This is a genomic window from Mucilaginibacter sp. dw_454 (assembly GCF_018449775.1).
Lineage (GTDB): Bacteria > Bacteroidota > Bacteroidia > Sphingobacteriales > Sphingobacteriaceae > Mucilaginibacter.
Map to the genome: position 1 here is coordinate 346,029 of NZ_JAAVVB010000003.1, position 57,671 is coordinate 403,699.

Here is a 57,671-nt window from a genome sequence, read left to right on the forward strand (position 1 = left end):
TGGCGACACCAATACCTGCCGGTTGATCTTCAGCGAATCTGATTACCTGCCGGGCTTAATCGTCGATAAATATGCCGATCATTTGGCGGTGCAGGTGCTAACCTCAGGTATCCAAAACATGATGCCGGTGATCATTGATGAACTGCGTAAACTGCTTAACCCAAAAAGTATTTTTGATAAGAGCGATGCCTCGTCGCGGCAGCACGAGGGTTTGGACACGGATAACGTGGTATTATTTGGCGATAACCCGCCTGATTCTGTAGCAGTAAAAGAAAACGGCGTTATCTATAACATCAACATCGCCGAGGGCCAAAAATCAGGCTTTTACTGCGACCAGCGCGATAACCGCCGTATTGTGGCTGCACATACCAAAGGTAAAAAAGTATTGGATTGCTTTAGCTATACCGGTGGCTTTACGCTGAATGCACTGGCTGGCGGCGCGGCTTCAGTGACGAGCGTTGACAGCTCGGCATTGGCAATAGAAACCCTGAAAGAAAACATCAGCCTAAATAAGCTTGACGCTACCAGGCATAGCGCCATTCAATCAGACGTAAACAAACAGCTGCGCGTTTTTAAAGAAGCCGGCGAGACATTTGATATCATCATACTTGACCCGCCCAAATACGCCCCGTCGCGCTCTGCTTTAGAAAGAGCCTCGCGCGCTTATAAAGATTTGAACCGTATTGCCATGCTCCTGCTCAACAAAGGCGGCTTGCTGGCCACTTTCTCCTGCTCAGGCGCTATGGACATGGAAACCTTTAAACAAGTACTGGCCTGGGCCGCGTTGGACGCCGGTAAGCAGGTGCAGTTCATCGGCCAGTTTTGCCAGCCTGAAGATCATCCTGTGAGGTCATCGTTCCCGGAAGGGGAGTATTTAAAGGGTTTGTTTTGCAGAGTGTTTTAGGTTGGTCATACAAAGCGAAAGGTGCCGCTCTGATGCTCGAAAAGTAGGCGCTAACGTTAACCTTATTCAGGTCAATACAACTAAACATTATTTGGCTGCTATTTGATTGAAATAGGAAACCGCTGCTTTTCGGGAACAATTTGATAAACATGGCTTTGCTATTACCCTTAGCAGAACTGTTATTTATAGGGTAAGGTAAATGCCACATAGGCATCACTTGATTTACCGCCCCATTTAGATCCTCCGCAAGCTATTACAATATATTGTTTGCCATCCACTTCATAAACAGCAGGCGTGGCTACTCCGGGAGCAGGAAGCTCCGTCTCCCATAGCGTTTTCCCGGTTTTTTTATTGATCGCTCTAAACTTCCCATCTGCCGATGCGCCAATGAAGATCAAACCGCCAGCTGTTACTACAGGACCGCCATAATTTTCGCGGCCGGTGGTGGGTATACCTTTTTTCTTCAGTGATTCAAACTCGCCGAATGGCACCTGCCAACGGTATTTACCGGTATTAAGGTCAATTGCACTAATGGTGCCCCAGGGTGGGCTTATCGCGGGATAGCCTTCTTTTGTAAGGAATTTATTATAGCCGGTGAAGCTGTATGACGGTTTAGAATTGTTATTGTTTTTTATTGCCGTTCCGGTATAAGGTTTTGCCTGCTCTGTTTCCAGGGTAAGGACAAATGAACCAATGGCAGTTTTCTCTGCCTTGCTGAGCTGGGCGAAGCCGGGCATCATTCTCCGTCCGGTAGACAATAATTCACTAAACTGGTTAAAGTCATATTTCTTTTCAACGCCAATCAAAGATGGGTAATCTCCTGAACCGAGGCGTTCGGGGCCATGACAGCCCATGCAATTTTTCTGGTATAGCGTAACACCAGCTTCCAGGTTAGACATCGATTTTTTATTGTCTGATTTTTCTTTAACCAGATTTAATACCCAGGCCATTTCATTTGCGTTTACATACAGCGTATTTGTTTCCGGGTCTATCGCAGGCCCTCCCCATTCGCCGCCGCCATCGTAACCGGGTAATATGATGGTTCCTTTTTCTGTTGGTGGTGTAAATATCCCTTGTGAGCGGTAAGTTTTAAAGCGGCTTTTGATTTCCTGATAAGAAGAATCATCAACGATATGATTCAAATCCTTCTCTGTCATGATCTGTCTTACAAATGGTTTCGGCAATACAGGAAATGGTTGGGTGGGGCTCAGCTTTTCGCCCAAAGCTGCATCGTTAACAGGCACCGGCCTTTCCTTAATCGGAAAAAGTGGTTTACCTGTTACCCTGTCAAAAACAAATACCATACCGGATTTAGTGGTTTGTACAACGGCGTCGATCTTCTTTCCGTTCTTCCTGATGGTCACCAGTACAGGTGCGCTGCTGATATCCATATCCCATACGTCATGGTGAACCGTCTGAAAATGCCATTTCAATTTTCCGGTAGCTGCATCCAATGCTAAAATGCAATTTCCAAACAAACCTTTTCCCCAGCGGTCACCGCCGTAAAAATCATTCGTTGGGCTGCCTACGCCTGCAAACAGCAGCCCTCTTTTGTTGTCAAGACTAAATCCTGACCAGGCATTGGTAGAGCCCATTCGTTTATATGCTGTTTTGTCATCCCAGGTATTGTATCCAGCTTCACCCGGGTAAGGTATCGTATGAAATATCCACTTTTGCTTTCCGGTTCTTACGTCGAAACCGCGGATATGGCCCGGAGTTGATTCGCTTACCAGTCCGCTTGTAATAAAAAGGTCTTTATAGATGATCACTGGTGAGGTAGGTGAAATAGAAACACCTTTTTCGTCCCGGCCGAGACCTTTCCTCAGATCCACGCCACCGTTTACGCCGAAGCCTGGAATGAGTTTACCTGTTTCTGCGTTAACAGCAAAGGCAATCGGGCCAACGGTATAGATTATACGTTTATCATCGCCATCTGCCCAGTAGACAACCCCACGGTTCATATTAACACTGTGTCTCGCCCAGGTCTTATTATCACTGCTGTCGGCAGGGTCAAAATGCCACTTTTCTTTACCTGTCGCAGCATTAACTGCGAATAGTTTCAGATGCGGCGAAACCCCAAACAAGGTATTGTTTACAATGATGGGGTTACATTCCATAGGGCCGTATTTAGTTCGGTCTTCATTTTCGGAATGGTACACCCAAGCTACCTTAAGCTGATTAACGTTGGAAGTATCGACCTGTTTTAGAGCGGAATATTTGATATTATCGCCGCTGCCACCATAAATTTTCCAGTCGGAATATTTCCGATGTATCATATAGGCAGCTGAAGTCAGGATAGCGACTGAAAAAGTCACCGCGAGCCATAATTTAGTCTTTTTGATTACCATTTGAAATAATGCCTTTTTTACAATATCACTATTGTTTTTGGTTTTGCGCTTATCCAGTACTGTTAAGCGTCAACTGTTTAGTTTAGGAGGTTTAACTGTTTGTGGTAATAAGTTATTTCATTAATAACAGATGCCAGGTTACTGGGTTTTTCTTCCGCGTCCCGTTCTATCATTAAATAACCCTTAAAATTCTGGCGTTTTAATTTCTTGAAAACTGCCGGAAAATTAACCACACCCTGACCCATTGGGATATCTTTCAACTCGGGGTGGTTAAATTTAGCAATGTCTTTAAGGTGGATTGCTATGATGTGCCCCTGCAACTTTTTCAAACCTTCCACGGGGTCAATACCGCTTTTTGGCCAGTGACCCAAATCCGGGCAAGCTCCAAAATTGGGATGATTTTTTATGGCAGCCAAGACAGAATCGGGACTCCAGTAAGCGCTCATACCTTTCCAATGATTATGAATGGCAAGCTTTAGGTGATATATGCCGGCAAGACTATCAATCATGTCCCACATATTTACCGGGGGTTCGGCAGTAACGTATTCAACGTTTAGCTGCTTGGCCAACTTAAATTGCTTTTCCCATTCTTGTTTATTATTCCCCCCGGTCAGGTAGATTGATGTCATTTTAATCTTTTTATCACTGAGGCTCTTTTTGATCTTATTTATCCCAGCCGGTGAAAGCTGCATAATCATGGAGTCTCTGAATTCCTTGCCGGCGCTGGCGAATGAAAATCCTTCTACATATTTAACACCTGCGCTGTCGGCAAGCGCCAATTGCTTTGGAAAGGAAAAACTATGAAAGGCATATAAGGCGATACCTAACTTCCATTGTTCATCTTTTTTTATAATGCTTTTTTTGCATTTTACTGAATTTATATTTGTATTAGTTTTCTGATTAGATTTTGGGCGGATTTTCAGGCCGGTATGATCTGTAGAAGTTATGAAAAACAAGCTGGAGATAATCAAGGCAGATAAATTGTTCATTTTAAGGGATTCTATAAGCAAAGTGATTTATCAAAAGTAAAAAGGCAGAACTACTTTAAGAAATACACCATTTGCAGTTTCTAATACAATATTTACATTTACTGATAGTTATATGAATATTTGATTTAAGTGAAAAAGATACTACGGCAACTGGCCAAACCCGAAAATTCAAGTTTTATAGTTAAGGAAGAGATTGCCGCGCAGTTTGCAGCGCCCTTTCATTTTCATGAGGGATATGAATTTACCTATATAGTTAATGGTCACGGAAAGTTTTATGGGGGTGATGGTCTGATGAATTTTACTGAGGGTGATTTATACCTTTTTGGCATAGGCTTCCCTCATTATTTTGTAAATGACAAATCATTCATTAAATCGGGCGATCTTGGCCATTCCATTGTTATTCAGTTCGGCGAAGACTTTTTCGCAGATAACTTCTCCTTGAAACCAGAGTTTTTGGAAGTTAAAACCTTCCTGAAAAAGGCCAATCATGGCATTAAGGTGGCCAACCCCAGTTCCCATTTGAAAAAGTTGTTACTGGAAGCGCCTAAAACGCCGGGCTTGAAAGGATTGATTAATCTATTAGAAATCCTGAACATTCTTGCTTCATCAAAAAAAGAACAAATTTCTATGATTAGCGCTGACTCTTTTGATTACTATTTATCCAATCAAAAAAAGGAGAACAAATTAGATGAAGTGTACAAATACGTTTTAGGTAATTTCAAGGATGAGATTACCAGTCAAAAAGCAGCCGCGCTGGCCTTTATGAATGAATCTGCTTTCTGCCGGTATTTTAAACGACGAACCAATAAAACACTTTCTCAATTTATAAATCATGTCCGCGTTACGCACGCGATCCATTTACTGACAGAAGGCGATCTGAGTATTTCTAAAGTTTGTTTTGAATGCGGCTTCGGAAACCTGTCTTATTTTAATCGCCAGTTTAAAGCGGTTACAGGTAAAACCCCATATAATTACCGTAAAGAGTATGCTTAATATTTATGGTTTTATAATAAAAACGGCCCAGCTTGTTTGTGAAAACTCCAGTCCGGAGATGGTGTTATTAATGTCTGTCGCTTATGATTGTTATTTTAACGATTCAACAAAAGTAAAGCGGCTTTTCTCCCTGCGATTGCATAACAATAAAAACACAAAAGGCCATTGCATTTGCAATGGCCTTTTGTGTTGATAGGCGGATTGGCAATCAATCAAATTTTACATTGCTGTAGTTTGATTTGATGGTGATCACTTTGTCGGCGCTGCCTTTACCTACGTGACCTTTATAGTTTTTGGTTGAGGTGTAGCCTCTTTCGTTGTCGGGCGTTTTGCTGGTGACGTTGGTCGAGTTGTCGTATAAAAAGTCGCCATAATGTGTGGTGACATCAAAGTCTGCATTGGTATCGCCCACGGTCATTAATTTTACCGGCGCATAGGTTGAGTTTACATCTAAGGTTTTTAAACCTTTACCCAGGTTGTTGATCACCAGACCATCGCCATATTTGATAGTGATAGTGCCCGATGAAGTAAGCTTACCAATTTTTACCGGACTATAGCTTGCTGTAGCGTTCAGGTTATCAGCCTGGTCTAAAGCCAAACTACCGTAAGATACGTTTACCTGGCTGCCAGTAACGCTGCCGATGTTGGCATCGCCATATTTAACAACAATTACATTGTCTGTATTAGTTAATGCTTTAGCCACCAGGCCGCCATAGCTGGTCTTAATATTTAGTTTACCATCCAGGTCGGGCAGGTTTACTGCGCCATAGCGGTTGTTTACCGTAAGTGCAGCTTTTGCAGGCATGTAAATAGTATAGTTGATAATTACTTTGCGCACTTTGGTTATTTTGCCGTTTTGCGTCATGGTGCCCCACCAACTGTTTTGACCTTGATTGATATCTGTTTTAAAGGCTACCAGGTTGTTGTCTTTACTGCTGTTGATGGTAGTTTGATCCAGTAATTTCTGCGCATCGCCATCCTCGTTAGCGTAAGCTTTGATATCAACGTCAACCTTAACCTCTTTCTTAGCCCAGGTATTGACAGTGATCTTACCGTAGTTGTTGTCGACCTGAATAGCATCGTTGCCGTCTAAAGAATAACTTTTGCTAAAGGTTTTGCTTTTCTCTTTAACGTCGCCACTTTGAATTTGCTTTTGAAAATTAGCATCGGCTTCGGCATTGTTAAAATGAAAGTAGTTACCACTAAAGCTACGGTTAAAGTTCCTGCTCATCAGTGAGTCAAAGCGCATGCCGTTGGCTTTGCGCATTACCAGCATTTTTTGCTGAAACAGTTCAGAATTTTTCTTGCGCTCATCGGCGTTTAATTCTGACATTTGTCTGTTCAGGTCGTGCATTTGCTCCTGTAGTTTCTGCATTTTTTTGCGATAGACGCTGTCTTTAGGATTAATCATATAAACTTCAGATCCACCATAGTTATATAATGGTGCCACGGCATAGGTTTGCGAACCCGAAAGCCCTGCAATTTGATCATAAGTACCAGGCGTGTAAACATACACGCTTTGTGCCGGTGCTACAGCCGGTGTTGCCGGGGTAGCCTGTACAGGCGGCGTTGCTGGTACCGGTGCAACGGTTTGTGCATTTGCAGCGCTAAAAGTCACCAGACTTATCAGGGCTGTTAACGCTATATTATATACTCTTGATTTCATTTTTTTGTTGATTTTTAAATTCATTAAACTGTTCAATAACATTTAGTTGTTGGTTCAGTACCTCTGTTTGTACCTGCAAATTCCGGATCATTGCACGTAAAACAGCCTCCTGATTGGGGCTTGTTAATAAGTCTTTATTTAATTTATGGTAGGTAGAATCCATTTTGGTAATCTCGGCAGTAAACTCGCTGTATAAAGCCGGATCTGTTTTGGCCAAACTTTTTAGCTCATTACGCTTACTGGCAATCAGTGATGTGTATTGTACTTGCTGGCGGGCATATTCAGGATTGATTGCCGCCAGACTAACGGTGGCCGGTTGTTTATGTGTGTAATAAAAGAAACAGGCCCCCATTACCATAATTACTGTAGCGGCAACCCGCAAAACAAAACCTAAAGAGAAGGTTTTAGCTTCCTTTTTTTTCTCGATGAACTCCTCGGGTAATTCGGCTTCTATGCGGCCCCAAAGGTTTGCCCTGGGTTCCAGATCGCTAAATTCTTCGCGGTTGTTTTTAATAAAATCTTCTAATTGCTTGCTCATTGTGTTATTCCCTTTCTGCTTAAAATCTCGCTCAACTTTCTTTTTGCTCTTAAAAATTGTGTTCGTGATGTATTCTCTGTAATATTTAATATCTGCCCAATCTCTTCATGATCATACCCCTCAATTAAATAAAGCGATATCACTTGTTTATATCCCTCAGGCAACTCATTCATTGCCTCTTTTATTTGTGCTACTTTATATTGCGTTTCCTCGTCATCAAATGCTTCTTCGTCGGCCAGATTGTCAACATCGTCGCCCAGTTCAACCAACTCTACTTTGCGTTTGCGCAGCAGGTTTATAGAACGGCTTACCACAATTTGCTTGAGCCATAAACCAAATGTGGTTTCCTGCCTGAAATCGTGGATGCGTTTAAAAGCATCTAAGAAAGACTCCTGTAAAACATCTTCGGCTTCGGCAATATTGCCCACTATCCTAAAGGCGACGTTTAACATCGCTTTAGCGTAGTGTTTATACAACTCATAGCAGGCTTTTTTACTGCCCTGTTTGCATTCCACCACTAAATTGTAGTGTTTGTCGATAAATAAGGTCTCCAAGTTTCTTACAGCTTTCGAGTTATAGGACAACGTTATTTTTGGGATGTTGCACGCAATTGAATTTTTTATGAAATAAATATGAATTTAAGGGATTTGGGTGGGAATAGGGGAGCCGTGTTGATATTCTTAACGCCTAGTAGTGTAGCAATCTCAAAGTCGCTTTGTTAGCTTGTCGCTTGGTGACGCTCAATTGCCGCTAAGGCTGTGTCTTTTGTCTTGATACAAAAGGCACCAAAAAATCAAGCCAGCAAAAACCTTCCCCCCACAGGCCAGACTCCCAGGCCCGGTTTGCTGACAGGCCATTGCGCTTTTTTTGAATCTACAAAATGTGCAGATTCTGCAATAGAAGCAAAACGTCAGACGCAGAGCTTCAGGCGAAAGCGGGTAAAACAATGGTGGCCTTGTGCGGCTGCAGGGCTGTTGGGAATGTGCCTGAAGCGTCGGCCAAGTGCGACAACAGGCGGCACAGGCCCCTGCCCAGGTTTTACCCGATTTGCAGCGCAAAGGCCTTGAGCGCAAAGAAGCCTTGTGTATGACTTGATTTTTGGTTCTTTTCATCAAGGAAAAGAACAAAGCCAACCCGCGGCGATTGAGCGGGCCGATCTATACAGTATGGATAAACTTAGTGGCATGCAATAAGATTGCTTATACAACGTCACGTTCTTTCAAAAACTCATCTATCACCTTAACAGCACGCTCATACCGCTCCTCACCAGCGCCATTAATAACTACATAATTAGCGTCCAACGCCTTCAACTCATCATGCCATACCTGCATAAAATGCTCGCGCATATTTGGGAAATCGCGTAGGGGATCATCCTGCCAGGGCAGGTCAATGTTTAATAGTAAATAGAGGTCGTATTTGTGATTTGGTAGTTCGTCCAATACCACTTGCGGCGTTTTACCAAATATCTCATCGCTCCATATTTTTACAGTGATGAAGGTAGTGTCGCAAATCAGGATTTGGTTGGCTTGCGGCAGGATTTCTTTTTCCAACGCAACCTGTCCGTAAAACATATTGATCTCGTCTTGCCAGGTAGGGGGTTCGGTCAGCTTCTCGCAATAGCCACGGGCATACTCGGGCACCCATACCGTATTATAATGCTTAGCCAGGAAGGCAGACATGGTTGATTTGCCGGTAGACTCAGGCCCTACAATAGCAATTTTTACCGGGTTATTCATGGTGTTAATATTTTCAAGAGGTCCTGCTTTTTAGATCAAGCTTTTTATACCAATCCATATAGCCCATTAGCGCTATGGGGATATAAATGGCATACATGAAGGCGGTGGCATCTAAACCCTTTACAATATATATGCCCACATAAATAGTATCTACAAAAACCCAGATCAGCCAGTTCTCTACCACTTTGCGTGCCAGCAACACTTGCGCCACTAGGCTACAGGCTGCACAAAAACTGTCTATATAGGGGAAAGAAGCTGTAGTATATCTTAATACCGAGCCTAAAAATAATGTAAACACTACCGTAGCAATCAATGAAATCCAGACCTCTTTTTTTGTTATGAGTTTTACCGGGGTTCTGTCTGCCGATGCCGGGGCCTTGCTCCAAAAATACCAACCGTAAATGTTCACCACCAGGAAATACACTTGCAGGCCCATGTCGGCAAAAAGATTTTTCTCGTAAAAAATAAAAATGTAGATAGTTACGCTGATGATAGCAAACGGCCAGTTCCAAATGATGTTTTTGGCGGCCAGGTACACGCAAAGTAAACCGGTTATTACGCCAACTATCTCCCAAAGAGATTGTTGCTGCCACCAAATTTGCAGATCGTGTATAAATGTCATTTGTCAAATATAAAAAAATAGCCGGTTTTGCCGTGGCCAGTGCTCCTGCTGAAAAGTGGCCTTAATGTGCTTAGAAACGATAAATGAATAAAAATTCATTTAATTTTCATTTAAGGCAAATAAAAATAGGTTTTGTTATATAAAAACCCCTAAATTTATGCCTAAGATTTAAACAGGTATCGCCGGGAACACTTTTGTTGTGCGGTTAGCGGGAAGTGCGGAATAAGATGCCACAATTTAATTGTTAATTTTTTTTGTGAAAAAAGAAAGCCGTTCCTTCATAGGGGAACGGCTTTTGTTTTTAGTGCACGTCGGTAGGAACCTTGACGTTCTTCTTGAAAGGTTGCAGGTAGAGCAACGGTATCGAGAAGAGCATTACCAGCCCTGATATATAATAGGCATCGTCATAGGTTAATAGTAACGATTGACGGGTTACTGCACCCTCAATGGCAGCGTAGGCCATATGCATGGCGTCTATAGTCGATTTGCCTTTGGCCAGAAATGCCTGCTCCATCATATGCAGCCTGTCGTTAAAGGCATTATTATAAGGGTTGATATTGCTCAACAGGTTACTGCGGTGAAAAGCAGTACGAATGTGAATAATGGTAGTTAACACCGCAATACCGAACGAACCACCCAGCTGACGCATCATATTGTTCAGACCGGTACCCTGACCCAGTTCCGGGCCTTTCAGGTCGGCAATGGCAAGGGTAGTTAACGGTACGAATAATAAAGCCATACCCACACCTCTGATCAGTAAAGGTATCAATACATCTTTCTGCCCGGTGCCCAGCGTCGAGTTACTCAACATCGTGGTAAACACAAAGAACAAGAACATACCGCCGGTTGCCATAAATTGAGCCGGGATACCTTTGTTAAGCGCCTTGCCTATAAAAGGCATCATCACAATAGTACATACACCGCCGGGAAACAAGAGTTCGCCTGTTTGCTGCGCGGAAAAGCCGAGCAGGTTCTGACAAAATACCGGAAACACAAACACCGACCCATATAAACCAAAGCCCAGTACGAACGACGTAAACATACCCACTGCAAAACTTCGGTGTCGCAAAATGCTGAAATTTACAATAGGGTAGTCTATACTCAACTCTCGCCAAATAAATAATATTACTCCTAAAACAGCGGTAACGCTAAGCACCAGGATATAAGTTTTAGCAAACCAGTCTTCATCTTCTCCTTTTTCTAATATGGTTTGTAAGCTTCCTACGGCTATGGCAAGCAACAGAATGCCCCACCAGTCGATAGGTTTACCTTTGGCCTCCTTGGGGGTTTCATTAATAAAGGTGAAAGCACAAAACGCAGCCAGCGCGCCTACCGGGATGTTTACATAAAAAATCCAGCGCCAGGTAGCGTGGTCTGTAATATAGCCACCAATGGTTGGGCCTACAGTAGGGCCTACAACCGCACCTAAACCAAATAGTGCCGTAGCGGTACCAATTTGCTCTCGCGGCCAGGTTTCAACCAAAATAGCCTGCGAGGTTGAAATTAAACCACCACCTGCCAAACCTTGCAAGATCCGGAACATTACCAGTTCGTTCAAACTTGTGGCGTTACCGCACAAAAACGATGCTATGGTAAATACAATGATAGATGTTATAAAATATTGTTTACGCCCAAACCGGCTGCCTAACCAGCCTGACATGGGCAATATAATTACGTTTGCCACTGCATACCCGGTAACTACCCAGGCAACATCCGTAAGGGTTGCGCCAAGGTTTCCTTGTATTACGGGCAGGGATACGTTTACAATCGTGGTATCAATAAGCTCCAGCAATGAAGCCACGATAACCGTGATGGTAATGATCCATTTTTTAAAGCCAGTTTCAGCCATTTTTTGTTAGTATTATTTAATTAGTCAGGAGCCTGAACCCCCGGCTAAATTTAGTTTTCAGTATTTACAGATACGTTAACACTCATACCCGGACGCAGTTTATCTAAAACGTCTTTTGAAGCGTTGATCTTAATTTTGATGGGGATACGTTGTACTACTTTTACAAAGTTACCTGTAGCATTGTCCGGAGGTAATAATGAGAATTTAGCGCCGGTTGCAGGGGCAAAGTTGTATACCGTACCTTCAACTTTCATATCAGGATAACCATCAACCTCAATGTCAACTTTTAAACCGTTTTTGATTTTCTCTAATTGGGTTTCTTTAAAGTTAGCAGTGATGAACAAGCTGTTATCATTAACAATAGAGAATAAAGTTTGTCCGGCTTGTACCAATTGACCCAATTGCACATTCTTTTTAGATGCCACGCCACTTGCAGGGGCTTTAACATCTGTATAGCTTAATTGCAGTTTAGCATAGTCAACATCAACCTGGCGTTGGCTAACACCTGTATGGGTAACTTTTAACTGGTCGCGGGTGGTACCAATTTGTTGTACCGCTGCTTTGTATTGATCTTTAGCTGCAGCCAAATTAGCGTTTGCTACGTCAAGGTCAGATTTAGCCTGATCAAATTGTTGTTGGGTAATAGAACCATCTTTTACCAGGTTGGCAAAACGGGCATAATCTTTAGCAACTTTGTCTAAACGTGCCTGTGCCGATACTACACCTGCTTTAGCCACTGCAGAGTTTGATGCAGTAGTAAAGATCTGCGACTCGCCTACGCCTACGCCGGCACTTGCGCCAACTTGAGCAGATTGAGCTTGTTCTAATTTTACCTGGTAATCGCGAGGGTCAATTTTAACTAATATCTGGTCTTTGTTAACATGCATGTTTTCTTCAAAGTAAATGCTGTCAACGTATCCGCCAACGCGTGCTACTACCGGGCTTATATCGCCGTCAACCTGAGCGTCATCAGTATCAACGTGCTTGCCGTAGTATATATATTCTTTTACACCAAAGATTGCACCACCTATAAGTATAAGGCCTAATATAATAGGAAGTACTCTGTTGGGTTTCTTTGCTGGTGTTTCGTGTGTGTCTTGCTTTGCCATTTTATTGAGTGTTGTTGTTATATTATTTGTTAAGTTTTCCGGTTGATTTCATTAGGGTATAGTAGGCCAGTCCTGCATCAGCTTTAGCTAATTCAAGATTGATCTGTGCCTGGTAGAGTAGGGTCTCGGCATCAGCTTTATCTGTTGCCGACGCGATATTGCTTTTGTATTTTGAAGCCAGTATGTTGTTGTTTTCGCCGGCTTGCTCTATTGATGTTTGTAAAAGTTTGATCTTATCCAAAGCAGTCTCATAAGCGTGATAGTTTTGGTTCACTTCGTTTTTGATATTATCTGAAGTAATGCCTTTGTTTATCTCCACCTCGTCGCGCTGAATGTGCGCTTGCGACAGTTTGTTTTTGTTGGTCCACAATGAGCTAAAATTCCATGAAGCGGTTAAGCCAATGGTCACCGGCGTAATAAAGCTACCTATTTTAGGTATCGGGCTGCCGGCCACGTCAACATAATAACCACCTGCCGATGCTGCCAATGTTGGCGTTGTATTGGCGTTGATAGACTTGATGTTGGTTTCGGCATACTTGCCGCGTAATTCAAGTTGTTGAAACTCCTGGCGATTACTGAAAGCGCTGTCGATATAATTATTCAACGGACCCAGTTCTCTGGTTGGTTCGATGATCTGATCGATATTCAATTGTGTAGTTTCAGGTAAACCCAAAAGGATGTTCAGATCATAGTTAATTACTTTGCGATTTTGTTCCAGGTCGATGCCGGTTAACTGAACGTTAGCGCGCTGTAACTGGAAACGCAGCACATCATTCTTGGTAACCAAACCCTGGTCAAAAAAACGTTGCGATTGGTGGATTTGCGCATCAATAGTCTCCAAATTTTGCGCTACCACCTTTTTGCTTTGCAATACCTTATACAGATTGTAATAAGCGCTGATGATATCGTACTTGATCTGGTCGCGGTCCTTATCGGCATCCAGACGAGATATGCTGGTTAACAATTGATTAGATTGTTGCGCATATTTTAGTTTACCACCTGCAAAAATGGTTTCGTTTAACGATACGATACCTAAGTAGGCATTGTCGTTTTTTGGCAGGCCGATGCTTTCTGAACCAAAAGCCAGTTTATTGTAAGGAATCTCCGCACGATCGTAAGCAAAACTTACAGAACCGGTAGGCAAAACATTGTCTTTAGTCTGGTTGTACTGGGCAACTGCTTCGTCGATTTTTGATTGCGAAAGTTTCAAAACCTTGCTATTGGCCAGGCCAAGTTTAACGGCTTCGTCTAATGTGATGGTTCTGTCCTGAGCGTGCGCTCTGTTAGACACCAGCGACATCAGCAGCAGGGATAGCGCTATCGCTAATATCGGCAGCTTGCAGAGATGTAGTTTGTGGGATGTATTAAATTGTATATTCATAGTTCTTAGTTGAATAGGTATGCTTTTAATAAATTTTTCATGAAGCTTTTAATCTGCGGCTTCAATCTTGTTTCAATCATTTTGTCGTCGGTAATGTCGTACCCTAACAAAGGTTCTGCCATCATTGGCGTATTGAGTATGTAGTTTTTAGTTCCGTACAAAGTGGCTATAACCATGGCTACGTCAATGTCTTTTTTAAACTCGCCGTTAGCAATGCCTTCGTTTAATATTTTGTCGAGTTCCGTAACGTTCTTCAACAACATATCTCTCAGTTTATGAGAAAGATCATTCCCTCTATTCATACCCATTTCCTGGTACAAAAGTTTTTGGAAACAGTTGTTAGCTACCACTTTATCGCCATACAATTCAATGTACTGCTCCATTTTTGACCAGGCACTGATACTGCCATCATTACCCAGGTTTTGCAAAATGTCTTGAAAAGATGCGATCTTACGTTGAAACACCGCCAGGAACAAACCATCTTTCGAGCCGAAATAATAGTTGAGCATGGCCATGTTAACACCGGCTTCACCAGATATCAATCGGGTTGAGGCGCCGTCAAAACCTTTTTCTGAGAACACGCGCTCGGCGACGTCCAGAATGTGGTCTTTTTTATCAATTTTATCTTTGTCCATAATCTTTTAACACCACAAAGTTAATCAAACGATTGATTAAAGTAAAATTATTTTTATGTTAACTTTGTAAGTTATTGATAATCAACTATAAAAAATTAATCAATCGATTAACTAATTAGGTGAATTTGGTGTTAAGCCCTTGTTTTATTGACGATTGAAATAATAGGAATTGGACAAAAGGGGTGGGGAAATGTTACAATATAGTCCTCAGTTTGAGGGCGACTATCCTACCGACCCGTCATTGTGAGCGAGGTACGAGCGTGACAATCTCTTTACGACAAGGCGAACAAGCGATCCGGAGATCGTCACGCTCGTACCTCGCTCACGATGACGAAGTGGTATAATGAATCCTCACCAAAAAATTACGATTGTATAACCTAAACCTATATTTTGTACTATCAATCTTTTAATATCTTTGGCTATGAACCGTTTCATTCTATTTGCCGCCATTTTATTGACAACCGGCCACGCTTTTTCGCAAACCGCCCCGCCGGCCGACCTGGTAACTATTCAACAGAGCTTAAATAAATTAAATGTACTGGGCAGTGTGCTTTACGTGGCCGCGCACCCCGACGATGAAAATACCCGCCTGCTGGCTTACCTGGCGCAAGAAAAGCATTACCGCACCGGTTACTTGTCGCTTACCCGCGGCGATGGTGGCCAAAACCTGATAGGCAATGAGCAAGGCGAGGTGTTAGGTTTAATACGCACCCAAGAACTATTAGCGGCCCGCAGAGTTGATGGCGCTGAGCAGTTTTTTAGTCGCGCCAATGATTTCGGCTTTTCAAAAGGACCGGGCGAGACTTTAAAGATCTGGGATCATGAAAAAGTATTGGGCGATGCCGTGTGGGTGATCCGTAAGTTCAGGCCGGATGTGATTATCTGCCGTTTCCCAACTACAGGCGAGGGCGGCCATGGGCATCATACTTCATCGGCCATTATAGCGCAGGAAGCATTTGCTGCTGCGGCCGACCCGAAACGTTTCCCCGAGCAATTAAAATATGTACAAACCTGGCAAGCGAAACGACTGTTGTGGAATACCTTCAGTTTCGGTACCGTGAATACCACGGCCAACAACCAGTTTAAAATTGACGTAGGCGTTTATAACCCGATTTTAGGTAAAGGTTACGGCGAGATGGCTGCCGACAGCCGATCGAACCATAAAACACAGGGCTTTGGTACACCTAAGGTACGCGGAGCCGGTTTAGAGTATTTTAAAACGATCCTGGGCGATGCACCTAAAGACAGCCTGCTGTCGGGCGTTAACACCACCTGGACCCGTGTTGCGGGCGGCGAGTCAATAGCCGAGCAGATCAACTTCATCAAAAAGAATTTCGACAGCCAAAACCCGCAAAATTCGGTTCCGGCCTTAATTGATGTATTGAACCGGGTTGCTGCGATTAAAGATACCTACTGGCGCGATCAAAAATCAAAAGAATTAAGGGACCTGATTACTGGTTGTGCGGGATTATGGTTTGAATCGTACGCCATGGAGCCGGTTTATGCGGTTGGCGATAGCATCGGCATTGTTTCTCAGATCTATACGCCTTATAAACTGGCTATCCCTGGCTTCGAGATCAGGTCGACCCCAAAATACTCCAACATTTATGAGGATAGGTTAGGCTCGGCCTTTAAGCCCGGTGTATTGTTGCGTGATACATTGACCGGCGCAGGCAAAATAGCAGCTAAGTTGTCGCAGCCTTATTGGCTGGCCGCTCCGCATAATTTAGGCACCTATACCTTGCCTAACGATACGCTGGCGGGTAATCCGGAAAATACTGATTACCCGCGTACCTGGTTCTCTTTTGCCATGGGCGGTAAAAAGGTGACCTATGAGCGTAAACTGATGTATAAATATGTTGACCCTGCCAAAGGCGAGATCTATGCACCAGTGGTAGTTGCCCCGCCGGTTACAACTAATATCCTGAGTAAAGATTACATTTTTAGCTCGGCGCAGCCGCAAACCGTACAGGTAAAACTGCAAAGCTTTACCAAAGCCAGCGGCAGCATTAGCCTGAAAGCGCCGTCGGGCTGGAAGATCAGTCCTGAAAGCATAGACTTTACTAATAAAGCCAAAGGAGCCGAGTGGGTAGAGACATTTACCATAACGCCAACCGGCAGCAACCCGCGTACAGATATTTTAAAAGCAGTGGTTACAACACACGGTAAAGAATGGTCTATGGGTATACAGCGAATCAATTATGATCACATCCCGGCCATTACTTTGTTCCCACCGGCCGAAGCGAAGCTGATCAACATCGACCTAAAAACTGCGGGCAAAAAGATTGGCTACCTGGCCGGTGCCGGCGATTTGGTGCCTGAAGCGCTAACGCAAGTGGGGTATGAGGTGCACCAATTAACAGAGAACGATATCATGAATACCGATCTGTCAATTTACGATGCGATAGTTGTTGGTGTGCGTGCTTATAATATTAACCCACGTTTGGTAGTTGAGCAGCCAAAGCTGCTGCAATACATTAATAATGGTGGCAATATGGTAGTACAATATAATGTATACGCGCCGCTGGTGCTGAATCAGGTTGGCCCGTATCCGTTTAAAATAACCAATGATAGGGTGACTGATGAGAATGCCAAAGTTACTTTCTTGGAGCCGCAAAACCCGGTGCTAAACTACCCAAACAAAATTACAGATGCCGATTTTGACGGCTGGATCCAGGAGCGCGGATTGTACTTTACCAGTAGCGTTGACAATCACTATTCAAAAATACTGAGCATGGGCGATCCGGGAGAAGGGCAAAACCCAGGCTCATTGATCGTAGCCGATTATGGCAAGGGCCGCTTTGTTTATACCTCGCTTGATTTCTTCCGCGAATTGCCTGCGGGTGTGCCTGGGGCGTATAGATTGTTTGTGAATTTATTGAGTAAGCCGCAGTAAATGTGCAGATATGCAGATGTGCGAATGTGCAGATGATTATAAATAAGAAATGCCGATTAATCGGCATTTCTTATTATATGTAAATCTTGTTATGGTTTCCTCAAATAGATCTTTCCATAATCCGAACTAAGTACGCAGGCAGATTTATTATTTCCCGCATCCGCAGTAATAGAATTAAAGAAGTCACGTTTTTCGTGTGCGGTAATCTTCATGTCCAGGTTTGACAATATTTCGCCAAAACGCGTTGTTGCCTTCAAGGTGCCCGTATGAGCAGTATTGATAGTAGCATCAACACCGCCATAAGTATCATCTACTGTAATAGGGGCGTTAAAGTTGGCTATCTCTACCATACCATAAGTGGCTTTAATATTGGTTGCGCAACCTGCGGGTACCTTAATTTCAACAACCGCGTCAATATTGGCGCCTTCGTTAGACTGTGTTACGCCAGGTAGCTTCTGAGCATCCTTGTATTCTTGTTTAGTTTTATAAAACGTTTTTACACCATTACGTGTAATTGAATATTGGCGCGGTATTTTATCGAAATTGGTATGGTTGCTAATGGTTACAACACCATTTAACTCCTGTTCTTCCAGGCTGAAGTAATCATTTTTTTCGGCATCATTTAAATCAATTTTAGCAACAACAGATATCTCGTTTTTATCCCAGGTACTTATTTTTACGGTCGGATAATCGAACTTAAAATTAATTGGCTCGCCGGCTTTAACCGGGTAAGAGCGGGTGATGGTACTTTGTGCCTGCGCGCCAAAAGCCAGGGCGCAGCAAATGCATACGAAAAGATTTTTCATGTCAATTTTTTTTAAGGATGTCTGTTTTTGATTATTTGCCGGTACGCAGGTAGATCTTTCCGTACTCAGAGGTGAGCTTAAAATCTGTGCCACCGCCATTGATCTTTCCGTTAACCAGCTTACCATAGCTAATCATATTATCGGCTTTGTTTTTCTCAATCACTATTTTCAAATCTGCCGATGCCAAAATCTCGCCGAATGAAGTGCTCAATTTAACATCTGCTTTAGTTTCTGTAGGCACAGTTACGTCTACAGCGCCATAAGTCGAAGCAATTGAAACAGGGCCTTTGATAATGCCGTTAAATTTAGCTTTAACTTCACCATACAGTGCTCTAACGGTCATCGGGCCGGTTACGTTGTCAAGCACTACCTCATTATAATCAGCAGACACTTCAATCTCATTCGTCATATTTTTGAATTCGATTTTACCAGCATCTGCAACCACATGGCATGCCGAAGAAACGATTATATTTTTGGGAACCATTATTTTAAGGCCGGCCGAATTACCTACCGGGTGTACCTCGAGGTTGTTGCCGTTTTCCGTAACGCTGATACCAAGTCCGGTATTGTCTGTATAACCGTCGCCGCTTATGGCGCGCAGGCCTTTAGCGCGCGGGTCTTTTTCTTTTTCTTTTAAGGCTGATTTAAAAACAACTTCGTTGCCATCGTAACCTTCAACAGTAACTTCGGCCACGTCGAGCGTAATTTTGCCGCCAGATTTGGCAACTTTATATTCCTGGGCGCTGGCCAAGCCAAACATCGAAAGCCCAAGTAGTGTAGTAATGATATATTTTTTCATTTTCTTTTTAAATTAATTTGTTGGTGATTTAACTATTTGCATTCGCTTAGCTTTCCGTCATGCATGAACCGATGGGCTTAGCGTTCGCTTTTTTATGATGATTGCAATTGATTGATGCCCGAGTAGGCACAATCTCTTACAGGTTTTTGTGTATTTTGATCGTTTACTAATTGTTCCAATTGTTCTAATATGCCTGATGTTCTCATCCTGATCAATAAATTGATCATAGCTATTTGCACCACAGGGTCATGCTGCTGATTTAGCGCGTTGGTTAACTGTTTTCTTACATAAGTCTCCTGGTAAAATTTGGCTAAGCCATCCAATGCGGCTAACCTTACATTACTGTTAGGATCATTATTCAGCGTTTTTACCAGCGCATCAATTACATAATTATCCTTTTGGCCAATTTTTTCGGTAGATACTGCGGCCAAACGGCTGGCCGGCGATTCCATATTATTCAGGCTGGCATACATTACATGCTGTTGATTAACCGGGTGATGTTCTTTTAATTTAGCGACAAATACCTGTTTGCGTACATTCAAGTCATTGTCTACCGAGTCGATACTTTTTTGAGCCGGTTTGTTTGCGGCTATTACTTTAGTAGCTGTATCGGGTTGCATAATAGGTGGTTGTAACTTAACAACAGCAACACTATTTTCCGGTTGATGACGCAAGGTTAAAAAAGCAACCGCACCTACAATTACCAGCGCACAAGCCGCCGCGGCCCAGCGTAACACCCGGAACGGAATAACTATGCCCGCAGGCTTTTCCTTCTGCTCGGGCTGCATTTCTTCGAGGATCCGGCCCAGCACAAAGGGGGGCGGCGTTTTGTCGTCAAACCCATCGCGGTTTTTTGCTATAAACTTTTCTAAATCATCATTCATGATAACTGCCTTGTTTAAGGGTTTGTAATATTCTATGTTTTGCCCGGTGGTATTGGGTCCTTACAGTTCCGTTTTCCAAACCAAGCAGCTCCGCAATTTGTGTATGCGGTATTTCTTCAATAGCATACAGGTTAAAAATTGTGCGGTAACCTTCCGGCAAGGCATCAATAGCTGCATTTACGGCATCCATATTATAAGCGAATGCATCTTCATCTATCAGATCCTCGTCTTCCCGATCGGGCATCCATTCTGTCTCCAGTTCCACAAACCGCAGCTTTCTTTTTCTCACCAGGTCTATAGATTTATTGATGGCTATCCGTTTAACCCATGACCTGAAACCACTACTCTCTTTTAAACTGGCTATGCTCTTAAATGCAGCCACAAAACTATCCTGCAAAATATCTTCAGCCTCGCCGGTATGATTCACCAATCTCAATATCGAACTATAAACCGTTTTAGCGTGCAGGTTGTACAGGCCGGTATAAGCCGCCGGGTCACCTTGTTTGCACCTGGTTATAAGTTCTTCTTGTTTAATCATTCGTAAAAGCCGATCAGCTTAATATTATTGTTTAATTACTATCCTATCGTAAACAGTTGAATAATGTTACAGTAATTTGAGAAGTTTTTTTATTTTTTTGAGGATTATAGTTGGTGAAACTGAAAAAAGGGTGTCAGTATAATAAAATAAGCCTGTCATCTCGACGAGGAACGAGGAGAGATCTATACACGTGCAATCTAAGCATGTGTATAGATCTCTCCCTACGGTCGAGATGACATCAAAGGAAATTTCAATATCCTATCCTTTTTTACTATCAAACTATTGCTACACATCATATAATAAATTACTTTTGCAGCACTACATAATAAGATCATGAGCAAACATCACCCACAAACAGATAAAAGTTTAGATTACATTTATTACCTGGTAGGTACATTAAGCGGCGCTTTTGTAGGCGTTGTTATTGATGTAGCTTTCAAATATGTTATCATAGGTGCTATTTTAGGATTTTTAACTGCGGCCTTCTTCGTCAATGTATTGGCTAAAAGCAGTGAAGAAGCCTGATCCTGAACTTCCTTCATTTATACGCAACTGGAACCAGTTTTACGGCATTGTAGCCGGGTGGCTGGTTTTTTTAATTATAATTTTCTGGCTCATTACCCTTTATCTTAAATGAGCTTAACCGACTGGATCGTTCTTGGTACTACCATATTGCTCATCATTAGCTATGGGCTCTGGAAAAGCGGTACCAATAAAAACATCGACCAGTTTTTGATGGGCAACCGCTCTTTATCCTGGTATCATATTGGTTTTTCGGTTATGGCTACGCAGGCCAGCGCCATTACTTTCCTTTCTGCACCCGGACAGGCTTATAGCGATGGGATGCGCTTTGTGCAGTTTTACTTCGGTTTGCCGCTGGCGATGATTGTTTTGTGTATCACTTTTGTGCCGATATTTCATCGCCTTAAAGTATATACTGCGTACGAGTTTTTAGAGCAGCGCTTTGACCTGAAGACCCGCGCGCTTACCTCCGGATTATTCCTGATCCAACGCGGGCTGTCAACCGGTATAGCTATTTATGCACCGGCTATTATCTTATCTATTATCCTGAATATTAATACCACCTACACCACTATATTTATTGGGGGATTGGTGACATTTTACACCGTGCTGGGAGGCACCAAAGCGGTATCATATACCCAATTGCTGCAAATGAGTATCATCTTTGTGGGTATGTTTGCTGCCGGGGCATTGGTGGTAGTATTGCTGCCGCACCACATCGGTTTTGCACATGCCCTAAAGCTGGCGGGTAAAATGGGCAAAATGAACGTCATCGACTGGAAATTTGACCCCTCAAGCAGGTACAACATCTGGAGCGGTATCATTGGCGGGTTTTTCCTGCAGTTATCTTACTTCGGCACAGACCAGAGCCAGGTTGGGCGATATTTAACCGGCAGCTCGGTAGGGCAGAGCCGCATGGGCCTCATCATGAATGGCCTGATCAAAATACCGATGCAATTTTGTATCCTGCTGATAGGGATCCTGGTATTTGCATTCTACCAGTTTAACAAGCCGCCTATGTTCTTTAACCAATACGAGGTTAAGCAGGTCAAACAAAGCCAGTATGCCGGGAAATACAACGTGCTCGAGGGAAAATATGCCATGGCCTTTGAGCAGCGAAAAACTAAGGCTAATGAGTTGATGGCCGCGATTGATAGTCATGATCAAACGCAAATAGATAAGGCCCAGGCCAGCCTGAAACAAGCCGACGCTGCCACCACCGACATCCGCAGGCAAAGCATCGGCCTGATGAAAAAGAATAACCGGCAGGCCGATACCGATGATACTAATTATGTATTCCTGAATTTTGTTACACATTATTTGCCACGAGGGCTGATAGGTTTACTCATAGCCATTGTTTTCCTGGCGTCTATGGGCTCAACGGCCAGTGCTTTGAACTCTTTAGCGTCGACTTCGGTAGTTGATATTTATAAACGCACCATCAACCCCGGCGCGTCCGATAAAAATTATTTACTGGCATCCCGGCTGGCAACTGTTTTTTGGGGAATGGTCTGCATTGCCATGGCGCTTTACGCAGGCAAAATGGGGAATTTGTTAGAAGCCGTGAATCAATTAGGGTCATACATCTACGGCACTATTCTCGGCGTATTTGTAGTGGCTTTTTATGTAAAAAGGGTAGGTGGCAGCGCAGTATTTATCGCGGCGTTATTGTCTGAAATTATAATCTGCATCATGGGCTATTATGGCGTGGTAGCTTATTTATGGCTAAACGCCATAGGTTGTTTCCTGGTGATCTTCTTGAGTTTATTGCTCAATCCAATAATGCACGAAAAGGCTAAAATCGCTTAAACGAACCAACCAGGATAGCTCAAAAGTATCAGAAAAAATAAATGCCCCTTCGAACTTGCTTCTTGGGGGCATTCAACCTAAACCTTATCACAATTAAACTGGCAAGATTGCCAGCTTGTCATTATTAACGCAATTACTATACCAATAGTACCCGTTTTACTGATACTTTTTTAAAAAAGTGCTTTTATACTGAAGGCGGGTTGTGCATAGCTTAACTAATCGTCCTTTTTAGAAAGCAAATTGTACAATTTAGCTTACGCTTGTTTATGCAATAGGCGTTTTCGCATAAATCCGTCTGCTAAAAACAACAACAGTACGGTATCAAAAAATAGAAATACTTTTAAAGTGCTGCCACTTAGCAAAGCCTTAAAGTTGGGCAGTGGTGTAGTATTTGATACCGCATGACTACCTGCCGACCAATGAATACTGCCCAAAGCCATACCCAGCATTACGGTTAAACTAATAATAAAAAATCCGCCGATAGCCCACATCAGGCCTTTATTTACCCGGGTTTTGAGCGGCTTTTGAGTAGCGTACTCCGTACGGATGGCCTCCATCACGTTATATGTAAAAGCCATATGTGGCTCGTCAAGCTCAACGCCCGCAGCCATTTCCTGGTTAAAGGTTAATAGCTCCTGGTATTTTTGGCGATAGCGCTCGTCGCCGGCAATTAGTTGCTCAATTGCAGTCTGCTCTTTAGCGGTGAGATTGCCGTCAATGTAGTCCCAAAGTTTTTCTTCCATGTTACTCATATCAGTTCTTTAACTTCGTGTTTTAAATTACGCTCCAGTTTTTCTTTCAATCGCTGGCGCGCCCTAAATAATTTCACTTTTACACTGTTGGCTTCTATGCCTAAGGTTTGCGCTATTTCTTCGAGAGATTGCTCGCCTTTGTAAAACAGGGTTATAATCGTCGCGTCATCGGCAGATAATTGCTCAATAGCCTGGTTAAGGTAAAACGACCTTGACTTGTTCTCGGCATTATTAACGTCATAGCCCGACGGCGTGTTTTCAATTTGTATGTGTGTATCCTCGTCATCTATCGACGCGGTATCTATTCTCTTTTTGCGCAGCGACGTCATGGCTGTGGTATATACTATAGTATATAGCCAGGTGCTAAATTTCGACTCCTTTTTAAATGAATCTAACGAGCGGTAAGCTTTGATAAAACAATCCTGCGCTACTTCTTCTGCATCCTCACGGCTTTTAGTGAAGCGCATAGCCAGTGTAAACACAAAACGCTGGTGCCGTTTAACCAGGTCGGCATAAGCCGATTGGTTGCCCGCCATTGTTTTGGTGATCAGTTCTATATCTGAAAGCTTGCTCTGCATCATTTACATATACTCTGACTACACAAATTGGGGTTAGGTTACATGTTTTTATAAATATCGCTAATTTCAGATATATTTAACTTTTGATATCCGATTTTAAAAATCTGTCATTGCGAGCGTAGCGTGGCAATCGCAAGGGGAAAAGCCGGAACGCGTGCGATTGCCACGCTACGCTCGCAATGACAGATTTATTTGTTAAAAAAATTTAAATTGCCTGTAACCTGATTTAAAAAGAGGTAGTCATAGCTTGCAAATACACCAACGAGGGTGTGTCAGTAAATGATTAACTTTTAAAAAAGACATAAAATGGATCAAGAACAATTAGCCGTAATGATACCGATGGTGGTTTGCACCGGGATGTTTGCCATGATATTTGGTATAGTTTATTTGCGCAACCGCGAACGCATGGCCATGATAGAACGTGGCATGGACCCACGTACGGCAACGGACGTAAAGAAAATGAATCATAACGCAATACTCACCTGGGGATTGCTGCTGGTAGGCGCAGGATTAGGATTGTTTTTGGCTTTTTTAGCAGACTGCATTATCAAGCCTGATAGCGATACCGCGCCTGCATTATTCTTTTCACTGATAGCTATGTTTGGCGGCGCAGGCTTATATCTTGCTTACTACATCCAACGCAAGCACGACCGTAAAGAAGTTGAATAAGGCTGATTGAAAAGCTATAGAAAAGGCCGGCGATTATTCAACGGCCTTTCGCTTTATACTCCGTAGCGTTCTTTTAAAATATTGAGGTGATGTACCTCATGCCCGGCCAATATGTATACTATGGTATTAACCTGTATGGGGCTGCCGTTTGCGATTCCCTTGTTTTCTATCTGTTCCGGCGTCAGTGCGCGTATCATATAAAGATTTGCTTCGCGGACGGTTTTAAATTCGGCTGACAGGTCTTGAATAGATCTGTCGTTGGCGTTTGATAGCTCAACATAAACGTTTTCATCAAAGCCAGGCAGTTCTTGCTGCCCGCGCGAAAAGGCCAGTATGCGGTAGGCAAAGGTGCGTTCGGCATCAATTAAATGTCCCACAACCTGTTTAATGGTCCACTTGCCGGGGCCATAAGCATGGTTAGCCTGTTCATCTGTCAGGCTGTTAAATAATTGATAAGTTGATGTTTTTAAGCCTTCTAGTTTTTCCAGGATATTTTCCTGGTCAACCAGCTTAATATAGGTGCTGTAAAAACTTTCGTAAGCTGTGCGTTCGGGCTTGTGCATGTTATCTGATATTTTTTAGATTGATCCTAAAGGTTGTGCCTTTACCCAATTCAGAGTCGCGCACAAAAATATGTCCGTCGTGGTAGTTTTCTACAATACGTTTGGTTAACGACAGGCCCAGCCCCCAGCCGCGCTTACGCGTGGTGTATCCCGGTTGAAAAACCGTGGCAAATTTGGAGCGGGGGATGCCCTTGCCGGTATCGGTTATATCGATATGGACAAGATCCTTAGTTTTATTAGTGCCAATATCAACCTTTATACTGCCCTTGCTGTCAATGGCGTTTACTGCATTTTTAAGCAGATTCTCAATCACCCAGTCAAACAGCGGAATATTTAAACCGGCCACCAGGTCGGGGTCGCCCTTAATTTCAAAGCTAATGTTGTTGCTGGTGCGTATTTTAAAATAATTTACAAAATCCTCCACTACATCAAACACCGAATGATCTTCCAGCTTTGGTTTAGAGCCGATCTTCGAGAAACGGTCGGCCACTATCTCAAGCCGCTTTACATCGTTCTCCATTTCAAGCATAAGCGGGTCGTCCTCGGCGTTAAACTTATCTTTCAATAATTCAATCCAGGCCATCAGCGATGAGATCGGCGTACCCAATTGATGCGCCGTCTCTTTGGCTAACCCCACCCAAACCTGGTTCTGCTCAGACTTGCGCGACGAGTTAAATGTAGTGTAGGCCAGCGTTAAAAATACCGCAATAACCGAAAGCTGAATGTATGGGAATAATTTTAATTGACTTAAAAGCGCCGAGTCTTTATAATAAACCAGGTTATCGCCATGCCCCAATCCCGGCAGATTGATAATGATAGGCTCATGCTGAGATTTCATGACCTCCAGCTCACCCTTAAAGTATTGCGGATCATACTTGGGCATTTTAGCGTCCGACTGCATTTCCGGAGGGATCTCGATATAGGTTTTGGTGGTATCTAAGCCTCTAACGGTTTTGATGTCGCCTTTTTCGTCGGTAACAATGGCGGGTACAGCCAAACTATCTCTTACCGTCAACACATAAGGCAAAAAGTCATTATCGTCAGACGTTAAACTTTGCCTGATACTTAACGCCCACAGTTGCGCACGGGTACGCTCGGCGCGGGCTATATTCCTAACCAAATATTGCGTGTAAAACAAAGACCCGGAGGCAATAATTACTGCAAAAGCAAGCAATATGTATTTCCAGAATCGTTTATTTTGATAGGTGTTCATCATCTAAGCTTCAAATAACGTAATTTTTGAGCTTAAAGCATAAAGCATAAAGCGAAAAACGGTTTTTAAGCCGAAAGCGAAAAGCATAAAGCGAAAAGCTAAATGGTGCAAGCTTTCAGCTTTGGTCTTTTAGCTTTCAGCTTTAAATGACAAAGCTTTAACCTTTCGGCTTTTAGCTTTCGGCTTCATAATTCTATCTTTGCCGCACAATGTCAGATAAAAGAGTTAGAGTAAGATTTGCGCCAAGCCCAACCGGTGGCTTGCATTTAGGCGGTGTGCGTACCGCATTGTTCAATTACCTGTTCGCCAAAAAACATAATGGCGATTTTATATTAAGGATAGAAGACACCGACCAAACCCGTTTTGTTGAAGGTGCCGAACAATATATTATTGACTGCCTGAACTGGTGCGGCATTACGCCCGATGAAAGCCCGGTTACTCCCGGCCAGTATGCGCCATATCGCCAAAGCGAACGCAAAAGCCTTTATCGCCAATATGCCGAGCAGTTGGTAATGCAGGGCCATGCTTACTACGCTTTTGACACTGCCGAGGAACTGGACAAAAATCGCAAAGAGATCCCTAATTTTCAATATGGGCAGGTTTATCGCGATGGTTTGCGTAACTCTTTGTCGCTGCCACAGCATGAGGTTGATCAATTATTGGCCGATCATACCCCGCATGTTATCCGCATAAAAATTCCGGCCGACCAAAGCGTTAGCTTTACAGACATGATTCGTGGCCGCGTTAGTTTTGAAACTAATACGGTTGATGATAAAGTTTTATTAAAGGCCGATGGTATGCCTACCTACCATTTGGCTGTTGTGGTTGATGATTATTTGATGAAGATCTCGCACGCTTTTCGCGGCGAGGAATGGTTACCATCGGCACCCGTACATTTATTATTGTGGGAATATTTGGGCTGGAAAGCCGATATGCCGCAATGGGCACACTTGCCGTTGATATTAAAACCCGATGGACACGGCAAACTAAGCAAACGCGATGGCGCCCGTTTAGGCTTCCCGGTATTTGCGCTAGATTGGGAAGGCAGTCCCGGCTTTAGTGGAATGGGCTTTTTGCCTGAGGCATTTGTAAATTTTTTGGCGACGCTGGGCTGGAACGACGGGTCAGGCCAGGAGATTTATACGCTTGAAGAGTTAGTTGGCAAGTTTTCTATCGACAGAATAAGCAAAGCAGGGGCGAAGTTTGATTTCGAAAAAGCCAAATGGTTCAATGCCGAGTGGATCAAAAAGACCAAAGCAGAAAGCTTAAAGCTGAAAGTCAAGGAGGTTTTAACCGCTAAGGGCATTGACGTAAAAGACGACACTTACCTGCTAACTATTATCGACTTAATCAAAGACCGCTGTACTTTATTGCCTGATTTTTATCAGCAGGCATCATACTTTTTCCAGATCCCTGCCGAGTACGATCTTAATGCCGTTAAACCCAAATGGACGGATGAGAAAACAACTTTCTTTAACACTTTTATCGATCAGCTAAAAGCCGCTCCAACATTAATTGCTGCCGATACCGAAGCCAACTTCAAAGCCCTGGCCGAAGAAAAAGGCCTTAAAACCGGCGACGTGATGCTGCCTTTCCGCATTATGCTGGTAGGGGGTAAATTTGGTCCGCATGTTTTTGATATTGCTGCTTTGTTGGGTAAAGATGAGACGGTGAATAGGATAGAGCAGGCTTTAGTAGCGTTTACGGCATAAGATTTTCACCACCCCGTCATCGTGAGCGAGGTACGAGCGTGACGATCTCTGAATCGCTTATTAACAAACATAACATTCTGTCATTGCGAGCGATAGCGTGGCAATCGCGAATTTGCTCGGTTAGCTTATCGCTCGTATAGCGCTCAATTGCCGCTAAGGCTGTTACTTTTCCTTGATGAAAAGTAACCAAAAATCAAGTCACACGCAAGGCTTCTCTGCGCTCTTGGCCTTTGCCCTGCAAATCGGGTAAAACCTGGGCAGGGGCCTGTTGCCGCCTATTGTCGCACATGGGCCGGCGCTTCAGGCAACATTCCCGACAGCCCTGCAGCCGCACAAAGCCACCATTGTTTTACCCGCTTTCGCCCGAAGCTCTGCGTCTGACGGTTTGCTGCACACATTATAAAGTTGTCATGCTGAACTTGTTTCAGCATCCCACACGCTAAGAACGATCATTCATTTTTTGAAGATTTATATATTAAGCAGGAAACCGTCAGCAAATCAGCTTCGGGTGAAAGCAAACAGAATATATTGGCCTGTGGGTGGAAAAAGGCATTACAACTTTTTGCTGAAGCGTTGGATAAGTGCGAGCGAAGCAGGGCAAAAAGATTGCGGCCTTGTGATTCTGTTTGATTTGCCGGGCAAAGGCCCAGAGCGCAAAGAAGCCTTTTTGCTGACTTGATTTTTTTGTTCTTTTGTATCAAGACAAAAGAACAAAGCCAACCCGCGGCGATTGAGCGGGCCGATCAATAAAGCATGTATACGCTTAGTTAGAAGCAAGAAAAATAAATCACTACAAGACAAACAACACAACAAAAAAAGCCCGTCGTAAAAACAACGGGCCTCCATTATAATAAGTGTGTAAGTAAGGGTTACTCCAAAGTAATTTGTCTTTTAATGCTTTCCTCTAATGATATAAATGTTTCTGTACGTTGTATGCCTTTTACGCCCTGGATCTGCTCATTCAACACCTCACGCAGGTGCGCGGTATCATGGCAAATAATCTTAGCGAATATACTATAACTTCCTGTAGTATAGTGTAGTTCTACAATTTCTTTTACAGCTTTTAGTTGCTTAACAGCGTCGTTATACTGCGAGCCTTTCTCCAAAAATATCCCCAAAAATGCGGTAATATCATAGCCTAGTTTTTGCGGATCTACCTCTAAACTGGCACCTTTAATTACCCCCATTTCTTCCAACTTTTTCATCCGCACATGGATAGTTCCGCCCGAAACAATCAACTCTTTAGCAATTTCTGTGTAAGGTGTAGTGGCATTTTTCATCAGTATTGATAAAATCTGAATATCAAGATTATCAATTTCTAAATTTTGAGCTTTTCTGTGGGACATAAATTTTAATATCTTTATTCAAATACAAGTATAATTATAATTTGAATAAAAATAAAATATTTTTGTTGAAATATTTGCAAGGAATTGCTAACTCTATTATGTTTGTAACAAGCAAACGGACCTAAAAAGCTTAAATCGTTCTTTAAAACAAATAACAATAACAATGTTGGGTGGTGAAACTTTTGGCAGACACACCTCCTTGTCCCGGTGGTAGAGATCATAGGAAACCCGAAGCGGGCTAACTACTCTGTGGAGGTTCGAATCCTTCCCCAACAGCTATTAAGTTTAAACTGAGAAGCTAAACTTAATGAATAACAAAATCCTGTAGGATGGTGAAATTTTGGCAGACACACCTCCTTGTCCCGGTGGCGGAGATCATGGGAAACTCTTAGCAATAAGAATAACCACTCCGTGGAGGTTCGACCCCTTCTCCTACAGCTCTTCTCATAATTTAGGTTTATAATTGGTTAGTAAAGGCCCCTGCCCATCAGGGGCTTTACTTGTTTTATACCTTTTCTGTTTTGTAAAATCTCTTTAAATTTTAATATCGAATCATGAATGTTGAATGTCCAATTTCGAAGGGCTGTTAACTAACATTACTTCAATATTCGACATTAAAACCCTTACCCCGCCACGTCATCGCGAGCGTAGCGTGGCGATCTCTGCGCGACAGGCGGATAATAATTCAGAGATTGTTATGCTCCAAATGCCATTCCATCCTTTAAATACCAAATCATGAATGTTGAATGTCCAATTTCGAAGGGCTGTAAACTAATATTACTTCATTATTCATCATTCAATATTCGGTGTTTGATATTATTGAACTTATTATCAGCGGGCCTTTCGTTTAAAAGATTTATCTGCGATATAAATGATTTATATGGGCGTTTCCCGCTGGTAGAAGCGGGCCCGCGCTATCCGCTCATACGCCTTCTGGCCTTATGCGCTGGGCCGGTATCCGCTGCTATCGCTAACGCGGTAGGGGCTTCTAAATTGTCATTGCGAGCGTAGCGTGGCAATCGCAAGGTTTGAACGCGTCGCTGTCCGAAGTTTGCAAATCGGACGACTATGCCAGTAGTTTGCAACTACACTATTGCCGGGCGATAGTGAACGGTTTAGTTTATCCGGCGGAGGACTCACCCGGCCGACGCTGCGCTGGGCCACCCTCTCTTCGCCGTTGGCGGAAAGAGGGTTATTGAAAATTGTCATTGCGAGCGTAGCGTGGCAATCGCAAGGTGGAAGGTTTGAACGCGTGCGATTGCCACGTCGTTCCTCCTCGCAATGACAGAAAAAGATAAAGCTTCAAGCGAAATCAGGTAAAACAATGGTGGCGTATGTGCGGCTGCAGGGGCTTTATAGTTTTATTGCATCACTCATCATCCTATATTAAACTTCCCGCTACGTCATCGCGAGCGTAGCGTGGCGATCTCCGGCTGGCTGTTTTAATCGCTCGTTCAGAGATAGTCACGCTCGTACCTCGCTCACTATGACGGGAGGGGAGGTACTAAGAAAATAGAGTTAATTTTATAATGTCAAATGAAACAAAAAAATACTTAAAAGTCATTTTTCTTGTTTCATTCTGTTTTACTAAAAATTCACAAAAATCTAAAATTCAATTAGTTAAGTGAATGAACTGTTTCACTTGTTTCATCTGTTGCACACACACGTGAAACAAAACAGCATAACCTATTTCTTCATCAATCCCCTATGCACCATCATCGGCACCACACTTGGGTCATGTCCTCTAAAATCCTTGAACATCTTAGCCAGATCCTCAGTATTACCTCTGGACAGTACCATATCACGGAAACGTTGCCCGTTGGCACGGGTAATGCCGCCATGCTCCATAAACCAGAAGTAAGCATCGTTCTCTAACATCGAGGTCCACATATAAGCGTAATAGCCCGATGCGTAACCGCTGCCCCAGATATGTTGAAAGTAGCTTGAGCGGTAACGCGGCGGCACCTGTGGCAGGTCGACACCTTTGTTATGTAAGGCGTCGGCTTCAAACTTGTCAACGTCGGTAACCAGTGGCGCGTCGCCGGGTAATGAGTGCCAGGCCAGGTCCAAATAATCGGCAGCCAGCAGTTCGCCGGTGCTGTAGCCCTGGTTAAAGGTGCCTGCTTTCTTGATCTTGTCAACCAGTGTCTGCGGCATCAGTTCCTTAGTCTTGTAATGTATAGCGTAATGCTTAAATACTTTCGGATCAAGCGCCCAATGCTCATTAAACTGCGAAGGGAACTCCACGAAATCGCGTGCGGTAGCGGTACCCGAAATAGTAGGGTATTGCTGACTGGCGAACATGCCATGCAACGCATGCCCAAACTCATGGAACATGGTAGTCACCTCATCAAACGTCAGCAATGCTGGTTGACCGGGAGCGGGGTGCGCAAAGTTGGCTACGTTGTAGATCACCGGTTTGGTACCCATCAGTTTAGACTGACCTACCATGTTGCTCATCCAGGCACCGCCGCGCTTGTTGTCCCGTTTAAAGTAGTCGCAATAGAACAGGGCCAGCAGCGAGCCGTCTTTATCGTACACATCAAATACGCGTACTTCCGGGTGATATACCGGGATGTCCTTGCGCTCCTTGAAGGTTAAGCCATATAATAAGTTAGCGGCATAGAACACGCCGTTGCGTAACACATTATCATACTCTAAGTAGGGTTTAACCTGGCTTTCGTCCAAATCAAAGCGGGCTTTACGTACCTGTTCGGCATAGAAGTCCCAGTCCCAGGGCTGTAACTTAAAGCCACCGCCTTGCTGGTCTATCACCGCTTGTATATCGGCAGCCTCTTCTTTTTCTTTGGCGATGGTTGCAGGCGCCATGTCATCCAAGAACTTGCCTACGGTTTCAGGCGTCTTAGCCATCTGATTCTTCAGTTTCCAGGTAGAGTAGTTCGGGTAGCCCAGCAATTTAGCCTTTAAAGCACGGATTTGCGCTATGCGGGCAATGGTTGCGCGGGTATCATTAGCGTCGCCTTTTTCATTGCGCATGTACGAGGCCTCAAACAACTTCTGGCGGGTAGCCCTGTTGCTCAGCGACTGCAAGAAAGGCTGTTGCGTAGTGTTTTGCAATGCAATGAGCCATTTGCCCGGATGGCCGGCTTTAGTAGCTGCCTGTGCTGCAAACTCCAGTTCGGCATCAGTAAGGCCAGCTAGTTCGGCTTTATCATCAATTAGCAAGCCACCGGCTTTGGTGCCTGCCAGCAACAGGTTATTAAACTTGGTGCGCAGGGTAGCTTCTTCCTGATTATATACTTTCAATGTTTCTTTATCAGCTTCCGAAAGCTGTGCGCCGGCCAGGGTAAAGTTCTGGTAATAGATCTCTGCCAGGCGCTTTGATTCGGTATCTTTCAGTTTACCGCGGTTTTTGTATACGGCTTCAACACGTTTAAACAGGTTGGTGTTTAAGAGCATGGCATCGGTATTGGCAGCCAGTTCCGGTGCGGTTTCGGCTTCTACTTTTTGCAGTTCGGGGTTGGTATTGGCGCCGGTTAGCACGTTAAATACCCGGTTAGCGCGGCCTAGTAATTGTCCACTTTTTTCGAGTGCTATCAGTGTGTTTTCAAGAGTTGGGGCGGCCTTGTTATCGGCTATTTTGTGCACCTCGGCCATTTGCTGGCGGATGCCTTCTTCAATAGCAGGCTTGAAATCGCTGTTTTTAATCCGGTTGAAATCGGGCGCATGCAGGTGCAGTTTACTTTCCTCAAAAAACGGATTGGTAACCGGGGTATTCATGTGATTGTCCATGTTAGTCTGGGCATTAGCTACCGACGTGGCAGCAAATACCAGCAATGGTAAGAGAGATAATTTTTTCATAGTTCTTTTAGCGAGAAATAGATCAGTTGCTCACAAAGTAGCAAATTATAGTTATTTGCTAAAATAAAAATGGCCGCATGAACTAACTTGCCCTGATACCATGCTACCTATGACAGAGTAAAAGTTGTCATTTCGAGCATGGCGAGAAATCTATACACGCGCTAATCAAAACGCAAATGTATGTGTATAGATCTCTCCTACGGTCGAGATGACGGGCTATTGCCATTTTATAGTATTTGTACTTTGTGCCAGGTTAGCCAGCGGATTCTTTGATTTATTATCCAACGGCGCATATAACTCAAGGCTTGATTTTAATAAGGTGTTATTGGCAAGGGCCTTAACCTCATCAATATTCATCCCCGACCGATAAAATAGCCAGTTTTTAACGGTTATGTTATTGTCGGTTTTGCTACCTAGAGAAAGCTCTTTCAAAACAATTCGTTCATCTATGTGGCCCTGAAATGTGCTGTCGCAATATAATGCTGTTTCGCTGTGGGCATAGTAATGAGTCAGGGTTATTTTATGCCATTGACCATCGGTTATTTTAGTGTTGCCTACTATTGCTTCTTTTAATGGCGAGGTATATTTAACCACACCTTTATCTGTAATAGTGATAGACCCGGTACGGCCCAAAGAGTCTTTTAACTGAATGATCTGACCCTTGCCATCCGCTTTAATATTGATAGTAGTGGTAAACGGATGTACTATATTCTCTGGTTTAAAATCTATGGCGTTGTTGCTTTTTAACGAAAGGCCAGACCCATCAACCCATTTCGGTAGCGCTTTTCCATTGCTCAACGCATCAAATAATGATGGTACAATGGTATAGGCTAATTCCTGGTGACCTGCATCGTTTGGGTGGCCGTCATTATACCAGTAGCCGGCTGCCCATTTGCCGGTACCATCATCAATACCGCCTAATAAATTTATCGACGGTACGTCCAGTGTATGTATCCACAGGTCCATTTGTTTGGTATAGTAATAGTCTTTATCGTTAAAATCGTTACGGGTGTAGCAATTAGTCACTACCGGCGTGTATCCGCTATCGCGGGCCATGGCAATCAATTTAGGCAAATTAGCTTTGAATTGGTCATACATGCTTTTGCCTTGCTCATGTAACATCTCATTACCTAATGACAAAGCTATTAATACATACTTGCCATGCTGCGAAACAAAGTCCCGGTGCCAGCGCTTCATAAGCCGGATAGTATTATCGCCACCGATAGATTTATTGACAGGGTTCCATTGCTTACCCAAACCGCTAGCTGCGCGCTGTTGTAAGATCCTGCTAAACATATAGGTGTAGCCAAAGTTATTGGTGGCACCAAAGCCGTAAGGTACCGATGAGCCGAAGTAGACAATTTTCATAGTATCCAGCTGCACCGCAGTTTTATTGGTGTCGACAGCCGGTGTGTAAGCCCGGCATTCGGCAGCTATAAAAACAGGCAATAAAACCAGTAAAGGCAATATAAATTTCGGTCTCATAAATGTTGGGTAGGTTCCTGAAACACAATTTTATATAAAAAAATTTAATCGCAACGCACATCGCCCTAAAACAAAAAAAAGCGACCATCATTGTTACATGACGATCGCCTCTTTTTAATACTGTTATGCGCTAAGTATTAAAAGAATTTGAAGCCTACGCTCAATGCCCAAAGATTTTGACGCTGTCCGTAATTATCGTCTACTTTGGTTAAGTTACCTTCGTAGCGTAAGTCGGCAGTAATAGGGCCAATATCAACACCGGCACCTGCCTGGTAACCCAGTGTGCTGTTGTTATAACGGCCAAAATCATCAAATGCAGCATTGAAATTGTTTGAAAAATCCTGGTGCTTATCCATTAAATAGGTATAGATAGGGCCGGCCATGATTCTAAAATTCAAATCTTTGTCGCCAAAAGAGCCGCCAAATAATAACGGCACATTCAGATTGGTAAATTTAACCTTGGCGCTGTAGTCGGTACCATTTTGGTTAGCATCAAATTTGCCGCCTGTACTACTCAAATATAGTTCGGGTTGTACATAAAACCCTCCACCAAAGCGGGCAAATAAGCCTGCCTGGTAGCCGGCAACTGATGAGTGATGGAAGTTGTCTGAGTTTATTTGAGAATAGTTAACGCCTCCTTTTACACCAAGACTAAATTGCGCTTGCGCCCCAATTGTGGCTGCTATAACCAGCATTGCGCTTAATAAGTACTTTTTCATAGTAGTAGATTTTTAATTTATAAATACGGCTTTGTTTTTAGGGGTGCCGTAACAATTGGTTAACAATCGCTGTACCAAATTTTTGGCACACGCTTGCATTGTATTTTTTATATTTTTGCTGAAAATATTTTTACTATGGCAGAAATAAGCATCACCAGCAAAGAGTGGGAGCGCGTTAAAATTAAAGTGCAACGCAAGTACAATCACCTTACTGATGCACAACTAACTTACAATGAAGGGCAGGAGGAAGCTTTAATTACCAACCTGATGCACCTGGTTAACCGCAAGCGCGAGTATGTGGTGTTTACCCTAAAAAAAGCTTTGGTCAATATTGACAATAATAGGCTGTAAAATAAGTTAATTATTTTGCAGGCAGTTTTTGTAGCTTTATATTTTAAGATTTCTATTTGATGAAAAAGGGTGTGGTAATTAAGTATAAAGGGTTTCTTTTATCGGCGGGTATTATTGCTTTATCGCTCGGTATCTGGAGTTTTAGTGATGACTTGTTCCAGATCTCCAAAAATCTGGAAGTATTTGCATCCTTATATAAAGAGGTTAACATTAACTATGTTGATGATATTAACTCGGCCAAGTTTTTAAAAACCGGCGCCGATGCCATGCTGGAGGGTTTGGACCCTTATACCGAATTTGTACCCGAATCTGAAATTGAAGACTACAAGCTGCACTACGTAAGTACGCAATACGGCGGCATTGGCGCCAGCGTGTTTGCCCGCAATAACAAAGTATACATATCAAACGTATTTGAGGGGTTCCCGGCCCAGAAGGCTGATGTGCGCCCCGGCGATCAGGTTGTTAAAATTAATGACATTGCCCTTGATGGTAAAAATAGCGACGATGTTGGCCAATTACTCAAAGGCTCAAAAGGCGCTGTAGTCAAATTATTGCTAAAACGTGATGGCGAAGACAAACCAGTCGAAAAAAATCTAACTCGCGACGAAATTAAACAACCCAATGTTTCTTATCATGGCATGGTTGCCGGTAACATGGGTTATATTAAACTGGATAGATTCCTGGAAAACTCTGCCCAGGAAGTTACTGACGCACTTGTCGATCTGAAGAAGAATAATCCTAACGGTATTATACTGGATCTTCGCTCAAACGGCGGCGGCATTTTGCAGGAAGCGGTTAAAATAGTTAACCTTTTTGTGCCTAAGGATGTTGAAGTTGTATCGCAAAAAGGGAAAGTAAAAGAAAAGAATTATACCTATAAGACCGTTAACACGCCGTTGGCGCCGGATATGCCGCTGGTAGTGCTGGTCAACTCGCGTTCTGCTTCGGCATCAGAGATTGTTGCCGGCTCATTGCAGGATTTGGATCGTGCTATAATCATCGGCCAGCGTAGTTATGGTAAAGGTTTGGTGCAGCAAACATTCCCGCTACCTTATAACAGCTTAGTTAAAATTACTATTGCAAAATACTATGTTCCATCGGGCCGTTGTATCCAGGAGATTGATTATACACACCGTAAAGACGATGGTACCGTAGTAAAGGTAGCCGACTCTTTGGTGCACGAATTTAAAACCAAAGATGGCCGCTCGGTTTATGATGGCAGCGGAATTTATCCGGATATCTTTATCAAACGCGATCTGTTTGCTAACATTACTCAGGCGCTTATTACAAAGTTTTTCATTTTTGACTACGCCACAAAATATCGCCTGTCGCACCCAAAAGTTGCCGACCCTAAAGATTTTGCTTTAACTGATGCAGAGTATGATGATTTTGTGAAATACCTTTCTGATAAAAATTATACCTATAATACCACCTCAGAAAAAGTATTAGCTGCGCTCAAAACAGAATCAACTAAAGAAAAGCAGTTTGACCAGATACAAAGCGAATACGACGCGCTGAAAGCCAAAATGGCGGTAAGTAAGAAAAACGATCTGCAACTGCATAAAGAAGAGATTAAACAAACGCTGGAGAACGAAATAGTAGGCCGGTACTATTTTGATAAAGGCCGTTTTGAAGCTTATTTTAAATATGATAAGGAGTTGGCAGAAGCTGTAAAAACCATGCAGGACAAAAATCAGCTGGCAGCTATTTTAAAGGGCGATGGCGCTTATAAAGTAATAGGCAAGCCGGTGCTGGCCGCCGTGGGCGATAAAAAAGACGATACCAAAAGCAATCAATAAGGCCCGTTAAAAAGACTTATAAATAATAGTTTAAAGAAGCGATGTAAAACCATCGCTTCTTTTGTTTGTTGCGAATATTATCCAAACAATTAAACTATTGCTTTAACCCACGTCTTATTACAAAACAAGACACAATAACATTCTTATGAAAAAGATTCTTTTAACAGTAATGCTGCTAGCTAGCTGCATCGCTTTCAAAGCCGAAGCTCAACTTCGTATTAGTTTAGGTTTAAATATAGGCAGCCAGCCTGAATGGGGGCCTACCGGTTATGACCATGCAGAATACTACTATATTCCTGATGCCGACGCGTATTACGACGTGCCAAACCATCAGTACGTATATCTGGAGGGCAATTCATGGGTTCGCGGTGGGGCATTGCCGCCGAGATATCATTTTGACCCATATAACAGCTACAAAGTAGTAGTTAATCAGCCATCTCCATGGTTGCATGCGGCTAATTACAGAAGTAGATATAGAGGTTTTAGAGGTCGTCGCGATCAACAACTTATTCGCGATAGCCGTGAGGATAGGTACCGCAACCATTGGAACGGTAACAACGGTCGTGGTAATGGTAATGGCTGGCATGATGATCATGGCAGAGGCCATGACGATCACGGTAATAACGGACATGATGACCACGGAAGAGGTCACGACGATCACGGCAGAGGCCATGATGATCACGGCGGTCATGGAGACCATGGCGATCACCGTAACTAGTCTACCTTAAGTTGATATTTAAAAGCCTTTCAGCAATGAAGGGCTTTTTTGCAGGTTTTCATTGCTGATAAAATGACAATCAATAATATTTTATAAACAATAGTTTAAAGAAGCGATGTAAAACTATCGCTTCTTTTGTTTGTTATAACTATCATCGAAACAATTAAACTATTACCTTTAACCAACGTCTTATTACAAAAAACAACCACAACACAACAAAAACATTTATGAAAAAAATCCTTTTAACAGCAATGCTGCTAGCTAGTTGCTTTGCTTTCAAAGCTAATGCACAACTTCACATCAGTTTAGGTTTAAATATCGGCAGCCAGCCTGATTGGGGTCCTGTAGGTTATGACCACGCCGAGTACTACTACATTCCTGATGCCGACGCGTATTATGACGTGCCAAACCATCAGTACGTATACCTGCAAGGCAACTCATGGGTACATGGTGCTGCATTGCCAGGAAACTACCATTTCGACCCATACAATAGCTATAAAGTAGTTGTTAATGAGCCTACTCCATGGGTGCATGCAGCAACTTACAGAGCTAAATACAGGGGTTTTAAAGGCCGTAAAGGCCAACCGGTTATTCGTGATAGCCACGATAATAAATACAAAAACCACTGGAATGGCAACAATGGCCATGGCAACAACGGTCATGACAATGGCCACGGCAATAATGGTCATGACGATCATGGCAAAGGAGGCCATGATGATCACGGACATCGTAATTAATCGATTTAAAATTGACGTTAAAAGCCCTTCAGCAATGAAGGGCTTTTTTGTTGGCTTACATTGCCGATAAAATGTATTTTTGGCCAGACATGGCAACAGGTACTAAAATTTATTTCGCGTCCGACTTTCATTTAGGCGCAGGCGGTTATGAAGGCAGTCGCGCCCGGGAAGACCGCCTGGTGCGCTGGTTGGACATGATTAAAGCCGACGCTGCCGAAGTATTTTTAATGGGCGATGTTTTTGATTTTTGGTTTGAATACAAAACTGTAGTGCCACGCGGATATCTCCGTTTTTTAGGTAAACTGGCCGAACTGGCTGACAGCGGTATAAAGCTGTACCTGTTTAAAGGCAATCATGATATGTGGATGTTTGATTACTTTGAGCAAGAGCTTAAAGCAACCATCATTAGCGATGAATTAGAGATTGAGCGCAACGGCAAGAAGTTTTACCTGCACCACGGCGATGGCCTGGGCCCGGGCGATGCCACCTATAAATTGCTGAAAAAGTTTTTCAGGAGCCGGTTTTGCCAATGGCTCTTTGCCCGCCTGCACCCAAATTTAGGGGTGGGAATTGCCAACTACTGGTCGCAACACAGCCGTATTGCCGGCCTGGCCGATAAAGAACGTATGTTTTATGAGCAGGAGTGGCTGCAGGTTTTTAGCCGGGAATTGTTAACCCAAAAATATTTTGATTACCTGATATTTGGCCACCGGCACCTGCCGCTTGATATTCAGCTGGACGATAAAAGTCGGTATATTAACCTGGGTGAGTGGGTTAATTATAACTCTTATGCGGTTTTTGATGGTGAGGAGTTGAGGTTGGAATATTTTGAGAAGATAAAAAAATTTTAATGTCATTGCGAGCGTAGCGTGGCAATCGCAAGGATGCAATATTCGCGATTGCCACGCTACGCTCGCAATGACAGTTTTAATGTTGATTGTCATCGCACCATAACCTTTTAGCTTTAACATTTACCGGTTAGGCTTTGAATTTAAAAAACCGTATTTTTGCATTCTTTTAAGGCTTGGACTTTTTGCCGGCCAATGGAAAGGATTAGTTTATGTTAGAAAAATTAGAATTAATATATCAACGCTGGAAAGCAGTAGAAGCCGAGTTAAGCAGCCCTGACGCTATGGCTGATATGAAGCGTTTTGCCCAGTTAAATAAAGAATATAAGGACCTGGCTAAGATTGTTGACGAGTATAATATTTACCGCAACGTGATGAGCAATATTGCTACTAATAAAGAGATCTTAGCTACCGAGAAGGACGAAGAGTTCCGCGAGATGGCTAAAGGCGAGTTGGACGAGTTGCTGGTTCAGCAAGAGGAAAAAGAGGAGCAGATTCGTTTAATGCTGATCCCTAAAGACCCGGAAGATTCTAAGAATGCCATCATGGAAATTCGCGGTGGTACCGGTGGCGACGAGGCATCTATTTTTGCCGGCGACCTTTACCGCATGTATATGCGTTTCTGCGAAAAACGCGGTTGGAAAACCGAACTGGTTGACTTTACCGAAGGTACCGCAGGTGGCTATAAAGAGATTGTATTTAACATAAATGCAGAAGATGCTTACGGTACTCTAAAATACGAGTCGGGTGTGCACCGTGTGCAACGTGTGCCAGATACCGAAACTCAGGGCCGTGTACATACTTCGGCAGCATCAATTGTAGTATTGCCAGAGGTTGATGAGTTTGATATCGTATTAAATCCGGCCGATATCCGTAAAGATTTGTTTTGCGCGTCTGGTCCGGGTGGGCAATCGGTAAATACTACCTATTCGGCCGTAAGGTTAACACACTTACCAACCGGTGTTGTTGCCCAGTGCCAGGATCAAAAATCGCAGTTAAAAAACTTTGATAAAGCCTTACAGGTATTGCGCTCTCGCGTTTACGAACTGGAGCTACAAAAACATCTGGAAGAAGCATCTAAAAAACGTAAAACCATGGTTGCAACCGGCGACCGCTCGGCTAAAGTACGTACCTACAACTATCCGCAGGGCCGTTTAACCGAGCACCGTATTGGTTTAACTATCTATAACCTATCGGAAGTAATGAACGGCGGTATACAGGAAATTATGGAAGCCCTGCAGTTTGCAGAAAATGCCGAGAAACTGAAAGAAGGAACGGTAGCGTAATTTTTGATGTGCAAATATGCGGATGTGCAGATATGCAAATGATTTGATCATTAGTATATCTGCATTTTTTGTTTACCAGCACATTCTACATCACGCATTTGCACATCATAACACATCCATTTGTCATTTTTCCATCTGCATATTTGCACATCCGCATATCTGCACATCCGCCACACATCTTTTACAGTTATTATAATTCGGTTTTCATCTTGTTTTCATAAAGCCCATCTAATTTAGTTTTTGGAAATTAAAGACTGGATTATGCTGGCTCTAAAAAAGGTAATATCGAATAACTCAACCATCTACAGACGCGAAGTGATGCTGATGGGTAATAAGTTTGAAATTAGTGTGGTAGGGAATGACCCCATTTGGGCTGGCGAGCGCATCAACAGCGCCATTGCCGAAGTTAACCGTGTTGAAAAACTGTTAAGCACTTTTGGCGAAGACAGTGCGGTAAATACCATTAACCGTAATGCCGGTATTAAGCCTGTAAAGGTTGGCGCCGAGATCTTTAAAATGGTTGAGCGCTCTCTGCAAATTTCTGAACTTACCTACGGATCATTCGACATTACTTACTACAATGACGATAAAGCTGATCAAGATTTAGACGTAGCAACAGCTACTTACACTACCGTGAATTATAAAGATGTAGTGCTTGACGCTACAGCTACCACCGTTTTTCTGAAAGAAAAAGGTATGCGTATAGGTTTTGCCGCCAACAGCAAGGGCTACGCTGCCGACCGCGCTAAATATGTTATGCAGCTAGAAGGTGTTAGCCATGGGGTAATTAACGCCGGTGGCGACCTGCTTACCTGGGGCCTGCAACCAGACATGGAACCATGGACCGTTGCCACTGCCGACCCGCGCCAGGCCAACCAGCCTTTTGCCGATCTGGACATCAGCAATATGGCAATAGCTACTTCAACTAATGCCGACCACTACGTTAATCTTGGCGATAAAAAATCAAGCACTGCTAAACAAGCCAACGGTTTTGCCGTGAGCCAGATTAAAAGCGTAAGCATTGTTAGCCCAACCGCCGAATTTTCTGACGCTATGGCTACGCCGGTAATGTCTATCGGGGTTAATGCCGGTATATATCTGATTAATCAATTAAACCAGATAGGTTGCGTCATTATTGACGATCATAACCGCATATATCCGTCAAAAGGTATCAACATCGCTTAGCAAAAACTAACCGGCAGTGTTTACTGCGGTTGTATGCCTAAGGGTTGATGTTTGGCTTGCTTCAAATAATTCCTTAAAAAATTATAAAGTTTAAACCCATTGCTATAATTTAGGCCGGTGCCCAAAGCGCCTGCTTTTTAATTTACTGATTTTTGGAGAAATTTTTACCAAATTCGTTTCGTCGATGTTAAAGCGGCTTGCATATATTGTATTGTTGTTGATATTTGCAGCTAGCTTATCATCTGCTAAAGCCGGCATGGCTCGCCATGAACCGGTTAAAGGCGATTATATGCGATACGATTTAGCCAGCGATACTACCAAAAAGCAGAAAACAGAAGAGGATAGTAAAAAGATCAAGGAAATATCAAAGGCAAAAAGACAGGTTAAGCCGGAAAAGATTAGTGATAAGGATGCGGATAAGGCTAAGCCTAAACCTAAGCGCGAACGCCGCCCTGAAGGTTTGGACAGACCGCCGGAAATTCCGAGGAGAAATGGCAATTAACCTAAACTAAACAAGCCGACACAAAATGAAGTACCTGCGTATACTAATCTTAATTGCTGTTTGTAGCCCTGCCACCGCCGCAGGTTTGCTTCGACGCGACTTTGATTTTAGCCACGCCAGCTATACCGTAAAAGACACTGATACCATTATCCGTAAACAATCGCTTTCGGTAGGTATAAATTATGGTAGCGATGCCATGTTCTTTGGCCGGGTGGGTCCAATAACGTATCCGTATTTTTCAAGCGATGTGGTTTACAATTTTAAGAGCGGCTTTTTTGTATATGGCTCGGCTTTAAGATTGTTAGGATACAATACCTCTGTAGATGAGGTTGACGTAGGCGGTGGTTATCTTTATCACCCCACCAGGCAATTCTCTGGCGCTATATCTTACAACCGGTTTATATTTAATAAAGAAGAGCGGATCATTGAGTCGGCAACTTCAAATGATGTAAACTGGAAAAACTCGTTTGACTGGGGTGCGGTAAAATCAACCGCGACGGTGGATTACCTTTTTGGAAAATCAAGCGACTTCTTCCTGACCGTAACGCACTCCAAATATTTTGAAACCAAAGGCAATATTTTTGACGACAAAGATTACCTGTCATTTAATCCTGCTTTTAGCTTTATTATTGGTACTCAAAATTTTGTGGAGCGCTATTCGTTAGATCATCAGGATAGGGCAAATGCTGATAACATATACAGGCTTGGGCCGGGCTCGTCGTCAGATTTTAATAATGGCCGTTTAAATATGCTTAATTACAGTTTTAAGGTACCAATAGCTTATAACCGGCCGCATTATACATTAGAACTTTCTTATAAGTATTCCATACCGGTTAACGTTGAAGGAGCTTTAGAAAACAAGCATGAATCATTTATAAGTGCATCATTTTTCTACGTTTTTTATTAAAGTACAGGCATGAATGTTTTAATAATTGAAGATGAAGAAGCATTAGCACACGAACTGGAGATTTTCCTGAACAACCATAATTATGTAACGGATGTTTGCTATAACGGCAGCTCGGCTTCAGAAAAAATTGCCACCAGCTTGTATGATTTTATCCTGATTGACCTGGGCCTGCCCGATTATGAGGGACTGGACCTGCTTAAAGAAACAAAGAAAAATAACCCGGACGCAGCTTGTATTATCCTTACTGCACGTGCCGAAATTAATGACCGTGTACGCGGGCTTGATCTGGGTGCAGACGATTATTTGTCAAAGCCATTCTCATTGCTCGAATTACAAAGCCGCATGCAGGCCATTATGCGCCGTAAATTTGGGCTAAAACAAAATATAGTTGAGCTTGGCGATTTCCTGATTAACTTAACCGATAGGGTTATAACCTGCAAGGATGATGTAGTAAGCGCCATCACCAAAAAAGAGTTTGACCTGATTGCTTATCTCATACTGCATAAAAACCGAACGCTGAGCCGTACCCAACTAAGCGAACACATTTGGGGCAGTATCATCAATGACGATTATGACTCTAACTACATTGATGCGCACATCAAAAACATCCGTAAGAAATTAAATGTTTATGCTGCACCCGATTGGCTGGAAACGGTACGCGGTTTGGGTTATAAAATAAAGGTCAATACTTAACATTGAAACTCAGAACAAAACTTACGCTGTTTAATGCCTTATCAAAACTGGTAATTGTAACACTGTTTGTATTGTTGTTGCCATTGCTTATTCGCGACATTAACCAAAACTTTACCGATAACAAGCTTCAAAAGCAGAAAAGTAAGATCCTGCGTATCATTAAGACCTCCGGGATAAAGGATAACTTATATGCTACTTATTCGCCGCTTAAAGAAGAGTTTTATAGCCTTGATGAAGACACAGTTAATGAGCACCTGGACACTATAAAAAACGAAAAACGCAAAATTGAAGGCGATACCATAGCGTACCGGATATTGAGCTATAATTTTGTAACCGCAAAAAAAAACTATCTGCTTGAAATAGGCAAAAGCGTAGATAGTATTGGCGAAACCAGCGCCCCGCTGCAAAATATAGCCTTTGTGGTGTTGATAGGCATGATCTTGTTGACTATCCTGGCAGATGTTTTTTACACCAATAGGGTACTTAATCCATTATCGCTAATTATTAAAACTAAGCTGATAGGGCAGAAGTTTCCAAATTTTGGGTTGTACAAAGAGGTGAAAACCACTACATCCGATTTTCAATACCTCGACATCAGCATCCACAAAATGATCGAAACCATTGAGGTGGCATTTCAGAAAGAGCGCGAGTTTATATCCAATGCATCGCACGAATTGATGACACCCATATCCATTCTGCAGTCAAAGATCGAAAATATGTTTGACGAGGAAGATATTGCCGATGAGCTGAAAGTACGTTTGCTGGAGATGCAGAAGATCCTGAATCGCCTGAAAAGTATCACCAAAACCTTGCTGCTCATATCGCAGATTGAGAATGAACAGTTCCTGAAGGAAGATAAGATCTCAATAACAGAACTCCTGCAGGAGGTTTACGACGAGATAAACGTACGCCTGGCCGATAAAAACCTGACTTTTGATATACTTGTCCCAAATGATGTGGTCCTGGTAAATGTCAATCGTTTCCTTATCTTTAACTTGTTTTTTAACCTGGTGAATAACGCCATTAAATATAATAAGGCCGATGGCGAGATTGTTATCACTACCGAGAGCGAAGGCAGCAATTTCATAGTCAACATAACCGATACCGGCATGGGTATAAGTGCCGAGGATATGCCATTCATATTCAATCGATTTAAAAAGTTCAGACAATCTATGCAGCAGGACAGTTTTGGCTTGGGGCTGCCTATTGTTAAGTCTATTGCAACCTTCCACAATATAAAAATAGAGGTAGATTCGGTTAAAGATATGGGTAGTAATTTCCGACTTATTTTGCCGGCACAACTCATCAAAAGCGTTTAATCATCAGCCATAAATAAAATAGAAATTTTTTTATCGGCAGATTAAACCTTTTGAACCTGAATTTGTCTAACAAATGTTATGTTTAGTAAAAGTTTTATCTACAGATACTATAATAGCACCCAAACGAGTTAATATTTTTTACCCCATATGAAAAAGTTGTTTAAATATGCTGCTGCCTTAGTGTTAGGCGGAGCTTTGTCTGTAATGGTAGTTAATAATGCTGATGCGCAGCGTGGCGGAGGCCATGCGGGCGGTGGCGGTGGGAGCCGTGGCGGCGGCGGAGGTAGTTTTCGCGGTGGCGTAAGCTTTGGCGGTGGTTACCGCAGCGGTTTTGGCCTGGGCTTTGGTCTGCGTAGTGGCTACAGAGGTTTTTATGGCTATCCGTCGTTAGGTTTCTATTTTGATGCCCTGCCGTTTGGTTATTACCCGTTTTATATGGGTTCGTCATTATTTTATTATTCTAATGGTATTTTTTATCAGCCATATAATGATGGTTACGAAGTAACTGCCCCTCCGGTAGGAGCCGCCGTGCCTTCTTTACCGAAAGCTGCTAAGTCTATTATGATTGATAATCAGCAGTTTTTTGAGTTTAATGGTGTTTACTATAAAATCGTTATCAACGATAAAGGCGATAAAGTTTATGTTGTAGCAGGCAAAGACGGTGTACTAAACACTGATAATGGCGATGGCGGCAACGGTAATGACGCCGGTACAGTTAACCAGGTGCCACGTGTTGGCGACATTGTTGATCAATTGCCGGAAAATGCACGTCGTGTTACGCTTAACGGTAAAAAGTACTATGTTACTGCCGAGGATATTTATTTCGAAGAAACTAAAGATGCTCAAGGCAATATTGTTTACCGTATAGCCAGCGTTCCTGATAGTCAATAATTTGTTGTCATTTATATAATTGAAGCCTCCTTGTAAAAGGGGGCTTTTTTGTTCTCTTAAATTTTTTCATCCTAAGCGCCAGCGAAGGATTTACCTCTTTTAATAAAGAACGTCATTGCGAGGAACGAAGCAATCTCTACACTTGCTAGTCAACATCCTGAGTGATCGTGCTGGTTATCGCCAATGAGATTTATCCTATTGACTGTCTGTTGTAGAGATTGCTTCGTTCCTCGCAATGACGAGTTGGTAATTGACGTTCTATATCATCCACTAAAACCGTTTCCCTTTTTCATAGTTATAGCATTACAAACATTTAATTATGAGATCAATCTGGAAAGGTTCAATAGGCTTTGGGTTAGTGAGCATACCCGTTAAGCTGTATTCGGCAGTGCAAACTACTTCGCTTGATTTTGATATGCTGGATAGTCGCGACCACTCGCGCATTCGTTACCAGCGCGTAAATGAACAGACCCATAAAGAAGTGCCTTATGATAAAATTGTAAAAGGCTATAAAATGGGCGATGAATATGTGGTGATGGAAGATGATGATTTTGAAGACGCAGCCCCCGAAAAAAGCAAGATCATAACTATCGAAAGTTTTGTAAATGTAGACGAGGTGAATCCGATGTTTTACGAAACATCATACTATACCGAACCTGATACCAAAAACAACAAAGCTTATGCGCTTTTACTACAAGCGCTTGCCAAATCAAAAAAAGCCGGGTTAGCGCGTTTTGTTCTGCGCAGTACCGAGAGCCTTTGTATTGTTCACCCGGTAAACAATGTGCTGGTGGTTACCCGTATTCGTTTTGGTCAGCAAATTCGTGAGACAGATGATTTGAGTATTTCTGACAAAGTCGACATCAGCAAAAAAGAACTGGACATGGGCCTGGCGCTGATAGAGCAATACGCCGAAAAATTTGATGTGTCCAAATTTAAGGACGAATATACTGCCCAGTTGTTGGACATTATCAAAGCTAAATCAAAAGGAAAACGTGCTACTGTTAAGAAATTGACGCCGCGTAAATCCAGCGGAACAGACCTTTATGACCAATTAATGGATAGTTTGAAGGTGAACAAGGGCGCGTAATGCATGTCAGTAATCTATGATCTAAAATTTTGGATTAGTTATTGCAAAACATTTGATAATATCTATGAAAACATTCACTAAAAACAACAAACCATGAACTCACTATTGTATATCATCGCAGTTATCCTGGTAATAGGATGGGCGTTAGGTTTCTTCCTTTATTCAGCAGGTGGCATTATCCACATATTATTGGTAATAGCTGTTATAGCTTTATTGCTGGGTTTAATCAGAAGACCAACCGCACTCTAATTGCCAATTAATATATAAATATAAAGCCGGGCTGTTATGCAGCCCGGCTTTTTTGTTTATAATGTAGAGACGCAATATTTTGCGTCTCCGACGATATTATTTCAATGTCAACCACTTTTTCCTTACCGTCAACTGTTCGGCCGTTGGATTTGGTAATTCTTCGATCTTGTATTTTACTTTCGTGCTTTTTAGCAATGTAACGGGTATATCCATGTTAATGCCATCGCGTATTACAGTTACGTTAATTTGTTTGCCGGGCTTCTTGCCGTTGATCAATTTTGTAGCATCGCTAACAGGTTCGCCATCTATTTCTATGATCTCGTCGTTAACATTAATACCGCTTATCCAGGCTGCGCTATTACGGGCTACCGCGGTAACTACAACCCGTTGTATGTTAGGGATGGTAGCAATGCCCAAGGCTGCGTCATTGCTGCTGGCCAGTTCGTCAGTTAATTTATAGCCGGCAAAGCCTAAATAATGATTATAGTCAACCGGGGTTAAGCCGTTAATGTATTTAGCATAAAAGTCATCCAAATTTTTGCCCGCAAATTTCTCAACGCCGGCTTTAAATTCTGCATCGGTATAACCGCGCTTTTGTACCTTATAGTATTCGTTATACATGTACTTCATTACATCGTCTAACGAGTATTTCGCCTGGCTGTCATTAATAATCTCCAGGTCAAGCAACAAAGCAATGATAGCTCCCTTAGTATAGTAAGATATCGTAGTGTTACCTGAATTTTCATTAGGCCGGTAAGCTTTGATCCAGGCGTCATAGCTTGACTCGGCCAGGGTTTGTACTTTGGCGCCTTCAGAGTTCTCTAGTTGGTTGATATCCTCGGCTAATACGCCCAGATAATTATCGGTTGGGTATAACTGAGTACGGTGCACAATAATATCCTGGTAGTAAGCTGTAAAACCTTCGGCTATCCATAAGTTGGTGGTATAATTTTCATTATCATAATCAAACGGACCCAAAGCTATCGGGCGCAAACGTTTAACGTTCCATAAGTGAAAATGCTCATGTGCCGCAAGGCTTAAAAAATTCTCATAACCTGGTTTGGTATCATAAGCATCGCGCGATGCGCCGAGCGTGGTCGAGCTCAGGTGTTCTAAACCGCCACCGCCTTTAAGCGCATTGTGTACAATAAAGGTGTAATGCTTGTTAGGGTTTTCGCCATAGATAGCAGTTTCTTGTTCAACTATGCTGGCCATATCCTTTTTCAGGCGATCGTTCTCGTAATTGCCACCGCCCACCATGCACACTTCATAGTGCACACCGCTGGCTTCAAAATCAAAAACGTCCTGTGTGCCAATTTCAATAGGCGAGTCAAACAGGATATCAAAATCGGGCGAATGACGTGTAAAGGCATCGCCATTTACTTTCTCTAAACTGGTTGATACAGTTGTCCAGCCTTTATATGGGTTGATGTGGATAGTAGCAGGTGAATGCAGCATATTACCCGGATAAATGAACATATCCGGCGATGACAGGAACGCGTGCGACGCATCGATGAAACTGGTGCGTACCGATATTTCAAAAGCGTACACACGATATTTTACCACCACAGTGCCAATTCCTGCTGTATTTAACTTCCAAATGTTTTTACGGATTTTATTTGCAGCCAGAGGTTTTCCGTTAGCACTGGCGCTCAGTGTTTCAATATTACGGGCAAACTCGCGCACCAGGTATGAGCCGGGTGTCCAGACAGGCATTTTCAATTCAAGTTCATCCTGCTTTAAGCCGTTGATGGTCATTTCAATATCGGCATAATGGGCCTGAGCCTCGGGGAATGAAACATTGTAATATATTTGAGTATTGTCTGCCGCATTGCCGGTAGTAGCCATAAAAAATAGTATTAAAGAAAAAATAATTGAGCGTAAAATTTTTTTCATATCGCAAGGTAAAAAAATTGCAGCAGCTATAAATTATAAATCAAAAACTTAAAACAGTGCCAGTTGTAAAATGGTTGATACATGCAACTAATATAGAAACTCCTATTTAATTTTACCGATATAACCTATGAAGACAAAATTAGTAGAACCAGTATCGCGAAAGCTAAATGTATTGGGTCAGGATTACCTTGCCGCGCTGAACGATCATCTGGCCATGTTTGATATTGATCGCCATTTTTACCCACTGACATTGATTCATCGTAATGACGGACAGCTAACACAAAAAGCGCTTGCCGAAATATTGGGTAAAGATAAATCGCTCATTGTTAAAATTATTGACCGCCTTAGTGAAAAAGGCTTTGTTTATAGAACAGTTAACCCCGAAGACAGGCGCGAACATTTTTTAAGCGCGACTGACAAGGCCCGGGAGGTAGTACCACATATCATCAAAACTTTTGAACACATGAATCAATCGGCGTCAAAAGGCATATCGGCGCATGATATGGAAATATTTGAAAACGTATTGTTAAAAATGAGAGATAACTTAGCTGATTTTGCTAAAAAACAAACCGCAACCGACACAATTAAACCATAATTAAACCTCCATGAAGACCAAGTATATCATATACATTTTACTGGCAATACTTATAGGCGCTTTAGTGTATAACAAGTTTTTTAGCGCCCGCGCCAAAAAGCGCGACGCATCAACTGCAACAGGTAAAGGCGGCAAAAAAGGTGGGCGTAACGGCCCGGTACCGGTAAAATTGTTAATTGCCAGGGATACTACGCTGGACACCCGGATTGATGTAACCGGCACGCTTGACGCAAACGAAAAGGTAAGCCTGATCAGCGAAACAGCAGGCAATATTACCGGCATTTATTTCCAGGAAGGCAGCTATGTAAAAAAAGGCCAGTTGTTGGTTAAAGTTTACAACCAGGACCAGGTTGCGGCTTTAAAGCAAAATGATTATCAGATAGCCCTGGCTAAACAAAATGAATATCGCAACAAGATATTGCTGCAAAAAGAGGCCATAAGCCAGCAGGAGTATGATACTTCATTAACCAGCTTAAACACGTTAAAAGCAGCCAGCGATGTATTGAAAGCGCAAATTTCTAAAACAGAGATTCGTGCACCATTCTCTGGTACCATTGGTTTACGTAATATAAGCCCGGGTGGTTATTTATCGCCAAGTACCGCTATTGCTTCTTTGGTAAACATGGACCCGGCTAAACTAACTTTTGCCGTGCCCGAAAAGTATTTGCCGCTGTTAAATAATGGTACCAAAGTCGTTTTTAACGTCAGCAGCTCAGATCAAAACTTTAAAGCAATTGTGTATGCTATCGAGCCTTCTATTGATTTGAACTCGCGTACTATAACGGTTAGGGCTAAGGCCGATAATCCTAAAGGGATCTTAAAAGCAGGAAGCTTCGCCAAGATCAATATTCAATTGAACCAGATACCAAAAACTATTATGCTGCCTACCGAGTGTGTGGTGCCCGATCTGAAATCGAGCGTGGTGTATGTGTATCACAATGGTATAGCAGTAGCTAAACCGGTTAAAACGGATGTGCGTACCGAAACCCGTGTGCAAATTACCAGCGGTATTAAAGCCGGTGATAGCGTAGTAGTGTCGGGCATTATTCAAATGCGTCCGAAAGTTCCTTTGAGAATAGTTAAGGTAATTAAATAAGCAGCTTCCTCATGAGTTTATCCTCAGTTAGTATAAAAAGGCCGGTACTGGCAACAGTTATGTCTATTGTAATTGTTGTTTTTGGTATCATTGGCTACAATTTTTTGGGTATCAGGGATTTCCCTTCTATAGATCCGCCAATTATTTCGGTAAGTACCAGTTATACCGGAGCCAACGCCGATGTAATCGAATCGCAGATCACCGAGCCATTAGAAAAGGCCATTAATGGCGTGCCGGGTATTCGTAACATTTCATCAACAAGCTCGGTAGGTTCAAGCCAGATCACTGTGGAGTTTGATCTGGATGCCGACCTGGAAACTGCCGCAAACGACGTACGCGACAAAGTAGGCCAGGCTCAGCGTCAGTTACCGCTGGATATTACAGCACCGCCGGTAGTTACCAAAGCGGATGCGAACGCCGACAATATTATTACCCTTGCTGTAAGTTCAGACAAGCGTAACATTACCCAGGTAGATGATTACGCAGAAAACGTATTACAGGAAGGCTTGCAAACCATCCCCGGCGTTAGTGCCATTAATATTCAGGGCCAGCGCCAATATGCTATGCGCCTGTGGATAGATCCGGCAAAACTGACCTCGCTCGGCTTAGCCGCTACAGATATTACTGATGCACTAAATAAAGAAAACGTAGAGTTACCTGCAGGTAAAATTGAAGGTAACAACACCGAGCTGATTGTTCGTGCTATTGGTAAAATGAGTACCGAGACTGAATTTAACAACATGATCATTCGCGCCGACAGTAACCGTGTGATCAGGTTGAAAGACGTTGGGTACGCGGTATTAGGTTCGGCTAATGAGGAAACGGCCTTTAAAGAATCGGGCAGGTTAGAAGTGGCCCTGGCCATTGTGCCACAGCCCGGCGCAAACTACGTACAGATAGCCAAAGACTTTTACAAGCGCTTTAATGAGCTGAAAAAAGATCTTCCGGCAGATATCCAGGTAAAAGTATTGCTGGACAATACCAAGTTCATCAACCAATCTATCGAAGAAGTGGAAGAGACGCTGGCGATATCCTTTATATTGGTGGTAATTATTATTTACCTGTTCTTCAGAGATTGGCTTATTGCATTCAGGCCATTGATCGATATCCCCGTATCATTGATTGGGGCTTTCTTTATCATGTATATATTCGGCTTCTCCATCAATATCCTTACCCTGCTCGGTATCGTGCTTGCGACAGGGCTGGTGGTGGATGACGGGATTGTGGTCACAGAGAACATATATAAGAAAGTGGAAGACGGTATGCCTATCAGGCAGGCCGCGTTCGAAGGATCTGCGGAGATATTCTTTGCGGTAATCTCCACATCGGTTACGCTGGCGGCGGTGTTCCTGCCTATTGTATTCTTACAGGGTTTCACCGGGCGTTTGTTCCGCGAGTTTGCGGTGGTAGTAGCCGGCTCGGTATTGATCTCGGCTTTTGTATCGCTGTCATTAACGCCGATGCTTAATGTTAAGCTGATCCGTAAAAATCAAACCAAATCAAAATTCTACGAGCGTACAGAGCCTTTCTTTGTGAACATGACCAACTCTTATACCGAGAGTTTGATCAAGTTTATGAAGCGTAAATGGATAGCAATTGCTATTCTGTTAGGATCTGTAGCGATTATTGTGATACTGAATAAGTTTATCCAATCAGAGCTTGCCCCGCTTGACGATAAGAGCTTACTGCGTTATACTGTAACCGGCTCGGAAGGTGCATCATATGAATACATGACCAAGTATATGGACAATGTATCTAACATGGTGGCCGATTCTATACCAGAAGCAAACGTTAATCTGGAAATTGTTGCCGGTGGTGGTGGCGGAAGCGGTGCTGTAAACAGCGGTTTCGGCCGTATCGGTTTGGTAGCGCCTGATCAACGAACGCGATCGCAGGATGAAATTGCCACATGGTTAACCAAGCAGATAAGTCATTACCCGGATGCCCGTGTTATTGTTGCGCAAGAGCAAACCATAAGCGGCGGCGGCAGTGGAGCCAAAACAGGCTTGCCGGTACAGTTTGTTATTCAGAACCAGGATTTTGAAAAAATACGTAAGGTGCTGCCAACGTTTTTTGCCGAAGTTAGCAAAAGCCCGATATTCACCACGCCAGACGTTAACCTTAAATTTACCAAGCCCGAGCTGCGTGTAGTAACAGACCGCGACCGGGCGCGTGACCTGGGAGTTTCTGTAGCGGATATTGCCAACACTTTACAGCTATACTATAGTGCCGGCCGTTTAGCTTATTTCTTGCTCAACGGTAAGCAATACCAAGTTATAGCCCAGGCAGACCGCGCCAACCGCGACCAGCCGCTGGATTTAAAGACGCTTTATGTACGCAACTCGGCAGGCCAGTTAATACAGTTGGATAACGTAGTAAAAGTTGACGAAGACGCCACGCCGCCGGCTATCTATCACTTTAACCGTTTTAAGTCGGCTACGTTTCAGGCAGGTTTATCGCCGGGACATACCATTGGCGATGGCATAGCAGAAATGGATCGTATTGCCAAGGCTACTCTTGACGATAGTTTCAGTACCGAACTAAGCGGCGCCTCGCGGGATTTTGCCGAGAGTGCGTCGAACATTATGTTCGCATTTATCTTCGCGCTGCTACTCATTTACCTGGTGCTGGCTGCACAGTTTGAAAGCTTTAAAGATCCAATCATTGTGATGCTGACGGTACCACTGGCTATTGCCGGTGCGTTTTTATCGCTATGGTTGTTTGACCAAACCCTGAATATCTTTAGCGAGATCGGTATCATTACCCTGGTTGGTTTGGTAACCAAAAACGGCATCCTGATCGTTGAGTTTGCTAATCAACGGATGGAACATGGCTTGTCTAAATATGATGCGGTGATCGAGTCGGCTACGGCGCGTTTACGCCCAATTTTGATGACAAGTATGGCCGTGGTATTGGGTTCGGTGCCTATCGCGTTAGCATTAGGCGCCGGTGCAAAAAGCCGTGTATCCTTAGGTATCGTTATCATTGGCGGCATGTTGTTCTCGCTGGTATTAACGCTGTACGTTATCCCGATGATGTATATGCTTATCGCCTCGAAAGAACGTATTGACCCTGATCATGCCGACGAGAAAGAGAATGCCGCAGAAAAGAAAAATAAGAATAAGAAAGAAAAAAAGAACGACCACGAATAAGCAATGATGATGAAACTTAAAAAATTAGCTTGCTTCCTTTGTTGCTACCTGGCATTTGCAGCGGTTGTAAAAGCGCAAACGGCCCCGTCGCTGCTTACTTTGAAAGATGCTGTAGAGATAGCTCTGAAAAATAACTACAACATTGTATTGGCAAAAAACAATAAAACCATCGCCCAAAATAATGTTACGCCTGGGAATGCTGGTTTCTTGCCGGTTGTATCGGCAGATCTGACGCAGAACAGCAGCGACCAACATATTAATCAAACACGGTCTGACGGTACCAGAAACGTGCTTACCGCTAAAAACAGCAATTTAAGTTACGGCCCGAGTTTGAACTGGACAATCTTTAACGGTTTTGCCATGTTTGCCAACTACGACCAGTTAAAAACAATAAACGAGCTGAATAGCGTAACCGAACGCGATACGGTATTGGCTACTACCACCGATGTGATTCTGACTTATTATGATCTGATTAATCAGAACGAACAGATCAAGGCACAAAATGGCGCCATAGCTATTTCGCATACGCAACTTAAATATGCCAGCGCTAAATTTAGCGTAGGTACGGCATCCCGGTTGGATGTATTGAACGCGCAGGTGAATCTGAATACCGATACCGCAACTTTGTTAAACTTGCTACAGCAGTTTAAAGTCAGTAAAATAAAAATGAACCAAATACTGGTTCGCGATTTACAGACTGATTTTTCTGTTACTGATACCATTGTTGTAGACGATAAAATGGTTTTGGGCGACATTTTAACCAATGCGCAAACCCAGAACCCGGCCATTATATCGGCACAGATTAACAAACGTTTGGCCGATATTAATTTAAGGCAAGTACAAGCAACCCGTTACCCGGTAGTGGGTGTGGGTGCAGGCTATACCTGGACCAATGCCAAAACACCGGCAGGGTTTACCCAAACACAGAATGCACGTGGCATTAACTATGGGTTAACGGCATCCATCAATATATTCAATGGTTTTAATCAAAATCGTCGCGAACAAAATGCCAAAATACAGATTGACAACGCTGCAATTGGCATTAAACAAACGCAATTAAATGTAGAAAGCCAGATCAATAACTTGTATGTAAGCTACTTGTCTGGCCTTGATCTGGTAAAGCTGGGGCAATCAAACGTCGCGATAGCAAAACGTAATCTGGACATTTCTTTGGATAAATATAAGATAGGCACCATTACGCCTTTAGAGATCCGCGAAGCGCAAAGAAACTACCTGGCAGCGCAGTCTACATTTTTTGCGGCTCAATATCAGTCAAAGGTGGCAGAAGTAACGCTTAAACAAATAACTAATAATTTAAATATCCAATAACTTAGATAAGATTTATTTAATTACATTTGAAATGTAAATGGCTGGATCTTATCATACATGCTTGCTGGTTGACGATAATTACATCGATAATTTCGTTACGCGCAGGCTATTGGAAAGCAGCAAGTTTGCCGAAAATATTATAGTTACCGAATCGCCTACTGAAGCGATCAGCATGTTAGAAAACGGCACGGTAAAACCAAACGTTATTTTTCTGGACATCAGGATGCCGCTGATGAGCGGGTTTGAGTTTTTGGACGCTTTTGATAAGCTGCCCATTGCTAAGACAGACATTAAGATATTTTTGCTTTCGTCATCATTCGATCCTACCGATATCCGCAGATCATCTGATAATAAATACATCACGCAGTTTATCCATAAACCGCTTACCCACAAAATACTCGAGGAATTACCATGATCTTAGTTGCCGACAGCGGATCGACAAAAACAGATTGGTTGCTTAAGCAGCCCGGCCAGGAAGCCCAGGCATTCAGAACACCGGGATTAAACCCATACTTTTTAACAGATAAAGAGATAGTAAAGGTAATGCAGGACCAGGCTACCGAATTGGTTGCGCATGGTACCGAGGTTAAAGAGATTTATTTTTTTGGCGCAGGTTGCTCAAGCCCGGATAGGCACGAGATCATCAGCAACGCCCTAAGCCAGTTATTTAACAAAGCTTATATCAGCGTAGATAGCGACCTGTTGGGCTCGGCTTACGCCACCTGTGGCCGCGAGAAAGGTTTGTGTTGCGTATTAGGTACCGGCTCAAATATTTCTTTTTTTGATGGCGAAGAGATCCACGCGGGTAAACATGGTTTAGGTTATATTTTGGGCGACGAAGGATCAGGCACCTGGTTTGGCAAAGCGCTGATAACCGATTACCTGTACGGCAGAATGCCCGAAGAGATTAATACACTTTTTAAAAATACTTATCCTATAACTAAAGAAGAGGTGATCCGTAATGTTTATCAAAAACCTTCGGCTAACTCTTACCTGGCGTCGTTTGCGCGTTTCTTTAATGTTATCCGTAAAACCGAATATGGGAGCAACCTCATCAAAGCAGGTCTGCAAGAGTTTATTGATACCAATATCAAGTCATATCCCGAGTATCATAACTTTAAAAGTCACTTTGTAGGTTCGATTGC

Annotated in this window: 51 protein-coding genes and 1 tRNA gene (2 of these 52 cut by a window edge); 28 read left to right on the forward strand and 24 right to left on the reverse strand. The window is 43.0% G+C overall.

Annotated elements, in window-relative coordinates; genetic code table 11:
- Positions 1-904, forward strand: the 3' portion of a protein-coding gene (locus HB679_RS11950; RefSeq protein WP_214072213.1) for a class I SAM-dependent rRNA methyltransferase. The gene continues 284 nt to the left of window position 1, outside the view; 904 of the gene's 1,188 nt are visible here — the last part of the coding sequence; its start codon lies off the left edge, out of view; its stop codon occupies positions 902-904.
- Positions 905-1,083: 179 nt separating this feature from the next.
- Here the strand turns inward: HB679_RS11950 and HB679_RS11955 are convergent, their stop codons facing one another.
- Positions 1,084-3,180, reverse strand: a complete 2,097-nt coding sequence (locus HB679_RS11955) for a PQQ-binding-like beta-propeller repeat protein (RefSeq protein WP_214072214.1) — start codon at positions 3,178-3,180, stop codon at positions 1,084-1,086.
- Between the two features lie 149 nt (positions 3,181-3,329).
- A complete protein-coding gene (locus HB679_RS11960) occupies positions 3,330-4,241 on the reverse strand; it encodes a sugar phosphate isomerase/epimerase family protein (RefSeq protein WP_214072215.1) in 912 nt (303 codons plus the stop codon).
- Between the two features lie 129 nt (positions 4,242-4,370).
- Here HB679_RS11960 and HB679_RS11965 point away from each other — a divergent pair, with 129 nt between their 5' ends.
- Positions 4,371-5,234, forward strand: a complete 864-nt coding sequence (locus HB679_RS11965) for an AraC family transcriptional regulator (protein ID WP_214072216.1) — start codon at positions 4,371-4,373, stop codon at positions 5,232-5,234.
- Between the two features lie 208 nt (positions 5,235-5,442).
- Here HB679_RS11965 and HB679_RS11970 read toward each other — a convergent pair whose 3' ends face one another.
- The 9 genes from HB679_RS11970 to HB679_RS12010 all read right to left on the reverse strand — a co-directional run bounded on the left by HB679_RS11970 (position 5,443) and on the right by HB679_RS12010 (position 14,770).
- Complete coding sequence (locus HB679_RS11970) at positions 5,443-6,900, reverse strand: hypothetical protein (RefSeq protein ID WP_214072217.1); 1,458 nt, start codon at positions 6,898-6,900, stop codon at positions 5,443-5,445.
- Positions 6,881-7,438, reverse strand: coding sequence for a hypothetical protein (locus HB679_RS11975; RefSeq protein ID WP_214072218.1), 558 nt, complete (start codon positions 7,436-7,438; stop codon positions 6,881-6,883). Before HB679_RS11975 ends, HB679_RS11970 begins: the two co-directional genes overlap by 20 nt.
- Positions 7,435-7,992 carry an RNA polymerase sigma factor gene (locus HB679_RS11980; RefSeq protein ID WP_214072219.1) on the reverse strand — a complete coding sequence of 186 codons (558 nt, stop codon included), beginning with the start codon at positions 7,990-7,992 and terminating at the stop codon, positions 7,435-7,437. Before HB679_RS11980 ends, HB679_RS11975 begins: the two co-directional genes overlap by 4 nt.
- A 645-nt stretch (positions 7,993-8,637) precedes the next feature.
- On the reverse strand, positions 8,638-9,174 hold the full coding sequence (locus tag HB679_RS11985) for an ATP-binding protein (protein ID WP_214072220.1): 537 nt from the start codon (positions 9,172-9,174) through the stop codon (positions 8,638-8,640).
- A gap of 13 nt (positions 9,175-9,187) precedes the next feature.
- On the reverse strand, positions 9,188-9,796 hold the full coding sequence (gene pnuC / locus HB679_RS11990) for a nicotinamide riboside transporter PnuC (RefSeq protein ID WP_214072221.1): 609 nt from the start codon (positions 9,794-9,796) through the stop codon (positions 9,188-9,190).
- Between the two features lie 301 nt (positions 9,797-10,097).
- Positions 10,098-11,645 carry a DHA2 family efflux MFS transporter permease subunit gene (locus HB679_RS11995; protein ID WP_214072222.1) on the reverse strand — a complete coding sequence of 516 codons (1,548 nt, stop codon included), beginning with the start codon at positions 11,643-11,645 and terminating at the stop codon, positions 10,098-10,100.
- 50 nt (positions 11,646-11,695) lie between these two features.
- Positions 11,696-12,754, reverse strand: a complete 1,059-nt coding sequence (locus HB679_RS12000) for an HlyD family secretion protein (protein WP_214072223.1) — start codon at positions 12,752-12,754, stop codon at positions 11,696-11,698.
- A gap of 22 nt (positions 12,755-12,776) precedes the next feature.
- Positions 12,777-14,135 carry a TolC family protein gene (locus HB679_RS12005; RefSeq protein WP_214072224.1) on the reverse strand — a complete coding sequence of 453 codons (1,359 nt, stop codon included), beginning with the start codon at positions 14,133-14,135 and terminating at the stop codon, positions 12,777-12,779.
- 5 nt (positions 14,136-14,140) lie between these two features.
- On the reverse strand, positions 14,141-14,770 hold the full coding sequence (locus HB679_RS12010) for a TetR/AcrR family transcriptional regulator (RefSeq protein WP_214072225.1): 630 nt from the start codon (positions 14,768-14,770) through the stop codon (positions 14,141-14,143).
- A gap of 421 nt (positions 14,771-15,191) precedes the next feature.
- Here HB679_RS12010 and HB679_RS12015 point away from each other — a divergent pair, with 421 nt between their 5' ends.
- Positions 15,192-17,666 (forward strand): PIG-L family deacetylase, encoded by a 2,475-nt coding sequence (locus tag HB679_RS12015; protein ID WP_214072226.1) that lies wholly within the window; start codon positions 15,192-15,194, stop codon positions 17,664-17,666.
- 89 nt (positions 17,667-17,755) lie between these two features.
- Here HB679_RS12015 and HB679_RS12020 read toward each other — a convergent pair whose 3' ends face one another.
- The 4 genes from HB679_RS12020 to HB679_RS12035 all read right to left on the reverse strand — a co-directional run bounded on the left by HB679_RS12020 (position 17,756) and on the right by HB679_RS12035 (position 20,693).
- Positions 17,756-18,472, reverse strand: coding sequence for a hypothetical protein (locus tag HB679_RS12020; RefSeq protein ID WP_214072227.1), 717 nt, complete (start codon positions 18,470-18,472; stop codon positions 17,756-17,758).
- A gap of 31 nt (positions 18,473-18,503) precedes the next feature.
- On the reverse strand, positions 18,504-19,271 hold the full coding sequence (locus HB679_RS12025; protein WP_214072228.1) for a DUF4097 family beta strand repeat-containing protein: 768 nt from the start codon (positions 19,269-19,271) through the stop codon (positions 18,504-18,506).
- A 92-nt stretch (positions 19,272-19,363) separates the two neighbouring features.
- The gene (locus tag HB679_RS12030; RefSeq protein WP_214072229.1) at positions 19,364-20,155 is read right to left on the reverse strand and encodes a HEAT repeat domain-containing protein; all 792 of its coding nucleotides are present in this window, start codon (positions 20,153-20,155) and stop codon (positions 19,364-19,366) included.
- Entirely contained in the window at positions 20,148-20,693 is a 546-nt protein-coding gene (locus tag HB679_RS12035; protein ID WP_214072230.1) for an RNA polymerase sigma factor, read from the reverse strand. The genes HB679_RS12030 and HB679_RS12035 overlap by 8 nt, the downstream gene beginning before the upstream one ends.
- Before the next feature lie 333 nt (positions 20,694-21,026).
- Between HB679_RS12035 and HB679_RS12040 the strand changes: the two genes are divergently transcribed.
- Both HB679_RS12040 and HB679_RS12045 read left to right on the forward strand, forming a co-directional pair.
- Positions 21,027-21,218, forward strand: coding sequence for a hypothetical protein (locus tag HB679_RS12040; RefSeq protein ID WP_214072231.1), 192 nt, complete (start codon positions 21,027-21,029; stop codon positions 21,216-21,218).
- A gap of 108 nt (positions 21,219-21,326) precedes the next feature.
- Positions 21,327-23,024, forward strand: a complete 1,698-nt coding sequence (locus tag HB679_RS12045; protein WP_214072232.1) for a sodium:solute symporter — start codon at positions 21,327-21,329, stop codon at positions 23,022-23,024.
- Between the two features lie 254 nt (positions 23,025-23,278).
- Here HB679_RS12045 and HB679_RS12050 read toward each other — a convergent pair whose 3' ends face one another.
- Together HB679_RS12050 and HB679_RS12055 are read right to left on the reverse strand one after the other, a co-directional pair.
- Positions 23,279-23,767, reverse strand: a complete 489-nt coding sequence (locus HB679_RS12050) for a hypothetical protein (RefSeq protein WP_214072233.1) — start codon at positions 23,765-23,767, stop codon at positions 23,279-23,281.
- 5 nt (positions 23,768-23,772) lie between these two features.
- The gene (locus tag HB679_RS12055) at positions 23,773-24,357 is read right to left on the reverse strand and encodes a sigma-70 family RNA polymerase sigma factor (protein WP_255547593.1); all 585 of its coding nucleotides are present in this window, start codon (positions 24,355-24,357) and stop codon (positions 23,773-23,775) included.
- A 303-nt stretch (positions 24,358-24,660) separates the two neighbouring features.
- Between HB679_RS12055 and HB679_RS12060 the strand changes: the two genes are divergently transcribed.
- On the forward strand, positions 24,661-25,023 hold the full coding sequence (locus HB679_RS12060) for a DUF6249 domain-containing protein (RefSeq protein ID WP_214072234.1): 363 nt from the start codon (positions 24,661-24,663) through the stop codon (positions 25,021-25,023).
- A 53-nt stretch (positions 25,024-25,076) separates the two neighbouring features.
- On the opposite strand, the gene HB679_RS12065 is transcribed toward HB679_RS12060, so the two are convergent.
- Positions 25,077-25,586, reverse strand: coding sequence for a DinB family protein (locus tag HB679_RS12065; protein WP_214072235.1), 510 nt, complete (start codon positions 25,584-25,586; stop codon positions 25,077-25,079).
- Between the two features lies 1 nt (position 25,587).
- Positions 25,588-26,799: a HAMP domain-containing sensor histidine kinase gene (locus HB679_RS12070; RefSeq protein WP_214072499.1), complete on the reverse strand. Its 1,212-nt coding sequence runs from the start codon at positions 26,797-26,799 to the stop codon at positions 25,588-25,590.
- Between the two features lie 209 nt (positions 26,800-27,008).
- Here HB679_RS12070 and gltX point away from each other — a divergent pair, with 209 nt between their 5' ends.
- Positions 27,009-28,511 (forward strand): glutamate--tRNA ligase, encoded by a 1,503-nt coding sequence (gltX, locus tag HB679_RS12075; protein WP_214072236.1) that lies wholly within the window; start codon positions 27,009-27,011, stop codon positions 28,509-28,511.
- 869 nt (positions 28,512-29,380) lie between these two features.
- Here gltX and HB679_RS12080 read toward each other — a convergent pair.
- Positions 29,381-29,857 carry an Lrp/AsnC ligand binding domain-containing protein gene (locus tag HB679_RS12080; RefSeq protein ID WP_214072237.1) on the reverse strand — a complete coding sequence of 159 codons (477 nt, stop codon included), beginning with the start codon at positions 29,855-29,857 and terminating at the stop codon, positions 29,381-29,383.
- A gap of 164 nt (positions 29,858-30,021) precedes the next feature.
- Here HB679_RS12080 and HB679_RS12085 point away from each other — a divergent pair.
- Positions 30,022-30,133, forward strand: a tRNA-Asp gene (locus tag HB679_RS12085).
- 1,410 nt (positions 30,134-31,543) lie between these two features.
- On the opposite strand, the gene dcp is transcribed toward HB679_RS12085, so the two are convergent.
- The 3 genes from dcp to HB679_RS12100 all read right to left on the reverse strand — a co-directional run bounded on the left by dcp (position 31,544) and on the right by HB679_RS12100 (position 35,883).
- Positions 31,544-33,679 (reverse strand): peptidyl-dipeptidase Dcp, encoded by a 2,136-nt coding sequence (gene dcp, locus HB679_RS12090; protein WP_214072238.1) that lies wholly within the window; start codon positions 33,677-33,679, stop codon positions 31,544-31,546.
- A gap of 216 nt (positions 33,680-33,895) precedes the next feature.
- On the reverse strand, positions 33,896-35,164 hold the full coding sequence (locus tag HB679_RS12095; protein WP_214072239.1) for an SGNH/GDSL hydrolase family protein: 1,269 nt from the start codon (positions 35,162-35,164) through the stop codon (positions 33,896-33,898).
- 137 nt (positions 35,165-35,301) lie between these two features.
- Positions 35,302-35,883, reverse strand: coding sequence for a porin family protein (locus tag HB679_RS12100; RefSeq protein ID WP_214072240.1), 582 nt, complete (start codon positions 35,881-35,883; stop codon positions 35,302-35,304).
- Positions 35,884-36,018: 135 nt separating this feature from the next.
- Between HB679_RS12100 and HB679_RS12105 the strand changes: the two genes are divergently transcribed.
- The 14 genes from HB679_RS12105 to HB679_RS12170 all read left to right on the forward strand — a co-directional run bounded on the left by HB679_RS12105 (position 36,019) and on the right by HB679_RS12170 (position 48,458).
- Complete coding sequence (locus tag HB679_RS12105; protein WP_214072241.1) at positions 36,019-36,234, forward strand: hypothetical protein; 216 nt, start codon at positions 36,019-36,021, stop codon at positions 36,232-36,234.
- 59 nt (positions 36,235-36,293) lie between these two features.
- The gene (locus HB679_RS12110; RefSeq protein WP_214072242.1) at positions 36,294-38,033 is read left to right on the forward strand and encodes a S41 family peptidase; all 1,740 of its coding nucleotides are present in this window, start codon (positions 36,294-36,296) and stop codon (positions 38,031-38,033) included.
- A 145-nt stretch (positions 38,034-38,178) separates the two neighbouring features.
- A complete protein-coding gene (locus tag HB679_RS12115; protein ID WP_214072243.1) occupies positions 38,179-38,751 on the forward strand; it encodes a hypothetical protein in 573 nt (190 codons plus the stop codon).
- 227 nt (positions 38,752-38,978) lie between these two features.
- Entirely contained in the window at positions 38,979-39,488 is a 510-nt protein-coding gene (locus HB679_RS12120) for a hypothetical protein (protein ID WP_214072244.1), read from the forward strand.
- Positions 39,489-39,559: 71 nt separating this feature from the next.
- Positions 39,560-40,339, forward strand: a complete 780-nt coding sequence (locus HB679_RS12125) for a UDP-2,3-diacylglucosamine diphosphatase (RefSeq protein WP_255547594.1) — start codon at positions 39,560-39,562, stop codon at positions 40,337-40,339.
- Positions 40,340-40,548: 209 nt separating this feature from the next.
- On the forward strand, positions 40,549-41,622 hold the full coding sequence (gene prfA, locus HB679_RS12130; protein WP_214072245.1) for a peptide chain release factor 1: 1,074 nt from the start codon (positions 40,549-40,551) through the stop codon (positions 41,620-41,622).
- 261 nt (positions 41,623-41,883) lie between these two features.
- Entirely contained in the window at positions 41,884-42,807 is a 924-nt protein-coding gene (locus tag HB679_RS12135; RefSeq protein ID WP_255547595.1) for an FAD:protein FMN transferase, read from the forward strand.
- Between the two features lie 184 nt (positions 42,808-42,991).
- Positions 42,992-43,309 carry a hypothetical protein gene (locus HB679_RS12140; protein ID WP_214072246.1) on the forward strand — a complete coding sequence of 106 codons (318 nt, stop codon included), beginning with the start codon at positions 42,992-42,994 and terminating at the stop codon, positions 43,307-43,309.
- Positions 43,310-43,334: 25 nt separating this feature from the next.
- Entirely contained in the window at positions 43,335-44,216 is an 882-nt protein-coding gene (locus HB679_RS12145; RefSeq protein WP_214072247.1) for a hypothetical protein, read from the forward strand.
- 9 nt (positions 44,217-44,225) lie between these two features.
- Positions 44,226-44,909 (forward strand): response regulator transcription factor, encoded by a 684-nt coding sequence (locus tag HB679_RS12150; protein WP_214072248.1) that lies wholly within the window; start codon positions 44,226-44,228, stop codon positions 44,907-44,909.
- Positions 44,910-44,911: 2 nt separating this feature from the next.
- Positions 44,912-46,228: a HAMP domain-containing sensor histidine kinase gene (locus HB679_RS12155; RefSeq protein ID WP_214072249.1), complete on the forward strand. Its 1,317-nt coding sequence runs from the start codon at positions 44,912-44,914 to the stop codon at positions 46,226-46,228.
- A 147-nt stretch (positions 46,229-46,375) separates the two neighbouring features.
- Positions 46,376-47,119 carry a DUF6515 family protein gene (locus tag HB679_RS12160; RefSeq protein ID WP_255547596.1) on the forward strand — a complete coding sequence of 248 codons (744 nt, stop codon included), beginning with the start codon at positions 46,376-46,378 and terminating at the stop codon, positions 47,117-47,119.
- 319 nt (positions 47,120-47,438) lie between these two features.
- Positions 47,439-48,209, forward strand: coding sequence for a Ku protein (locus HB679_RS12165; RefSeq protein WP_214072250.1), 771 nt, complete (start codon positions 47,439-47,441; stop codon positions 48,207-48,209).
- A gap of 93 nt (positions 48,210-48,302) precedes the next feature.
- Positions 48,303-48,458: a lmo0937 family membrane protein gene (locus tag HB679_RS12170; RefSeq protein WP_214072251.1), complete on the forward strand. Its 156-nt coding sequence runs from the start codon at positions 48,303-48,305 to the stop codon at positions 48,456-48,458.
- Between the two features lie 96 nt (positions 48,459-48,554).
- On the opposite strand, the gene HB679_RS12175 is transcribed toward HB679_RS12170, so the two are convergent.
- A complete protein-coding gene (locus HB679_RS12175; RefSeq protein WP_214072252.1) occupies positions 48,555-50,354 on the reverse strand; it encodes a PDZ domain-containing protein in 1,800 nt (599 codons plus the stop codon).
- A gap of 127 nt (positions 50,355-50,481) precedes the next feature.
- Here HB679_RS12175 and HB679_RS12180 point away from each other — a divergent pair, with 127 nt between their 5' ends.
- The 6 genes in view from HB679_RS12180 to HB679_RS12205 are tightly spaced (at most 37 nt apart) and all read left to right on the forward strand, a layout consistent with a single transcriptional unit that may run on beyond the window.
- Positions 50,482-50,949 (forward strand): MarR family transcriptional regulator, encoded by a 468-nt coding sequence (locus HB679_RS12180; protein WP_214072253.1) that lies wholly within the window; start codon positions 50,482-50,484, stop codon positions 50,947-50,949.
- Between the two features lie 10 nt (positions 50,950-50,959).
- Complete coding sequence (locus HB679_RS12185) at positions 50,960-52,045, forward strand: efflux RND transporter periplasmic adaptor subunit (RefSeq protein ID WP_214072254.1); 1,086 nt, start codon at positions 50,960-50,962, stop codon at positions 52,043-52,045.
- A gap of 11 nt (positions 52,046-52,056) precedes the next feature.
- The gene (locus HB679_RS12190) at positions 52,057-55,197 is read left to right on the forward strand and encodes an efflux RND transporter permease subunit (RefSeq protein ID WP_214072255.1); all 3,141 of its coding nucleotides are present in this window, start codon (positions 52,057-52,059) and stop codon (positions 55,195-55,197) included.
- A 9-nt stretch (positions 55,198-55,206) separates the two neighbouring features.
- The gene (locus HB679_RS12195; RefSeq protein ID WP_214072256.1) at positions 55,207-56,526 is read left to right on the forward strand and encodes a TolC family protein; all 1,320 of its coding nucleotides are present in this window, start codon (positions 55,207-55,209) and stop codon (positions 56,524-56,526) included.
- Positions 56,527-56,563: 37 nt separating this feature from the next.
- Positions 56,564-56,941: a response regulator gene (locus HB679_RS12200; RefSeq protein ID WP_214072257.1), complete on the forward strand. Its 378-nt coding sequence runs from the start codon at positions 56,564-56,566 to the stop codon at positions 56,939-56,941.
- Positions 56,938-57,671 carry the 5' portion of an N-acetylglucosamine kinase gene (locus HB679_RS12205; RefSeq protein WP_214072258.1) on the forward strand. Its footprint extends 127 nt past the window's final position, so only the first 734 of its 861 coding nucleotides appear in the window; the start codon lies at positions 56,938-56,940; its stop codon lies beyond the right edge, outside the window. The genes HB679_RS12200 and HB679_RS12205 overlap by 4 nt, the downstream gene beginning before the upstream one ends.

What these genes read in the sequence shown, in the direction of transcription:
- HB679_RS11955 (WP_214072214.1), bottom strand. Translation starts at nt 3,180, where the DNA reads ATGATACATCGGAAATATTCCGACTGGAAAATTTATGGTGGCAGCGGC.
- HB679_RS11960 (WP_214072215.1), bottom strand. Translation starts at nt 4,241, where the DNA reads ATGAACAATTTATCTGCCTTGATTATCTCCAGCTTGTTTTTCATAACT.
- HB679_RS11970 (WP_214072217.1), bottom strand. Translation starts at nt 6,900, where the DNA reads ATGAAATCAAGAGTATATAATATAGCGTTAACAGCCCTGATAAGTCTG.
- HB679_RS11975 (WP_214072218.1), bottom strand. Translation starts at nt 7,438, where the DNA reads ATGAGCAAGCAATTAGAAGATTTTATTAAAAACAACCGCGAAGAATTT.
- HB679_RS11985 (WP_214072220.1), bottom strand. Translation starts at nt 9,174, where the DNA reads ATGAATAACCCGGTAAAAATTGCTATTGTAGGGCCTGAGTCTACCGGC.
- pnuC (WP_214072221.1), bottom strand. Translation starts at nt 9,796, where the DNA reads ATGACATTTATACACGATCTGCAAATTTGGTGGCAGCAACAATCTCTT.
- HB679_RS11995 (WP_214072222.1), bottom strand. Translation starts at nt 11,645, where the DNA reads ATGGCTGAAACTGGCTTTAAAAAATGGATCATTACCATCACGGTTATC.
- HB679_RS12000 (WP_214072223.1), bottom strand. Translation starts at nt 12,754, where the DNA reads ATGGCAAAGCAAGACACACACGAAACACCAGCAAAGAAACCCAACAGA.
- HB679_RS12005 (WP_214072224.1), bottom strand. Translation starts at nt 14,135, where the DNA reads ATGAATATACAATTTAATACATCCCACAAACTACATCTCTGCAAGCTG.
- HB679_RS12010 (WP_214072225.1), bottom strand. Translation starts at nt 14,770, where the DNA reads ATGGACAAAGATAAAATTGATAAAAAAGACCACATTCTGGACGTCGCC.
- HB679_RS12015 (WP_214072226.1), top strand. Translation starts at nt 15,192, where the DNA reads ATGAACCGTTTCATTCTATTTGCCGCCATTTTATTGACAACCGGCCAC.
- HB679_RS12020 (WP_214072227.1), bottom strand. Translation starts at nt 18,472, where the DNA reads ATGAAAAATCTTTTCGTATGCATTTGCTGCGCCCTGGCTTTTGGCGCG.
- HB679_RS12025 (WP_214072228.1), bottom strand. Translation starts at nt 19,271, where the DNA reads ATGAAAAAATATATCATTACTACACTACTTGGGCTTTCGATGTTTGGC.
- HB679_RS12030 (WP_214072229.1), bottom strand. Translation starts at nt 20,155, where the DNA reads ATGAATGATGATTTAGAAAAGTTTATAGCAAAAAACCGCGATGGGTTT.
- HB679_RS12035 (WP_214072230.1), bottom strand. Translation starts at nt 20,693, where the DNA reads ATGATTAAACAAGAAGAACTTATAACCAGGTGCAAACAAGGTGACCCG.
- HB679_RS12040 (WP_214072231.1), top strand. Translation starts at nt 21,027, where the DNA reads ATGAGCAAACATCACCCACAAACAGATAAAAGTTTAGATTACATTTAT.
- HB679_RS12045 (WP_214072232.1), top strand. Translation starts at nt 21,327, where the DNA reads ATGAGCTTAACCGACTGGATCGTTCTTGGTACTACCATATTGCTCATC.
- HB679_RS12050 (WP_214072233.1), bottom strand. Translation starts at nt 23,767, where the DNA reads ATGGAAGAAAAACTTTGGGACTACATTGACGGCAATCTCACCGCTAAA.
- HB679_RS12055 (WP_255547593.1), bottom strand. Translation starts at nt 24,357, where the DNA reads ATGATGCAGAGCAAGCTTTCAGATATAGAACTGATCACCAAAACAATG.
- HB679_RS12060 (WP_214072234.1), top strand. Translation starts at nt 24,661, where the DNA reads ATGGATCAAGAACAATTAGCCGTAATGATACCGATGGTGGTTTGCACC.
- HB679_RS12065 (WP_214072235.1), bottom strand. Translation starts at nt 25,586, where the DNA reads ATGCACAAGCCCGAACGCACAGCTTACGAAAGTTTTTACAGCACCTAT.
- HB679_RS12070 (WP_214072499.1), bottom strand. Translation starts at nt 26,799, where the DNA reads ATGAACACCTATCAAAATAAACGATTCTGGAAATACATATTGCTTGCT.
- gltX (WP_214072236.1), top strand. Translation starts at nt 27,009, where the DNA reads ATGTCAGATAAAAGAGTTAGAGTAAGATTTGCGCCAAGCCCAACCGGT.
- HB679_RS12080 (WP_214072237.1), bottom strand. Translation starts at nt 29,857, where the DNA reads ATGTCCCACAGAAAAGCTCAAAATTTAGAAATTGATAATCTTGATATT.
- dcp (WP_214072238.1), bottom strand. Translation starts at nt 33,679, where the DNA reads ATGAAAAAATTATCTCTCTTACCATTGCTGGTATTTGCTGCCACGTCG.
- HB679_RS12095 (WP_214072239.1), bottom strand. Translation starts at nt 35,164, where the DNA reads ATGAGACCGAAATTTATATTGCCTTTACTGGTTTTATTGCCTGTTTTT.
- HB679_RS12100 (WP_214072240.1), bottom strand. Translation starts at nt 35,883, where the DNA reads ATGAAAAAGTACTTATTAAGCGCAATGCTGGTTATAGCAGCCACAATT.
- HB679_RS12105 (WP_214072241.1), top strand. Translation starts at nt 36,019, where the DNA reads ATGGCAGAAATAAGCATCACCAGCAAAGAGTGGGAGCGCGTTAAAATT.
- HB679_RS12110 (WP_214072242.1), top strand. Translation starts at nt 36,294, where the DNA reads ATGAAAAAGGGTGTGGTAATTAAGTATAAAGGGTTTCTTTTATCGGCG.
- HB679_RS12115 (WP_214072243.1), top strand. Translation starts at nt 38,179, where the DNA reads ATGAAAAAGATTCTTTTAACAGTAATGCTGCTAGCTAGCTGCATCGCT.
- HB679_RS12120 (WP_214072244.1), top strand. Translation starts at nt 38,979, where the DNA reads ATGAAAAAAATCCTTTTAACAGCAATGCTGCTAGCTAGTTGCTTTGCT.
- HB679_RS12125 (WP_255547594.1), top strand. Translation starts at nt 39,560, where the DNA reads ATGTATTTTTGGCCAGACATGGCAACAGGTACTAAAATTTATTTCGCG.
- prfA (WP_214072245.1), top strand. Translation starts at nt 40,549, where the DNA reads ATGTTAGAAAAATTAGAATTAATATATCAACGCTGGAAAGCAGTAGAA.
- HB679_RS12135 (WP_255547595.1), top strand. Translation starts at nt 41,884, where the DNA reads ATGCTGGCTCTAAAAAAGGTAATATCGAATAACTCAACCATCTACAGA.
- HB679_RS12140 (WP_214072246.1), top strand. Translation starts at nt 42,992, where the DNA reads ATGTTAAAGCGGCTTGCATATATTGTATTGTTGTTGATATTTGCAGCT.
- HB679_RS12145 (WP_214072247.1), top strand. Translation starts at nt 43,335, where the DNA reads ATGAAGTACCTGCGTATACTAATCTTAATTGCTGTTTGTAGCCCTGCC.
- HB679_RS12150 (WP_214072248.1), top strand. Translation starts at nt 44,226, where the DNA reads ATGAATGTTTTAATAATTGAAGATGAAGAAGCATTAGCACACGAACTG.
- HB679_RS12160 (WP_255547596.1), top strand. Translation starts at nt 46,376, where the DNA reads ATGAAAAAGTTGTTTAAATATGCTGCTGCCTTAGTGTTAGGCGGAGCT.
- HB679_RS12165 (WP_214072250.1), top strand. Translation starts at nt 47,439, where the DNA reads ATGAGATCAATCTGGAAAGGTTCAATAGGCTTTGGGTTAGTGAGCATA.
- HB679_RS12170 (WP_214072251.1), top strand. Translation starts at nt 48,303, where the DNA reads ATGAACTCACTATTGTATATCATCGCAGTTATCCTGGTAATAGGATGG.
- HB679_RS12175 (WP_214072252.1), bottom strand. Translation starts at nt 50,354, where the DNA reads ATGAAAAAAATTTTACGCTCAATTATTTTTTCTTTAATACTATTTTTT.
- HB679_RS12180 (WP_214072253.1), top strand. Translation starts at nt 50,482, where the DNA reads ATGAAGACAAAATTAGTAGAACCAGTATCGCGAAAGCTAAATGTATTG.
- HB679_RS12185 (WP_214072254.1), top strand. Translation starts at nt 50,960, where the DNA reads ATGAAGACCAAGTATATCATATACATTTTACTGGCAATACTTATAGGC.
- HB679_RS12190 (WP_214072255.1), top strand. Translation starts at nt 52,057, where the DNA reads ATGAGTTTATCCTCAGTTAGTATAAAAAGGCCGGTACTGGCAACAGTT.
- HB679_RS12195 (WP_214072256.1), top strand. Translation starts at nt 55,207, where the DNA reads ATGAAACTTAAAAAATTAGCTTGCTTCCTTTGTTGCTACCTGGCATTT.
- HB679_RS12200 (WP_214072257.1), top strand. Translation starts at nt 56,564, where the DNA reads ATGGCTGGATCTTATCATACATGCTTGCTGGTTGACGATAATTACATC.